At 64.4% G+C, this 55,487-nt stretch carries 58 protein-coding genes and 2 tRNA genes (1 of these 60 running past the window's edge); 26 read left to right on the top strand and 34 right to left on the bottom strand.

All coding sequences use genetic code 11. The annotated features are described in order from the left end of the window. The 5 genes from QSV46_RS26370 to mtnK form a co-directional block, all read right to left on the bottom strand. A protein-coding gene (locus QSV46_RS26370; RefSeq protein WP_314958319.1) for an ABC transporter ATP-binding protein crosses the window boundary here: on the bottom strand, positions 1-163 show its 5' end (the start). 818 nt of this gene lie to the left of the window's left edge; only the first 163 of its 981 coding nucleotides appear in the window; the start codon lies at positions 161-163; its stop codon lies off the left edge, out of view. After that, positions 160-981, bottom strand: a complete 822-nt coding sequence (locus tag QSV46_RS26365; protein ID WP_314958317.1) for an ABC transporter permease — start codon at positions 979-981, stop codon at positions 160-162. Before QSV46_RS26365 ends, QSV46_RS26370 begins: the two co-directional genes overlap by 4 nt. Continuing rightward, positions 978-1,901, bottom strand: a complete 924-nt coding sequence (locus QSV46_RS26360) for an ABC transporter permease (RefSeq protein ID WP_314958636.1) — start codon at positions 1,899-1,901, stop codon at positions 978-980. The genes QSV46_RS26365 and QSV46_RS26360 overlap by 4 nt, the downstream gene beginning before the upstream one ends. Before the next feature lie 60 nt (positions 1,902-1,961). Next, a complete protein-coding gene (locus QSV46_RS26355) occupies positions 1,962-3,551 on the bottom strand; it encodes an ABC transporter substrate-binding protein (RefSeq protein ID WP_314958315.1) in 1,590 nt (529 codons plus the stop codon). A gap of 132 nt (positions 3,552-3,683) precedes the next feature. Continuing rightward, positions 3,684-4,967: an S-methyl-5-thioribose kinase gene (gene mtnK, locus QSV46_RS26350; RefSeq protein WP_314958313.1), complete on the bottom strand. Its 1,284-nt coding sequence runs from the start codon at positions 4,965-4,967 to the stop codon at positions 3,684-3,686. A 274-nt stretch (positions 4,968-5,241) separates the two neighbouring features. Here mtnK and QSV46_RS26345 point away from each other — a divergent pair, with 274 nt between their 5' ends. Together QSV46_RS26345 and QSV46_RS26340 are read left to right on the top strand one after the other, a co-directional pair. Continuing rightward, positions 5,242-5,691 (top strand): YidB family protein, encoded by a 450-nt coding sequence (locus QSV46_RS26345; RefSeq protein WP_314958312.1) that lies wholly within the window; start codon positions 5,242-5,244, stop codon positions 5,689-5,691. Between the two features lie 31 nt (positions 5,692-5,722). After that, positions 5,723-5,986, top strand: a complete 264-nt coding sequence (locus tag QSV46_RS26340; protein ID WP_314958310.1) for a GlsB/YeaQ/YmgE family stress response membrane protein — start codon at positions 5,723-5,725, stop codon at positions 5,984-5,986. A gap of 63 nt (positions 5,987-6,049) precedes the next feature. Here the strand turns inward: QSV46_RS26340 and QSV46_RS26335 are convergent, their stop codons facing one another. The 25 genes from QSV46_RS26335 to QSV46_RS26215 all read right to left on the bottom strand — a co-directional run bounded on the left by QSV46_RS26335 (position 6,050) and on the right by QSV46_RS26215 (position 29,932). Then, positions 6,050-6,397: a hypothetical protein gene (locus QSV46_RS26335; protein ID WP_314958308.1), complete on the bottom strand. Its 348-nt coding sequence runs from the start codon at positions 6,395-6,397 to the stop codon at positions 6,050-6,052. 35 nt (positions 6,398-6,432) lie between these two features. Further along, the gene (locus QSV46_RS26330; protein ID WP_314958307.1) at positions 6,433-6,708 is read right to left on the bottom strand and encodes a DUF1467 family protein; all 276 of its coding nucleotides are present in this window, start codon (positions 6,706-6,708) and stop codon (positions 6,433-6,435) included. A gap of 10 nt (positions 6,709-6,718) precedes the next feature. Continuing rightward, positions 6,719-7,123 carry a methylmalonyl-CoA epimerase gene (mce, locus tag QSV46_RS26325; RefSeq protein ID WP_092290870.1) on the bottom strand — a complete coding sequence of 135 codons (405 nt, stop codon included), beginning with the start codon at positions 7,121-7,123 and terminating at the stop codon, positions 6,719-6,721. Between the two features lie 12 nt (positions 7,124-7,135). Further along, complete coding sequence (locus QSV46_RS26320) at positions 7,136-8,806, bottom strand: ribonuclease J (protein ID WP_314958302.1); 1,671 nt, start codon at positions 8,804-8,806, stop codon at positions 7,136-7,138. Next, entirely contained in the window at positions 8,806-9,612 is an 807-nt protein-coding gene (locus QSV46_RS26315) for a biotin--[acetyl-CoA-carboxylase] ligase (RefSeq protein ID WP_314958300.1), read from the bottom strand. The genes QSV46_RS26320 and QSV46_RS26315 overlap by 1 nt, the downstream gene beginning before the upstream one ends. Position 9,613: 1 nt before the next feature. Next, positions 9,614-11,050 (bottom strand): NADH-quinone oxidoreductase subunit NuoN, encoded by a 1,437-nt coding sequence (gene nuoN / locus QSV46_RS26310; protein ID WP_314958298.1) that lies wholly within the window; start codon positions 11,048-11,050, stop codon positions 9,614-9,616. A gap of 22 nt (positions 11,051-11,072) precedes the next feature. After that, positions 11,073-12,581 carry an NADH-quinone oxidoreductase subunit M gene (locus tag QSV46_RS26305; RefSeq protein ID WP_314958297.1) on the bottom strand — a complete coding sequence of 503 codons (1,509 nt, stop codon included), beginning with the start codon at positions 12,579-12,581 and terminating at the stop codon, positions 11,073-11,075. Further along, complete coding sequence (gene nuoL / locus QSV46_RS26300; protein ID WP_314958295.1) at positions 12,582-14,681, bottom strand: NADH-quinone oxidoreductase subunit L; 2,100 nt, start codon at positions 14,679-14,681, stop codon at positions 12,582-12,584. It lies immediately after the preceding gene. 7 nt (positions 14,682-14,688) lie between these two features. Beyond that, complete coding sequence (nuoK, locus tag QSV46_RS26295; RefSeq protein WP_015685769.1) at positions 14,689-14,997, bottom strand: NADH-quinone oxidoreductase subunit NuoK; 309 nt, start codon at positions 14,995-14,997, stop codon at positions 14,689-14,691. Then, on the bottom strand, positions 14,994-15,632 hold the full coding sequence (locus tag QSV46_RS26290; RefSeq protein WP_314958287.1) for an NADH-quinone oxidoreductase subunit J: 639 nt from the start codon (positions 15,630-15,632) through the stop codon (positions 14,994-14,996). The genes nuoK and QSV46_RS26290 overlap by 4 nt, the downstream gene beginning before the upstream one ends. Positions 15,633-15,790: 158 nt before the next feature. Continuing rightward, positions 15,791-16,285 carry an NADH-quinone oxidoreductase subunit NuoI gene (gene nuoI / locus QSV46_RS26285; protein ID WP_014494864.1) on the bottom strand — a complete coding sequence of 165 codons (495 nt, stop codon included), beginning with the start codon at positions 16,283-16,285 and terminating at the stop codon, positions 15,791-15,793. Between the two features lie 8 nt (positions 16,286-16,293). Beyond that, positions 16,294-17,361, bottom strand: coding sequence for an NADH-quinone oxidoreductase subunit NuoH (gene nuoH / locus QSV46_RS26280; protein ID WP_314958284.1), 1,068 nt, complete (start codon positions 17,359-17,361; stop codon positions 16,294-16,296). Between the two features lie 4 nt (positions 17,362-17,365). Further along, a complete protein-coding gene (gene nuoG / locus QSV46_RS26275) occupies positions 17,366-19,441 on the bottom strand; it encodes an NADH-quinone oxidoreductase subunit NuoG (protein ID WP_314958282.1) in 2,076 nt (691 codons plus the stop codon). A gap of 5 nt (positions 19,442-19,446) precedes the next feature. After that, positions 19,447-20,772, bottom strand: a complete 1,326-nt coding sequence (nuoF, locus tag QSV46_RS26270; protein WP_314958279.1) for an NADH-quinone oxidoreductase subunit NuoF — start codon at positions 20,770-20,772, stop codon at positions 19,447-19,449. Between the two features lie 15 nt (positions 20,773-20,787). After that, positions 20,788-20,994 (bottom strand): hypothetical protein, encoded by a 207-nt coding sequence (locus QSV46_RS26265; RefSeq protein ID WP_314958277.1) that lies wholly within the window; start codon positions 20,992-20,994, stop codon positions 20,788-20,790. Then, entirely contained in the window at positions 20,994-21,605 is a 612-nt protein-coding gene (gene nuoE, locus QSV46_RS26260) for an NADH-quinone oxidoreductase subunit NuoE (RefSeq protein WP_314958275.1), read from the bottom strand. Before nuoE ends, QSV46_RS26265 begins: the two co-directional genes overlap by 1 nt. Positions 21,606-21,617: 12 nt before the next feature. After that, positions 21,618-22,580 carry an FkbM family methyltransferase gene (locus QSV46_RS26255; RefSeq protein ID WP_314958273.1) on the bottom strand — a complete coding sequence of 321 codons (963 nt, stop codon included), beginning with the start codon at positions 22,578-22,580 and terminating at the stop codon, positions 21,618-21,620. Beyond that, on the bottom strand, positions 22,580-23,776 hold the full coding sequence (locus QSV46_RS26250) for an NADH-quinone oxidoreductase subunit D (RefSeq protein WP_314958271.1): 1,197 nt from the start codon (positions 23,774-23,776) through the stop codon (positions 22,580-22,582). Before QSV46_RS26250 ends, QSV46_RS26255 begins: the two co-directional genes overlap by 1 nt. A gap of 2 nt (positions 23,777-23,778) precedes the next feature. Next, complete coding sequence (locus QSV46_RS26245; protein WP_314958269.1) at positions 23,779-24,390, bottom strand: NADH-quinone oxidoreductase subunit C; 612 nt, start codon at positions 24,388-24,390, stop codon at positions 23,779-23,781. Between the two features lie 11 nt (positions 24,391-24,401). Continuing rightward, positions 24,402-24,989 carry an NADH-quinone oxidoreductase subunit B family protein gene (locus QSV46_RS26240; RefSeq protein ID WP_314958268.1) on the bottom strand — a complete coding sequence of 196 codons (588 nt, stop codon included), beginning with the start codon at positions 24,987-24,989 and terminating at the stop codon, positions 24,402-24,404. Next, on the bottom strand, positions 24,980-25,345 hold the full coding sequence (locus tag QSV46_RS26235) for an NADH-quinone oxidoreductase subunit A (RefSeq protein ID WP_314958267.1): 366 nt from the start codon (positions 25,343-25,345) through the stop codon (positions 24,980-24,982). The genes QSV46_RS26240 and QSV46_RS26235 overlap by 10 nt, the downstream gene beginning before the upstream one ends. 261 nt (positions 25,346-25,606) lie before the next feature. Further along, complete coding sequence (locus QSV46_RS26230) at positions 25,607-25,825, bottom strand: hypothetical protein (protein ID WP_314958266.1); 219 nt, start codon at positions 25,823-25,825, stop codon at positions 25,607-25,609. Beyond that, a complete protein-coding gene (locus QSV46_RS26225; protein ID WP_314958265.1) occupies positions 25,822-26,958 on the bottom strand; it encodes a PepSY-associated TM helix domain-containing protein in 1,137 nt (378 codons plus the stop codon). Before QSV46_RS26225 ends, QSV46_RS26230 begins: the two co-directional genes overlap by 4 nt. Before the next feature lie 22 nt (positions 26,959-26,980). Continuing rightward, on the bottom strand, positions 26,981-29,242 hold the full coding sequence (locus QSV46_RS26220; RefSeq protein WP_314958263.1) for a TonB-dependent siderophore receptor: 2,262 nt from the start codon (positions 29,240-29,242) through the stop codon (positions 26,981-26,983). Positions 29,243-29,416: 174 nt separating this feature from the next. After that, a complete protein-coding gene (locus QSV46_RS26215; RefSeq protein WP_314958261.1) occupies positions 29,417-29,932 on the bottom strand; it encodes a MarR family winged helix-turn-helix transcriptional regulator in 516 nt (171 codons plus the stop codon). Positions 29,933-30,110: 178 nt separating this feature from the next. On the opposite strand from QSV46_RS26215, the gene QSV46_RS26210 reads away from it, so the two are divergent. From QSV46_RS26210 to QSV46_RS26190, 5 genes are all read left to right on the top strand, one after another. After that, positions 30,111-31,301 carry an aromatic ring-hydroxylating dioxygenase subunit alpha gene (locus QSV46_RS26210; protein WP_314958260.1) on the top strand — a complete coding sequence of 397 codons (1,191 nt, stop codon included), beginning with the start codon at positions 30,111-30,113 and terminating at the stop codon, positions 31,299-31,301. A 59-nt stretch (positions 31,302-31,360) separates the two neighbouring features. Continuing rightward, entirely contained in the window at positions 31,361-32,740 is a 1,380-nt protein-coding gene (locus QSV46_RS26205) for an MFS transporter (RefSeq protein WP_314958258.1), read from the top strand. A gap of 43 nt (positions 32,741-32,783) precedes the next feature. Continuing rightward, positions 32,784-32,987: a hypothetical protein gene (locus QSV46_RS26200; RefSeq protein ID WP_314958257.1), complete on the top strand. Its 204-nt coding sequence runs from the start codon at positions 32,784-32,786 to the stop codon at positions 32,985-32,987. A 160-nt stretch (positions 32,988-33,147) separates the two neighbouring features. Next, positions 33,148-33,224, top strand: a tRNA-Asp gene (locus tag QSV46_RS26195). Positions 33,225-33,577: 353 nt separating this feature from the next. After that, the gene (locus tag QSV46_RS26190) at positions 33,578-33,727 is read left to right on the top strand and encodes a hypothetical protein (protein WP_314958255.1); all 150 of its coding nucleotides are present in this window, start codon (positions 33,578-33,580) and stop codon (positions 33,725-33,727) included. A 292-nt stretch (positions 33,728-34,019) separates the two neighbouring features. Here QSV46_RS26190 and QSV46_RS26185 read toward each other — a convergent pair whose 3' ends face one another. Next, positions 34,020-34,232, bottom strand: coding sequence for a hypothetical protein (locus tag QSV46_RS26185; protein WP_314958253.1), 213 nt, complete (start codon positions 34,230-34,232; stop codon positions 34,020-34,022). Positions 34,233-34,354: 122 nt separating this feature from the next. On the opposite strand from QSV46_RS26185, the gene QSV46_RS26180 reads away from it, so the two are divergent. The 3 genes from QSV46_RS26180 to pepT all read left to right on the top strand — a co-directional run bounded on the left by QSV46_RS26180 (position 34,355) and on the right by pepT (position 36,612). Next, positions 34,355-34,687 carry a hypothetical protein gene (locus QSV46_RS26180; RefSeq protein WP_314958251.1) on the top strand — a complete coding sequence of 111 codons (333 nt, stop codon included), beginning with the start codon at positions 34,355-34,357 and terminating at the stop codon, positions 34,685-34,687. Between the two features lie 254 nt (positions 34,688-34,941). Next, the gene (locus QSV46_RS26175; protein ID WP_314958248.1) at positions 34,942-35,256 is read left to right on the top strand and encodes an HU family DNA-binding protein; all 315 of its coding nucleotides are present in this window, start codon (positions 34,942-34,944) and stop codon (positions 35,254-35,256) included. A gap of 105 nt (positions 35,257-35,361) precedes the next feature. Beyond that, positions 35,362-36,612, top strand: a complete 1,251-nt coding sequence (gene pepT, locus QSV46_RS26170; RefSeq protein ID WP_314958246.1) for a peptidase T — start codon at positions 35,362-35,364, stop codon at positions 36,610-36,612. 52 nt (positions 36,613-36,664) lie between these two features. Here the strand turns inward: pepT and QSV46_RS26165 are convergent, their stop codons facing one another. Continuing rightward, complete coding sequence (locus QSV46_RS26165) at positions 36,665-37,558, bottom strand: hypothetical protein (RefSeq protein WP_314958244.1); 894 nt, start codon at positions 37,556-37,558, stop codon at positions 36,665-36,667. Positions 37,559-37,942: 384 nt separating this feature from the next. Between QSV46_RS26165 and QSV46_RS26160 the strand changes: the two genes are divergently transcribed. The 9 genes from QSV46_RS26160 to QSV46_RS26120 all read left to right on the top strand — a co-directional run bounded on the left by QSV46_RS26160 (position 37,943) and on the right by QSV46_RS26120 (position 50,420). After that, complete coding sequence (locus QSV46_RS26160; protein ID WP_314958242.1) at positions 37,943-38,317, top strand: hypothetical protein; 375 nt, start codon at positions 37,943-37,945, stop codon at positions 38,315-38,317. 127 nt (positions 38,318-38,444) lie between these two features. After that, positions 38,445-38,843 (top strand): FixH family protein, encoded by a 399-nt coding sequence (locus QSV46_RS26155; protein WP_314958240.1) that lies wholly within the window; start codon positions 38,445-38,447, stop codon positions 38,841-38,843. Then, positions 38,840-40,282: an efflux RND transporter periplasmic adaptor subunit gene (locus QSV46_RS26150; protein ID WP_314958239.1), complete on the top strand. Its 1,443-nt coding sequence runs from the start codon at positions 38,840-38,842 to the stop codon at positions 40,280-40,282. Before QSV46_RS26155 ends, QSV46_RS26150 begins: the two co-directional genes overlap by 4 nt. Continuing rightward, entirely contained in the window at positions 40,279-43,437 is a 3,159-nt protein-coding gene (locus tag QSV46_RS26145) for a CusA/CzcA family heavy metal efflux RND transporter (protein ID WP_314958237.1), read from the top strand. Before QSV46_RS26150 ends, QSV46_RS26145 begins: the two co-directional genes overlap by 4 nt. Before the next feature lie 147 nt (positions 43,438-43,584). Beyond that, positions 43,585-43,947, top strand: a complete 363-nt coding sequence (locus QSV46_RS26140; protein WP_314958235.1) for a hypothetical protein — start codon at positions 43,585-43,587, stop codon at positions 43,945-43,947. 55 nt (positions 43,948-44,002) lie between these two features. Further along, positions 44,003-45,277, top strand: a complete 1,275-nt coding sequence (gene ihpA / locus QSV46_RS26135) for a divalent metal ion exporter subunit IhpA (protein ID WP_314958234.1) — start codon at positions 44,003-44,005, stop codon at positions 45,275-45,277. Further along, positions 45,274-46,251 (top strand): divalent metal ion exporter adaptor subunit IhpB, encoded by a 978-nt coding sequence (gene ihpB / locus QSV46_RS26130; protein WP_314958231.1) that lies wholly within the window; start codon positions 45,274-45,276, stop codon positions 46,249-46,251. Before ihpA ends, ihpB begins: the two co-directional genes overlap by 4 nt. Next, entirely contained in the window at positions 46,244-49,456 is a 3,213-nt protein-coding gene (locus tag QSV46_RS26125) for a CusA/CzcA family heavy metal efflux RND transporter (protein WP_314958229.1), read from the top strand. Before ihpB ends, QSV46_RS26125 begins: the two co-directional genes overlap by 8 nt. 1 nt (position 49,457) lies before the next feature. Continuing rightward, on the top strand, positions 49,458-50,420 hold the full coding sequence (locus tag QSV46_RS26120) for a cation diffusion facilitator family transporter (RefSeq protein ID WP_314958227.1): 963 nt from the start codon (positions 49,458-49,460) through the stop codon (positions 50,418-50,420). A 217-nt stretch (positions 50,421-50,637) separates the two neighbouring features. Here QSV46_RS26120 and QSV46_RS26115 read toward each other — a convergent pair whose 3' ends face one another. Then, positions 50,638-51,498: a class I SAM-dependent methyltransferase gene (locus QSV46_RS26115; protein WP_314958225.1), complete on the bottom strand. Its 861-nt coding sequence runs from the start codon at positions 51,496-51,498 to the stop codon at positions 50,638-50,640. A gap of 206 nt (positions 51,499-51,704) precedes the next feature. On the opposite strand from QSV46_RS26115, the gene QSV46_RS26110 reads away from it, so the two are divergent. From QSV46_RS26110 to QSV46_RS26080, 7 genes are all read left to right on the top strand, one after another. After that, the gene (locus tag QSV46_RS26110) at positions 51,705-52,061 is read left to right on the top strand and encodes a hypothetical protein (protein ID WP_314958223.1); all 357 of its coding nucleotides are present in this window, start codon (positions 51,705-51,707) and stop codon (positions 52,059-52,061) included. A 350-nt stretch (positions 52,062-52,411) separates the two neighbouring features. Continuing rightward, positions 52,412-52,487: transfer RNA gene (locus tag QSV46_RS26105), tRNA-Val, on the top strand. Positions 52,488-52,555: 68 nt separating this feature from the next. Next, positions 52,556-52,693 (top strand): hypothetical protein, encoded by a 138-nt coding sequence (locus QSV46_RS26100; RefSeq protein ID WP_314958221.1) that lies wholly within the window; start codon positions 52,556-52,558, stop codon positions 52,691-52,693. Between the two features lie 414 nt (positions 52,694-53,107). Then, positions 53,108-53,320 carry a hypothetical protein gene (locus tag QSV46_RS26095; RefSeq protein WP_314958219.1) on the top strand — a complete coding sequence of 71 codons (213 nt, stop codon included), beginning with the start codon at positions 53,108-53,110 and terminating at the stop codon, positions 53,318-53,320. A 140-nt stretch (positions 53,321-53,460) separates the two neighbouring features. Continuing rightward, positions 53,461-53,853, top strand: a complete 393-nt coding sequence (locus tag QSV46_RS26090; protein WP_314958627.1) for a response regulator — start codon at positions 53,461-53,463, stop codon at positions 53,851-53,853. 15 nt (positions 53,854-53,868) lie between these two features. Beyond that, positions 53,869-54,282, top strand: coding sequence for a hypothetical protein (locus QSV46_RS26085; protein ID WP_314958217.1), 414 nt, complete (start codon positions 53,869-53,871; stop codon positions 54,280-54,282). A 330-nt stretch (positions 54,283-54,612) separates the two neighbouring features. Next, positions 54,613-54,804, top strand: coding sequence for a hypothetical protein (locus QSV46_RS26080; RefSeq protein WP_314958215.1), 192 nt, complete (start codon positions 54,613-54,615; stop codon positions 54,802-54,804). A 480-nt stretch (positions 54,805-55,284) separates the two neighbouring features. Here the strand turns inward: QSV46_RS26080 and QSV46_RS26075 are convergent. Next, positions 55,285-55,487 (bottom strand): hypothetical protein (locus QSV46_RS26075; RefSeq protein WP_314958213.1); only part of this gene is annotated, 203 nt, incomplete at its 5' end.

Raw genomic sequence — 55,487 nt, 5'->3', positions numbered from 1 at the left:
CGAGGGCCGTGATGCTCTTGCCGCAGCCGGATTCGCCGACCAGGCCGAAGGTCTCGCCGCGATCGATGCGGAACGAAATGCCCTCGGCCGCCGCAACGCGCCGCGATCCATCGTCGAGATCGATGCGCAAATCCTCCACTTCGATCAGCGGCGCGGCCGTCATGTCCGCCGGCTCCGCGATTGTGGATCGAGGATGTCGCGCAGGCCGTCGCCGAGAAGATTGAGGCCGAGCACCGTCAGGAAGATGGCAAGGCCCGGAAAGATCGAGAGCCATGGCGCTGTCGTGATCTGGTCGCGGGCATCCGACAGCATGCTGCCCCAGCTTGGAAACGGCGGACGGACGCCGAGGCCGAGGAACGACAACGCGGCTTCGGACAAGACCGCGCTGCCCATGCCGAGCGTCCCGATGACCACGATCGGCCCCAGCATGTTCGGCAGCAACTGCGTGATCATGATGCGCAGATCGCCATAGCCGAGCACGGTCGCGGCCTGCACATAGCCCTGGCTCCTGAGCGACAGCGCCGAGGCCCGTGCGATCCGGCAGGTGAAGGACCAGTTGGTCAAGCCGAGCGCGATCAGCAGGCTGGTCAGCCCGGGTCCCAACACCGCCATGATGGCGAGGGCGAAGATCAGCGAGGGGATCGCAAGCATGAGATTGGTGAGCCCGTTGACGACATCGTCCCACCAGCCGCCGAAATAGCCGGCGCTCAGGCCGAGCGCGACGCCGATGACGCTGTTGATGAGCTGCGAGACGATGCCGACCGTCAGCGAGACGCGGGCGCCGTAGACGACGCGGGAATAGATGTCGCGGCCCTGGTCGTCGGTGCCGAACCACCAGGTCCAGCTCGGAGGCTCTTCCGCGTTCAAGAGATTGGCGTCCAGGACAGGATCGGTGTGCGCCAGCCAGGGCGCCAGCAGACCGACCAGGATCGCAAGCGCGAACAACGCGCCGCCGATGATGAGATTGGCGCGGAGCTTCATGCGTATCTGATCCTGGGATCGATCACGCCGTAGAGCAAATCGATCAGCAGATTGATCGCGAGAAAGGACAGCACCACCACGAGAATGGAGCCCTGGACGGCCGGAATGTCGCGTTGCAGGACGCTGTCGACCAGCAGCGAGCCGATGCCCGGCCAGGAGAACAGTTTCTCGACCACGACCGCCTGCCCCATCAGCGCGCCGAACTGCAGCCCGACGGTGGTGAGAATGATGACGAGCGCGTTGCGAATCACGTGCCACTTCACGACCCTGGTCTCGCTCATGCCCTTCGAGCGCGCGGTGCGGACGAAATCAGCCGTCATGATCTCGAGAACGGCGGCGCGCGTGGTCCGGGCGAACAGCGCCATCGGCGAGACGCCGAGCGTCACGGCCGGCAGGATCAAATATTTCAGTCCGCCGTCGCCATAGCCGAAACTCGGCAGCCAGCCGAGCTTCAACGCAAAGAAGTACATCAGCACCAGTCCGAGCCAGAATTTGGCGATCGAAAGCCCCGAGACCGCCACGACCATTGCAAGCGTATCAACAATGCCGCCGGGCTTCAGCGCGGCGATGAAACCCAAGGGAACACCGATCACGACGGAAAGCGCCATGGCGGCGACGATGAGTTGCAGCGTCGGCCACATACGTTTGGCGATCATGGTCGTAACAGGCTCGCGGGTCCGGAACGAGGTCCCGAAATCGCCGGTGGCGAGCTTGGCGATGTAGGTGCCGAAGCGGACATAGACGGGATCGTCGAGGCCGAGCTGCTTCTTCATGCGCAACTCGACCTGGGGATCGGCATCGTCGCTCATGGACGAGACGATGCTGCCGGGAACGACGCTGAACAGCACGAACACCAGAGCTACGACGGCGAGCACGGTCGGAATGGTTTGCAGGAGCCGGCGGAACAGGAAGGAGAGCATCGTCACTTTTCCTCTCTCCCTCCAGCGCTGGTCGCGATGGAGGGAGCGCGACAGCGCGCATCACTTCGCGGGCGAGGTCTCGTCGACCCAGAGGTCCTCGACATTCTGATGGGTCAGCTCGGTCGCGTTCAGCTGAATCCCCTTGAGCCAGGGCTGCACGGCCATGACCGCCTTGTTGTAGTTGAAGAACCAGACCGGCGCCTCCTCATAGAGCAGCGCATTAGCCCTCTGCAGCAGTTGAGTACGCTTCGCGGGGTCGTCGGCCTGACCGGCCTCGTCGATCAGCTTGTCGAACTCGGCATTCCTGTAGTTCATGTAGTTGCAGGCCGATTGCGGCGTCGCCGAGTGGAAGCATTTGAGCGCGGCCTGGGGATCCGGGCCGGTCGCCTGGGAATAGATGAAGGCCTGGTAGTCGCCGCTGCGCACCACCTCCGCCAGCACCGCGGTCTCGACCTGCTTGACCTTGGCCTTGATGCCGACCTTGTCGAGCATCGGGATGACGGCCGAGACGATCGGCAAGCCCCAGCTTTCATTCTGGCTGGTGGTCCATTCGAATTCGAAGCCTTGGGGATAGCCGGCCTCCGCGAGCAGCTGCTTGGCCTTGGCGGGATCGAAGGCGTAGGGCTTCATGGCCTTGTCGTAGGCGGGCGAGGTCAGCGGCAGCCATCCGGTGGCGCGATAGGCCTTGCCCTTGACCAGCTTGTTGATGATCAGGTCGGTGTCGATCGCGTAGTTGATCGCCTGCCGGACGCGTTTATCGGCGAACGGCTTGAACGCGGGATTCATCCCCATGTAGCGGGTGAAGACCTCGGCGACTTCGACGACGGTGCCCTTGAGGTCGGCATCGTTCTGATAGGCGACATATTGCGCGGGGCCGAGCACCGAGGTGTCGATCTCCTTGTTGCGGAAGGCGACGTCGCGTGCCGCGGCCTCGCCCATGACGGACACAATGATCTTGTCGGCGTACGGCTTGCCGGGCTTGTAGAACCGGTCCCACCGCTCCAGCACAATGCGCGATCCCGGCACGTGCTCGACGAATTTGAACGGACCGAGACCGATCGGCTTCTGGAGAAAGCTCTCCTTGGCGGCTTCGTCGGCGGGATAGATCGAGGTCAGTGCGTTCCAGAGGTAGAAACCTGGGTCCACTTTCTCGGTCAGCTTGATCTCGACGGTGAAGTCGTCGATCTTTTTCAGGCCGGAAATCTCCTTGGCCTGGCCCTTCTCGACCGCAGCCGCGCCCTCGATCACCCGGACATAACGCGCGCCGGGATAGGCCTTGGTGCCGTCCATGATGCGGTTGTAGGACCAGATGACGTCGTCGGCCGTCATCTTGCGGCCGTTGTGGAAATAGGCGTCGTCGCGCAGCTTGAAGGTGTGAACGAGGCCACCGCCGGAAACGACGTCCTCCTTGGCAAGCTCCAGCACCGGTTTTCCTTCCGCGGAATTCCAGATGTAGAGCGAGCGGTGCAGGCCCTTGGCGTAGATCTCGTCCTGGGCCCGCTGGGTGGTGTGAATGTCCAGACTGGTGAAACTCGAGCCGTAGGGCGCGGTCATGCGGATGGTTCCGCCCTTGCGCGGTGTCTGGGCCTCCGCCGTGGCGGCAAGCGCCAGTCCCAAACCGGCGACGATCGCAATCATCCTGAACTTCATGGTCCCTCCGACGATGCAGGCGCGTTCCGATCAGTGAGTTGACCATTCGCGGCACGTCGAATGCAAGCGCCTTGAAGCGGTTGACATATGCGCGCGTTGCACTTGGGCCCCCGCGATTTGCGAGGACGCGGCCTAGAACTCCGGCCGCCAGTCCCGCAGCTTCCGCGCGGCAGCGGTGACGTCGGCGATGGCGGGAAATGCCGCCGTCTCCACCATCATCGCGCTTGCCAGCCGCACCGCGCGCGCCTCGCTGACCGCCCGCCTCTGCGGATCCTCGATCAGCTCGAAATCGATGTTGTGGGCCAGGCCGACGACGCGGCGGATGGTCTTTGCGGCGGCGAAGCCGACCGTGTCGGCGAACAGCCGCTGCATGTAGGCCAGCCGTTCGGCCTCCAGCCGCGCGGCGCCCTGCTCGCCGGCGAAGAGCGAGACCGGATAGGCATCGCCCGCCGCGCCCGCGCGCCAGAGCTCGAGGAATTTGCGGGCGAACTCGTTCCAGACGTTCTCGACCGTCTCCAGCACCCAGGCCTCGAACGCCCGCCGCTCGCCCGGCAAGCCCTCGTGACCCGCCGAGGCGAAATAGGCCATCAGCAGGTTCGCCAGCACCGCGCCGACGTCGAATCCCATCGGGCCGTAGAAGGCGAATTCCGGGTCGATCACCCGCGTCTGGCTGTCGGTCACCATGATCGATCCGGTGTGGAGATCGCCATGGATCAACGCCTCCGGGCTTGCCATGAATTTCAGCTTCAGCCGGGAGATCGCGACATGCAGGTCCATGTCCGCGCGCAAGTCAGCGGCCAGACCGTCGAGATAAGGCGCGGTCCAGCGGTTCTGCTCGGCGATGCGGTAGGGATCGGTGAAGATCAGATCCTCGGTGATCTTGCACAGCGCGTGGTTGCCGGCGAAGGCGGCGATGCCCTGCTTCTTCTCGGCGGCGGAGAGCGCGAGATCGGAGGTGAAGAACAGGGTCCGCGCCATGAAGGTGGTGATGTCGCTGGCGAAGCGCGGATATTGCGTGCCCGCGACCAGCCCCTTGCGCATGATGATGTGGGGCTCGAGCAGCTCCATCACCGTCAGCGCCAGCGCTTCGTTGTGGTGCAGCAGCGCCGGCACGAGACCGGGCGCGAGCTCGGCCTGGCGGGACAGAGCCAGATATTCGTAATAGGCCCGCGACAGCGGCAACGGCCAGCTCTCGCCGACCAGGCGGACATAGGGCAGCGCCTGCTTCACGGCGACGCCGCCACTCGCGCCCTTCACGATGAAGACGAGATTGAGGTTGCCGTCGCCGACCTCGTTGATCGACCACGCGGCGGGATCGCCGCCAAGGATCGCCCCAAGGTCCGACAAGCCCGCGAGATAGTCCCGCAGGGCCGCCTCATGCAGAATCCGATAGTCCCCTGCCCGGTCCCCGGTCATGACGATCCCGCCCGAAGTATAGGCCGGCTCGTTTCTCCCGCGCCTGGAAGCTCGAGCCGATCCCGGCCATTCTTTTGATCGGATCGTAATCGCAATCGACGCGGTCCGCCACCCGGTGCGTACGGTCATGTCGACGAACGGGGACGTGGGCGCAAGGGCTCTGTGTCAATCGACCAAGCTGGGACGCTTGGTCGCGAGTCCGACGATTCGCCTATTTGGGAACACAAGCGGGCTTAAACAGTTTTGTGTTTCTGACGTTTTGAAGGAGCTGCCGATGAGCCGCGGAATGCCTTCCATGACTGCACTTCTGGCGATGCTGGCCATTGCCGGATATCAGAACCGCGACAAATTGGCTGAGCTGCTGAAAGGGGCGAGCGGCGGCTCGTCCGCGGACGCTCAGCAGCCGCTTGGGGGCGTGCTCGGCAATCTGGGCGGCGTGCTCGGCGCCGGCGGAATCGGCGGCCTGCTCAATGGCGGCATTGGCGAACTTTTGGAGAGGTTCAACCAAAATGGGCAGGGCGAGGTAGCGGATTCGTGGGTGAAGCCCGGGCCCAACAAGGAGATCTCCTCGCCGGAGCTCAAACAAGCCATCGGCAGCGACGTGCTGGAGAAGCTCGCACAGCAGACCGGGCTTTCTCAAGACGAGATCGTCACGCGGCTCTCCCGTGAGCTTCCTTCCGCAATCGACAAATACACGCCGGATGGGCGCCTGCCCGAGGCATAGCTGCACGGCTCAACTCAGAAGAGGTATACACATGAGCCTTATCTGGACCATCATCATCGGCTTCCTCGCCGGCGTGATCGCCAAGTTCGTCATGCCGGGCGACAATGAACCTTCCGGCTTCATCCTGACGACCATCCTCGGCATCGTCGGCGCCTTCGTCGCCTCCTACCTCGGCCAAGCGCTGGGCTGGTATCGCCCTGGCGAAGGGGCAGGCCTGATCGGTGCGGTGGTCGGCGCGATCATCGTGCTGTTTGTTTACGGTCTCATCGCTGGCCGGCAACGCCGGGCGATCTGAATTCGTGCCGGAGCCGCCGGAAGGCTCGCAGCGGAATTCCTGCGTGGTAGGTTGGCCGGACCGTTACTCCCGCTCCAGGAAGCTCGAGCCGATCTCGGCCTTTCTTTTGATCGGATCGTAATCACAATAGACGAGGTCCGCCACCAGCGTGTAGCTGGCGCTGACGTTGTATTTGTCGAGCTTGACCGAGTTCAGGCCGATCACCGAGGTGCTCTTGCCCCCGTTCCATTTGAACGGCGTCGAGCTCCTGGCCTGTTCGCAGGCGATCACGGCCTCGTTGAAGACGTAGCCTTCGACAAACGCCTTCAGCGTCCGCACCTGCATCGCCATCCGCCACTCGACATAGCCGATGGCACTGATCCCGGCGACGATCAGCACCAGAAGCGCGATGACGATCCTCTGAAAAGTCATTCGTTCCCCCCAAAACACCTACGCAACTGCGAAAATTAGAACGGCATGCCCATCAATCTCGACAGGCGTTCGATCGAGAGGTAGCCGGCGTGATAGGCGACCATGGCGATCCCGTAGATGACCGCCGAGATGATCGTGGTCCAGATCAGCTTGCTCCTCATCCGCGTCAGGATCGGCGCGCCGGGGTCGGTGCCGGGGGCGCCGACGCCGTCCTCGTGCTGGCTGCGCACGCCAAACGGCAGCGTCAGGAACAGCGCGACCCACCAGATGACGAAGTAGATCGCGATCGCGGTCGATATCTGGATGGCCATGGGTGCGGCCTTACGCCTGCTCGATTTCGACCAGCGCGCCGGAAAAGTCCTTCGGGTGCAGGAACAGCACCGGCTTGCCGTGGGCACCGATCTTCGGCACGCCGTCGCCGAGCACCCGGGCGCCCTCCTTCACCAGCGTGTCGCGCGAGGCGATGATGTCCACGACCTCGTAACAGACGTGGTGGATGCCGCCGTCGGCATTGCGCTCGAGGAACTTTGCGATCGGCGAGGTTTCGCCGAGTGGCTCGATGAATTCGATCTTGGTGTTGGGCAGCGTCGCGAACACGGTGGTGACGCCATGCTCGGGCAGCGCGACGGCCTCCGAGATCTGCGCCCCGAACGCCGCACCGTAGATCCTGGCGGCCTTGACGGCGTCCTTGGTCGCGATCGCGACATGGTTGAGCCGGCCCAGCATGTTTCTCTCCCGTTATACTGTCAGGACGTGTACCAGACAGGGGGGCTTTTTACCCCAATGTTCGTTGATCACCGACCGGACAGCGCGTCGCACCGACTCCGCCAGCGCATCCGCATCGCGGCGGCGCGCCTTCGGCAGGCCCTCGATGGTGGAGACCACGGCATCGAACACGAGGTCGTCGAAGGGCTCGCCGGCCCTGTTCTTTTCGGGGATGCCGACGAGATCGACCTCGGGATCGTCGACCAGCTCGCCCTGCTCTGTGATGGCGACGGCGACGAAGGCGCAGCCGGAGAAGGCCATGCGGCGCCGCTCGACCACGGCGCGGGACTTGGAATCCTCCAGGATGTTGCCGTCCTTATAGAGCCGGCCCGAGGGTACCTGGCCGATGATGCCGGGATCACCGGGACCGAGCTTGACGAGGTCGCCATTGCGACAGACCAGCACGCGCGGCACGCCGGCGGCGCGCGCGAGCTTGGCGTGCTCGTGCAGGTGCAGGGCCTCGCCGTGCACAGGGATCAGCAGCTGCGGCTTCACCCAGGAGATCAGGTCGCGCAGCTCGTCGCGGCGGGGGTGACCGGAGACGTGGACCAGATGGTCGCGGTCGGTGATGATCTCGACACCCTGGAGCACGAGATTGTTCATGATCGAGCCGACGGCCTTCTCGTTGCCGGGGATGGTGCGCGAGGAGAAGATGACGCTGTCGCCGCGGTTGAGCGTGATCTCGGGATGGTCGTCATTGGCGATGCGCGCCAGTGCCGCGCGCGGCTCGCCCTGGCTGCCGGTGCACAGTGCTAGCACCTTGTCCTGCGGAAGATGGCCGTAGATATCGGGCGAGCGGAAATTCTGCACGCCGTCGAGATAACCGGTCTCGCGCGCGACCTGCACCACGCGCTCCATGGCGCGGCCGACCACGACGACCTCGCGGTCAGAGGCCTTGGCGGCGGCGGCCACGGCCTTGATGCGCGCGACGTTGGAGGCAAACGTCGTCACCGCAACGCGGCCCTTGGCGGCCTTCACGAGATCGATGATGGTCCGGGCGACCTCGGCCTCCGAGGGCGAGCGGCCGTCGCGCACCGCATTGGTGGAATCGCCGATCAGGGCGAGGACGCCCTCCTCGCCCAGCTCGCGCAGCCGCTTCTCGTCGGTTGGCTGACCTAACGTCGGGGTCGGATCGATCTTCCAATCGCCGGTGTGCAGCACCGTGCCGGCCGAGGTGTGGATCGCGAGCGCATGCGCTTCCGGGATCGAATGCGCGACGGGGATGAACTCGACGTTGAACGGGCCGACATCGATGCGCCCGCCGGACGGGACAACCGTCACCGGGATTTTCGGTGCATTGCGCTCGGCGGCGCATTTGGCCTCGAACAGCGCCGCGCTGAACTGGGTCGCGTAGATCGGGCATTTCAGCTTGGGCCAGAGGTCGATGATGGCGCCGAAATGGTCTTCGTGGGCGTGGGTCAGCACCAGGCCCATCAGGTTCTTGCGCTCCTTCTCCAGGAAGGAGATGTCGGGCATGATCAGGTCGATGCCCGGCAGATGCTCCTCGTCACCGAAGGAGACGCCGAGATCGACCGCGAGCCAGGCGCGCTGCTGGCGGCTACCGAGGCCGTAGATCGACAGGTTCATGCCGATCTCGCCGACGCCGCCGAGCGGCGCAAATACCAGTTCGTCAGGCTTTGCCATCACGCAGCTCCCACGGAGGCGGCCGAGCCAAAGAACACCTCGCCGGCCGCCACCGGCAGGCGTCGGCCGTCAGCGGTGCGTACGATCAGGCAGCCGGTGTCGTCGATGGTGTCGAAAGTGCCTTCAAGCGTCATCGTTCCCGTGTTGATCGCGACCCGCTCGCCGAGACCGGCGGCGCGCTGCAGCCAGAGTTTGCGGATCTCGGCAAAGCCACGGCCATTATCCCAGATGCCGCGAAACTCCACCCAGGCATCGGATAGCGCAGAGAACAGCTCTTCCGCGCTGATCTGGACCCCGAGCGCGGCCAGCGACACAGCGGGCGTCGGCGTCCCCTCCGGTGCCGCGACGACGTTGGTGCCGATGCCGACGACGACGGCGAGACGATCGCCGACGGCCTCGGCCTCGAGCCCGATGCCGACCAGCTTCCTGCCGTTCGCGAGGACGTCATTCGGCCATTTCAGGGCGTAGCGGGGACGGTCAGGACCGAGCCGCAGCGCGGCCTCGAGGCTGACCTTCTCAAGTGCAGCCTCCTCCGCCAGCCCGGCCGCAAAACCGATGGTGGCGGCGACTGCAGGCGCTACGTCCAGGACTTCGAGGACGCTGGCGGCCAGATTGCCCTTTGGCGAGATCCATGCGCGCTGGCGCCGGCCGCGGCCTGCGGTCTGTTCCGATGTCACGAACCACATCGGGCCGCGTTCGCCGCCCCTGGCGCGCTCGATCGCCTCGGTATTGGTCGAGCCGGTCCGTTCGAAAGCTGCGAGCCTGTAGCCCGCGGACGTGGCGCGAGGACCGAGCGCGAAAGCCATCCTAGAACAGCGACTTGGCGGCGGCGGAGGCGACGCTCACCACGGGCCCCGCGAACAGCGCGAAGAGGATATTGAACAGGCCCGCAACGGCCAGCACCGTTCGCACCTCGATGCGCACCGGATCGACCTGGCCGGCGGGCTCGTCGAAGTACATCGTCTTGACGATGGTGAGATAGTAGTAGGCGCCCACGACGCTGGAGAGCACGCCGATGACGGCGAGCGTGAACAGGTTCGCCTTGATGGCGGCAACGAAGACGTACCATTTGGCGAAGAAGCCGGCGAGCGGCGGGATGCCGGCGAGCGAGAACAGCAGCATCGCGAACATGAAGGCGAGCAGCGGATTGGTCCGCGACAGGCCTGCGAAGTCGCTGATCTGCTCGACGGCCTGGCCATTGCGCTTCATGGCGAGAATGATCGCGAACGAGCCGAGCGTCATCGCGACATAGATCACGATGTACATCAGCACGCCTTGCGCGCCTTCGACCGTGCCGGAGGCGAGACCGACCAGCGCAAAGCCCATGTGGCCGATCGAGGAATACGCCATCAGGCGCTTGATGTTGGACTGGCCGATCGCGGCGAAGGAGCCGAGCACCATCGAGGCGATCGCCACGAACACCAGGATCTGTTGCCACTGCGAGACGATGCCCGGAAATGCGGTCAGCGTGACGCGGGTGAAGACGGCGAGCGCGGCGACTTTCGGCGCCGAGGCGAAGAAGGCAGTGACAGGCGTCGGGGCGCCCTCATAGACGTCGGGCGTCCACATGTGGAACGGCACGGCCGAGACCTTGAAGCAGAGACCGGCGAGCAGGAAGACCAGGCCGAACACGAGGCCGACATTCGAGACCGTCGCCGCGGCCGCGATCCCGGCGAAGGTCACGGTGCCGGTGAAGCCATAAATCAGCGAGGAGCCGTACAGCAGCATGCCCGAGGACAGCGCGCCGAGCACGAAGTACTTCAGGCCGGCCTCAGTCGACTTGGCGTTGTCGCGGTTCGAGGTCGCGACGACATAGAGCGCAAGCGACATCAGCTCGAGGCCGAGGTAGAGCGAGATCAGATCGCCGGCCGAGATCAGCACCATCATGCCGAGCGTCGAGAGCAGTACCAGGATCGAATATTCGAAGATGCGGCGCGACGGGTCGGACAGGAACTCGGTCGACAGCACCAGCGTCACCGCCGAGCCGATCAGGGCCAGGATCTTCATGAAGCGGGCGAAATCGTCGACGATGAAGCTGCCGCCGAAGGTCACCTGCTTGCCGGCGGGCTGGAGATACACCAGCACGCCGACCGCGACCAGCAGCAGGACCGCAAGCGAGGTGACCGTCTTGGTGGTCTCCTGCCCACGATAGGCGCCGAGCATCAGGAGCGCCATGGCTCCGACCGCGAGCACGAGCTCGGGCAGCACCGGCGCCAGTTGATAACCTGCAGTCGAAAAGCTCATGGCGATATCCTGACCTGCCCGCTCACTGGAGCAGTGCGGCGGCCTTCACGGCCGTCACAGCGGTGTTGTAATTGTTGACGAGTTGCTGGACCGAGGCGGCCGACATGTCGAGCACGGGCTTGGGATAGACGCCGAACAGGATCGTCAGCGCGATCAGCGGAAACAGCGTCACGCATTCGCGCAAGGTGAGATCCTTCATGCTCGTCAGCGACGGCTTGACCAGCGCACCGAACACGACCTTGCGGTAGAGCCACAGCGCGTAGCCCGCCGACAGGATCACGCCGAAGGTGGCGAAGAACGCGGTCGGGATCGAGACCTTGAAGGTACCGAGCAGCGTCATGAACTCGCCGACGAAGCCGGAGGTGCCGGGCAGACCGACATTGGCCATGGTGAAGACCATGAAGGTCAGCGCGTAGAGCGGCATCCGGTTGACGAGGCCGCCATAGGCCGCGATCTCGCGGGTGTGCAAGCGGTCGTAGACCACGCCGACGCAGAGGAACAGCGCGCCGGAGACGATGCCGTGCGAGATCATCTGGAACACGCCGCCGGCGACGCCCTGCATGGTGCCGGCGAAGATGCCCATGGTGACGAAGCCCATATGCGCGACCGACGAGTACGCGATCAGCTTCTTCATGTCCTCCTGCATCAACGCCACCAGCGAGGTGTAGATGATGGCGATGGCCGAGAGGGTGAAGATCAACGGCGCGAAGTCGTGCGAGGCCAGCGGGAACATCGGCAGGGAGAAGCGCAGGAAGCCGTAGCCGCCCATCTTCAGCAGGATCGCGGCGAGGACCACGGAGCCGGCCGTCGGCGCCTCGACATGCGCGTCGGGAAGCCAGGTGTGCACCGGCCACATCGGCATCTTCACAGCGAAGGAGGCGAAGAAGGCGAGCCACGCCCAGGTCTGCAACGAGCGCGGCACCGCCGTGTGCATCAGGGTCGGGATGTCGGTGGTGCCGCCGTTCCAGTACAGCGCCATGATGGCGAGCAGCATCAGGACCGAGCCGAGCAGCGTGTAGAGGAAGAACTTGAAGGACGCGTAGACCCGGCGCGGGCCGCCCCAGACGCCGATGATCAGGAACATCGGGATCAGGCCGCCTTCGAAGAACAGGTAGAACAGCACGAGATCGAGCGCCGAGAAAGTGCCGATCATCAGCGTTTCCAGGATCAGGAACGCCATCATGTACTCGCGCACCCGGTTCGTGATCGCCTTCCAGCTCGCGATGATGCAGAACGGCATGATCGCGGTGGTCAGGATCACGAGCGGCAGCGAGATGCCGTCGACGCCCATGTGGTAGGTGATGCCGGTGGCGAGCCAGTTCGCCTTCTCGACGAACTGGAAGTCGGGATTCGCAGGGTCGAAGCGCATGACCAGGATCACCGACACCGCGAAGGTGATCAGCGTGGTCCAGAGCGCGATCCAGCGCGCGTTGCGCCGGGCCGCCTCATCGTCACCGCGGCTGAGATAGACGATCAGTGCGCCGACCAGCGGCAGGAAGGTCGTGACCGATAGGATGGGCCAGGTCGTCATTTACTGGCCTCCAAAGCCGAACATGAACCAGGTGATCAGGCCGGCGGCGCCGATCAGCATGGCGAACGCGTAGTGATAGAGATAGCCGGTCTGAATCTTCACGACATTGCGGGTGACATCCAGCACGCGCGCCGAGATGCCGTCGGGACCGAAGCCGTCGATGACGAAGCCGTCGCCCTTCTTCCAGAGCTGGTAGCCGATCCACTTCGCCGGACGGACGAAGATGAGGTCGTAGAGTTCGTCGAAGTACCATTTGTTGAGCAGGAACTGGTACAGCATCGGCTGGGTTTTGGCGAGTTCGACCGGCAAGTAAGGCCGGCGGATGTAGAATAGGTACGACACCAGGAAGCCCAGCACCATCATCACCGTCGGCAGGAAAGCGATGGTCTCGGGGATGTGGTGCATGCCCTCGATGATGTGCGGGTTCATCTTCACGGACTCGCGGAAGAATTCCTCGATGCCGTGGCCGGCGAACAGCTCCTTGAACGGGAAGCCGGCCACGATGGAGCCGACCGCGAGCGCGCCGATCGGAATCAGCATCCAGACCGGGGCCTCGTGCGCCGCCTCATAGTGATGCTCGTCATGCGGCTCGCCGTGGAAGGTCTTGAAGATCAGGCGCCAGGAATAGAACGAGGTCAGGCCGGCGGCGACCACCGTCATCAGGAAGCCGTACATCGCGAACGGATTGTGCGAGGCGTAGGCGGACTCGATGATGGCGTCCTTGGAGAAATAGCCGGCGGTGAGCGGGAATCCGGTCAGCGCCAGCGTGCCGACCACCATCACCGCGTAGGTGTAAGGGATCTTGCGCCAGAGGCCGCCCATGTTGCGGATGTCCTGCTCGTGGTGCATCGCGTAGATCACCGAGCCGGAGCCCAAGAACAGCAGCGCCTTGAAGAAGGCGTGGGTGAACAGGTGGAACATGCCCACCGAATAGGCCCCCGCTCCCATCGCCACGAACATGTAGCCGAGCTGCGAGCAGGTCGAGTAGGCGACGATGCGCTTGATGTCGTTCTGGACGAGGCCGATGGTCGCCGCGAAGAACGCGGTGGTGGCGCCAAAGAACATCACGACCGCCTGCGCGTTCGGCGCGAGCTCGAACAGCGGCGACAGGCGCGCCACCATGAAGACGCCGGCGGTGACCATGGTCGCGGCGTGGATCAGCGCGGAGACCGGCGTCGGGCCTTCCATCGCGTCCGGCAACCAGGTGTGCAGCAGGAACTGGGCCGATTTGCCCATCGCGCCCATGAACAGCAGCAGGCAGGTCAGGGTCAGCGCATCGGCATGCCAGCCGAGGAAGTCGATGGTCTTGCCGGTGAGGCCGGGGGCGGCGTGGAAGATGGTCTCGAAATCGGTCGAGCCGGCCAGCATGAAGATCGCGAAGATGCCGAGCGCAAAACCAAAGTCGCCGACGCGGTTGACCACGAAGGCCTTGATGGCGGCCGCATTCGCCGATGGCTTCTGGTACCAGAAGCCGATCAGGAGGTAGCTCGCCAGACCCACGCCCTCCCAGCCGAAGAACAGCTGCACCAGATTGTCCGCGGTCACCAGCATCAGCATGGCGAAGGTGAACAGGCTGAGATAGCCGAAGAAGCGCGGCCGGTTCGGATCCTCGTCCATGTAGCCGATGGAATAGAGGTGCACGAGCGAGGACACGGTCGTCACCACCACCAGCATCACGGCGGTGAGCGTGTCGACCCGCAGCGTCCACCAGACCTGGAGGTCGCCCGAGAGGATCCAGGGCGACAGCGGAATGCGCATGTCGTGGTGCATGAAGCCGACATCGACCAGCGTCATCCAGGACAGCGCCGCCGACACGAACAGCAGCGCCGTGGTGATCAACTCGGCACCGCGAGAGCCCGCCGCGGGCGGCTCGGAGACGTGGTGGTCGTCATGACCGTCGCCGGGCTCGTGGTGGGTCTCGTGGATGACGGAGGCATCCTCGGTGATGGTATCGGACGCATGGCCATGCGCGCCATGACCGTGATCGCCGTGATGCTCGACGGTATCGCCCGAGGGGTTGCGGGCATGCGCGCCAAAAAGGGCGATCAGGCCAGCCAGTATCGCGCCCAGCAGAGGCAGAAAGACAATTGCCTGAACCATAGCCGGGTTAACCCTTCATCAGATTGACGTCCTCAACCGCGATCGAGCCGCGGTTGCGGAAATAGACCACCAGGATGGCAAGACCGATCGCGGCTTCGGCAGCGGCAACCGTCAGCACCAGCAACGCGAAGACCTGGCCGACAATGTCGCCGAGGAAGGTCGAGAACGCCACGAGGTTGATGTTGACCGCGAGCAGGATCAGCTCGATCGACATCAGGATGACGATGATGTTCTTGCGGTTCAGGAAGATACCGAGGATCCCGAGCGTGAACAGGATCGCGCCGACCGCCAGATAGTGTCCAAGCCCGATCGTCATTTCACCCACTCCGCCGCGTCAGAGTCCTGGAGCCCCTGCCCCGGCGCCACCTTGCGCATCGCCATCGCCATATCAGGCGTGCGCGCGTTCTGAACGTTGATATCCTGCCGCTTCACGCTCGCCTTGTGGCGCAGCGTCAGCACGATGGCGCCGATCATCGCGACCAGCAGCACCATGCCCGAGAGCTGGAAGTAGTGGATGTACTTGGTATAGAGCACGAGGCCGAGCGCCTCGGTGTTGGAGACGTGGGTCGGGATCGCCGCCGTGATCGTCTTGGAGACGCCGGGGTTGATGACCCAGAAGCCGACGGTGAGCAGCAGCTCGAACAGGAAGATGCCGCCGATCACGAGACCGACCGGCAGGTACTCGATGAAGCCCTCGCGCAGCTCGAGGAAGTCGACGTCGAGCATCATGATCACGAACAGGAACAGCACCGCGACGGCGCCGACATAGACGACGATCAGGATCATCGCCAGGAACTCGGCGCCCATGAGCACGAACAGGCCGGAGGCGTTGACGAAGGCCAGGATCAGGTACAGCACGGAGTGCACGGGATTGCGCGAGACAATCACCATCACCGCCGAGGCGACGCAGACGCCGGCGAACAGATAAAAGAACAGCGCGGGAAGGATCATTGGGCGTTCCCCGTCATTCCGGGGCGCGGGCAAAGCCCGCGAACCACCATGCGCAATTGCGCATTTGGGAATCTGGAGGTTGTGGCGCGAGATTCCGGGTTCGCGCTTCGCGCGCCCCGGAATGACGAGGAGGTGGCGGGAAGGATCATGCTCTCATCTCACCGGTACGGCGCGTCGAGCTCGATCGCCTTCGCGATCTCGCGTTCCCAGCGGTCGCCGTTGGCGAGCAGCTTGGCCTTGTCATAGAACAGTTCCTCGCGGGTCTCGGTCGCGAACTCGAAGTTCGGACCTTCGACGATGGCATCGACCGGGCAGGCCTCCTGGCAGAGGCCGCAATAGATGCACTTCACCATGTCGATGTCGTAGCGCACGGTACGGCGGGTGCCGTCGTTGCGGCGCGGGCCGGCCTCGATGGTGATGGCCTGCGCCGGGCAGATCGCCTCGCACAGCTTGCAGGCGATGCAGCGCTCTTCGCCGTTCGGATAGCGGCGCAGCGCGTGCTCGCCGCGGAAGCGCGGCGAGATCGGCCCCTTCTCGAAGGGATAGTTCAGCGTCGGCTTCGGCTGGAAGAAATAGCGCATGGCGAGGAAGAACGCCGAGACGAATTCCGACAGCAGAAGCGAGCGTGCAGTGGCGTTGACGTTGATACCCATGACGGCCCTCACTTCGGCGCGATGCCGGCGAAATGCAGCACGCCGGCCACCACGACCACCATCGCCAGCGACAGCGGCAGGAACACCTTCCAGCCGAGCCGCATCAGTTGGTCGTAGCGGTAGCGCGGCACGATCGCCTTTGCCATCGCGAACAGGAAGAACATGAAGAAGACTTTGAGCGAGAACCAGATGATCCCCGGCACCCAGTTGAAGGGCGGCAGGTCAACCGGCGGCAGCCAGCCTCCGAGGAACAGGATGGCCGCCATCGCGCACATCGTGACGATCGCGACATACTCGCCGAGCATGAACAGCAGATACGGCGTCGAGCCGTATTCGACCATGAAGCCGGCGACGAGCTCGGATTCGGCTTCGACGAGGTCGAAGGGCGGACGGTTGGTTTCCGCCAGCGCCGAGACGTAGAAGATCACGAACATCGGGAACAGCGGCCACACATACCAGTTCAGGATGGTGAGCTGCGGCAGCCCGATCAAGCTGGCAAGGCCGCGCGCGTGCTGGGCCTCGACCACCGCCGACAGGTTCAGCGTGCCCGCGCAGAGCAGCACCGTGATGATAACGAAGCCGATCGAGACCTCATACGACACCATCTGCGCCGCCGAGCGCAGCGCGGCCAGGAACGGGTATTTCGAGTTCGACGACCAGCCGGCCATGATGATGCCGTAGATCGACAGCGACGAGATCGCGAAAATGAAGAGGATGCCGACATTGATGTCGGAGATCACCCAGCCGAGATTGGTCGGGATCACCGCCCACGCCGCGAGCGCGAGCACGCATGAGACCAGGGGCGCAAGGAGGAACACGCCCTTGTTGGCGCCGGCCGGAATGATCGGCTCCTTCAGCACGAACTTCAGGAGGTCGGCGAAGGACTGCAGCAGGCCCCAGGGGCCGACCACGTTCGGGCCGCGGCGGATCTGCACCGCCGCCCAGATCTTGCGGTCGGCGAGCAGGATGTAGGCGATCGCGACCAGGAGGACGACGAGCACCAGCACGCTCTGCGCGATCATGATGATCAGCGGCCAGAGGAAGCCGGTCCAGAATGCGCTTTCGAAGAATTCCATCAGCTCACTCCGCTGCGGTCAGCATCTGCCCGGAGGCAAGCCGCGAGCATTCCGCCATCACGGCGGACGCACGCGCGATTGGGTTGGTCAAATAGAAGTCCTCGATCGCCGGCTTGAACGGCGCCTTCTCGGGCGTGCCGCCCTTGCCGGCCAGCTTCTTGATCTGGTCGGCGGAGCCGGCCTCGATCTGGTCGAGACGGATCAGATGCGGCACGGCCTTGAAGATCGCCTGGCGCAGCGCGGCAAGCGAGTCATAGCCGAGCTTCTTGCCGAGCGCCTCCGACAGCGCGCGGATGATCGCCCAGTCCTCGCGGGCCTCGCCCGGCGGGAACGCGGCACGGCCGGTCATCTGCACACGGCCCTCGGTATTGACGTAGATCGCGGACTTCTCGGTGTAGGCGGCCGCCGGCAGGATCACGTCGGCGCGGTGCGCGCCGCGGTCGCCATGCGTGCCGATATAGACGACGAAGGTGCCGTCGGCCGGCTTGATCTCGTCGGCACCAAGCAGGAACAACAGGTCCAGCGTGCCGAACGTCGTCATCTGAGCCGCGTTCAATCCGCCCTGACCGGCAACGAAGCCGATATCGAGCGCGCCGACGCGCGAGGCGGTGTCGTGCAGCACGCCGAAGCCGTTCCAGCCGTCCTTGACCGCGCCGACATCGAGCGCGAGCTTGGCGGCGCCTGCGAGAATGGCGGCGCCGTCGTGGCGCGCGGCCGCGCCCGCGCCGACCATGATGATCGGATTCTTGGCGTTCTTGAGCACGTCCATGAAGGAGTGCCTGCCGGCGGCGAGCTCTCCGAGCGTGTCGGTGCCCGCGCCGAGATGATCGTAATCGTAAGTGAGGTCGGCCTTGGCGCCGATCACGCCGATCTTGAAGCCACCGGCGCGCCAGCGCTTGCGGATGCGAGCGTTGAACACCGCCGCTTCCTTGCGCGGATTGGCACCGACGATCAGCAGCGCGTCGGCCTGCTCGATGCCCACGAAGGTCGGATTGAAGATATAGGAGCCACGGCCGAGCGCGGGATCGAAGGCGTCGCCGCCCTGCACCGCCAGATTGCCCGAGCCGTATTTGGACAAGATGTCCTTCAGCGCAAACATCTCCTCGACGCAGGCGAGATCGCCGGCGATCGCGCCGATGCGCTTGCCGTCGGTGCGTGCCGCTTTCGCGGCGATCGCGGCGAAGGCTTCCTGCCAGCTCGCCGCGCGCAGCTTGCCGGCTTCACGGATATAGGGCCGGTCGAGGCGCTGAGTGCGCAGGCCGTCGACGACGTGGCGGGTCTTGTCGGAGATCCACTCCTCGTTCACGGCCTCGTTGATGCGCGGCAGGATACGCATCACCTCGCGGCCGCGGGTGTCGACGCGGATCGCCGACCCGATGCCGTCCATCACGTCGATCGACTGGGTCTTGCCCAGCTCCCACGGGCGTGCCGCGAAAGCATAGGGCTTGGAGGTCAGCGCGCCGACCGGACAGATGTCGACGAGATTGCCCTGAAGCTCCGACGTCAGCGCGTGCTCGAGATAGGTCGTGATCTCCATGTCCTCGCCGCGGCCGGTGGCGCCCATTTCGGGCGCGCCGGCGACTTCCGCCGAGAAGCGGACGCAGCGCGTGCACTGGATGCAGCGGTTCATCGAGGTCTTGACCAGCGCGCCGAGATATTTGTCCTCGACCGCGCGCTTGTTCTCGGCGAAGCGGCTGGTGTCGACACCATAGCCCATCGCCTGGTCCTGAAGATCGCACTCGCCGCCCTGGTCGCAGATCGGACAGTCCAGCGGATGGTTGATGAGCAGGAACTCCATCACGCCTTCGCGTGCCTTCTTCACCATCGGCGAACGGGTGGAGATTTCCGGCGGCTCGCCCTTGGGGCCCGGACGGCAGTCGCGCACGCCCCAGGCGCAGCTCGCGACCGGCTTCGGGCCGCCCTTCACCTCGACGAGGCACATCCGGCAATTGCCGGCGATCGACAGCCGCTCGTGATAGCAGAAGCGCGGAATCTCGGCGCCGGCGGCTTCGCACGCCTGGAGCAGCGTGTACTCGGCCGGGACATCGATCTCTTTGCCGTCGATGATGAGCTTGGTCATTCTTCCTACTCCGCCGCGACCATGTTCACGGGATCGCGGACGCCGATATCGTCGATGTCGGCCTGGTGCGAATACTGGTCGATGCGCGCTTCGATCTCGTGACGGAAATGCGCGATCAAGCCCTGGATCGGCCAGGCGGCGGCGTCGCCCAGCGCGCAGATGGTGTGGCCTTCGACCTGCTTGGTGACTTCCAGCAGCATGTCGATCTCGCGCTTGTGGGCGCGGCCTTCCGCCATGCGGGTCAAGACGCGCCACATCCAGCCGGTGCCCTCGCGGCACGGCGTGCACTGGCCGCAGCTCTCATGCTTGTAGAAGTACGAGATGCGGGCGATGGCGCGGATCAAATCGGTCGACTTGTCCATCACGATCACGGCCGCGGTGCCGAGACCCGAGCGCAGCTTGCTCAGGCTGTCGAAATCCATCGGCGTGTCGATGATCTGCTCGGCCGGCACCATGCGCACCGACGAGCCGCCGGGGATCACGGCCTTGAGATTGTCCCAGCCGCCGCGAATGCCGCCGCAATGCTTGTCGATCAGCTCACGGAACGGAATGCCCATGGCCTCTTCGACGTTGCAGGGCCGCTCGACATGGCCGGAGATGCAGAACAGCTTGGTGCCGACATTGTTCGGACGGCCGATGCCGGCGAACCAGGCCGCGCCGCGGCGCAGGATATCCGGCGCCACCGCGATCGACTCGACGTTATTGACAGTCGTCGGGCAGCCGTAGAGGCCGACATTCGCCGGGAACGGCGGCTTCAGCCGCGGCTGGCCCTTCTTGCCTTCGAGGCTCTCGAGCAGCGCGGTCTCCTCGCCGCAGATATAGGCGCCGGCGCCGTGCGCGACATAGATGTCGAACGGCCAGCCGTTGACGTTGTCCTTGCCGACCAGCTTGGCCTCATAGGCCTGGTCGATCGCGGCCTGGAGATGCTCGCGCTCGCGGATGAACTCGCCGCGGACATAGATGTAGCAGGCATGTGCGTTCATCGCGCAGCTGGCGATCAGGCAGCCCTCGATCAAGAGATGCGGATCGTGCCGCATGATCTCGCGATCCTTGCAGGTGCCGGGCTCGGATTCATCGGCATTGACGACGAGATAGCTCGGCCGGCCGTCGGTCGATTCCTTCGGCATGAACGACCATTTCAGGCCGGTCGGGAAGCCGGCGCCGCCGCGGCCGCGCAGGCCCGATGCCTTCATCTCGTTGATGATCCAGTCGCGGCCCTTGTCGATGATGGTCTTAGTGCCATCCCAGGCGCCGCGGCGCCGCGCGCCCTCGAGCCCCCAATCGTGGAGGCCGTAGAGGTTCTTGAAGATGCGGTCCTTGTCCTCGAGCATATCAGTGCTTTCCGATCAACGAATGGACTGCTTGTAGGCAAGTCCGGCGGCGCAGACGGCGAAGGTCAGCGCCCAGAGCAGGCTGGATTCCAGCGACGCGTTCAGGCCGAAACGCTGCAGCAGGAAAATGAATGTGGCCGCCACGGCGGCGTGCATCGCGATGAAGCTCCACTTCTTCATGGCAGCACGTCCCTCCATTGCCGGCGGCGAGAGATCGCCCATCAGGTGATCTCCTTCAGCGTGGTCGGTCCGCCCGTCGGCGCCGAGAACTGGCGGCCGTTCTGCGGACCGGGCTTGGGCGGATTGCCCGAAGCGAAACCGTCGAGCACCTTGCCGAAGCTTTCCTTGGTCAGGTCCTCATAGGTGTCCTTGCCGATCAGCACCATCGGCGCGTTCACGCAGGCGCCCAGGCACTCCACCTCTTCCCAGCTGAAATTGCCGTCCTTGGACAGATGGAAGGGCTCGTGGTGGATGCGGTGCTCGCAGACGTGGATCAGATCCTCGGCGCCGCGCAGGCGGCACGGCGTGGTGCCGCAGACCTGGACGTGGGCCTTCTTGCCGACCGGTGCGAGCTGGAACATCGTGTAGAAGGTCGCAACTTCGAGCACGCGGATATAGGGCATGTCGAGCAAGTCGGCGACGACGCGGATCGCGGCTTCCGAGACCCAGCCGTCGTGCTGTTCCTGGACGCGCCAGAGGATGGCGATGACGGCGGAGGCTTGCCGGCCGGCCGGATATTTCGCGATCTGCTGCTTGGCGAACGCGAGATTCTCCTCCGTGAACGCAAAGCTCGCGGGCTGGACTTCCTTCGGTGCTAATCGGCGGACGGACATCTCTTCAATCTCTCACTGCATGCGGCGCGCGGTTTTCGCATTCAGGGCATCGATCCTGTCCTGCCAGAATGCGCTTGCGGTGCCGAAAACGTTGTAGCCGACGTGGGTCGAGACCTTGATGCGGTCGAGGATCGACAGCTCGGTCACCGTCTCCATACGCTTCGTGCCGGGATCGTAGACGATCAGCTTCAGCGGGGTCTGTTCGAGGATGTAGCGCGACACCGCGTGGCTGCGGTCGCTGCCGTGCTCCTCGCACATGACGACGCTGTCGGCCTGAAGCAGCCGCGCGCCGCCCTTGATCGCCTCGATCTCGACGCCTTCGACGTCGAGCTTGATCAGGTACTTGCCGGTGCTGGCGACCTTGCCGTCGTCGATGAGGTTATCGAGCGCGATGACAGGCACATCCTCGCCGCCCGCCGACGGACCGCCGGCGATGCTGAAGGCCTCGTGTTTGGTGCCGGACAGCCGCGCGGTGCCGCGGGCCGCGCCGATCGCGCATTTCAGGATCTCGAAGCGGTCGCCGTTGACGCGGGCGTTGTTGGCGAGCTTCGGGTAGTTCTGCCGCGACGGCTCGATCGCGATCGCTTTGTGGGCGCCGAACGGCTTGCTCGAGACCAGCACCGACCAGTAGCCGTAATTGGCGCCGCAATCGAGCAGCGTGTAGTCGACATCGACGGAGTCGGCGAACAGCAGCTCGAGCTCGTCCTCGTAATTGTAGGAGCGGTTGAGCAGCTTGCTCCAATAGCCGTCGCCGTAAGGGAATTCGAACACGGCGTCGGGATTGAGCTTGATCGCGATGTTGCGCTCGGGCAGCGTTTTCCGCAGCAGATTGGCGCAGGCGATGTAGCCCATATGCGAGAAGTGCGAGGAGATCTTCGATCCCGTCACCAGCGCCAAGGCAGCCGTCCGCTCCCACAGATTGGCCCCTTCAAGGGCCCCCGAGGCACGGTCAAACTGGATTGGCGCCTGCGCCATCACCGATCGACCTCTCCGAACACGATGTCGAGCGAACCCAGGATCGCCGAGACGTCGGCGAGCAGATGGCCGCGGCAGATGTGGTCCATCGCCTGCAGATGCGCAAAGCCCGGCGCGCGGATCTTGCACTTGTACGGCTTATTGGTGCCGTCGGAGATCAGATAGACGCCGAACTCGCCCTTCGGCGCCTCGACCGCGGCGTAGACTTCGCCGGCGGGCACGTGGACGCCCTCGGTATAGAGCTTGAAGTGGTGGATCAGCGCTTCCATCGAGCGCTTCATCTCGCCGCGGCGCGGCGGCGCGACCTTGTTGTCCTCGACGACCACGGGGCCCTTGCCATCGGCTGCGTTCAGCTTCTGGATGCACTGCTTCATGATGCGCACGGACTGGCGCATCTCTTCCATGCGGATCAGGTAGCGGTCGTAGCAGTCGCCGTTCTTGCCGATCGGAATGTCGAAATCCATCTCGGCGTAGCACTCATAGGGCTGCGACTTGCGCAAATCCCAAGCCGCGCCCGAACCGCGCACCATCACGCCCGAAAAGCCCCACTCCCAGGCTTCCTTCAGAGACACCACGCCGATGTCAACGTTGCGCTGCTTGAAGATGCGATTGGCGGTGAGCAGGCGATCGAGATCTTCGACCACCTTCAGGAACGGATCGCACCAGGCCTCGATGTCGTCGACCAGCTTCTGCGGCAGGTCCTGATGCACGCCGCCGACGCGGAAGTAGGCCGCATGCATGCGGCTGCCCGAGGCGCGCTCGTAGAACACCATCAGCTTCTCGCGCTCTTCGAAACCCCACAGCGGCGGGGTGAGCGCGCCGACGTCCATCGCCTGCGTGGTGACGTTGAGAAGATGCGAGAGAATGCGGCCGATCTCGCAATAAAGGATGCGGATGAGCTGGCCGCGGCGCGGCACCTCGATGCCGAGCAGCTTTTCGGCGGCCAGGCAGAAGGCATGCTCCTGGTTCATCGGCGCGACGTAGTCGAGCCGGTCGAAATACGGGATCGCCTGCAGATAGGTCTTCTGCTCGATCAGCTTCTCGGTGCCGCGGTGAAGCAGTCCGATATGGGGATCGACACGCGCGACGACCTCGCCATCAAGCTCCAGCACCAGACGCAGCACGCCGTGCGCGGCCGGATGCTGCGGGCCGAAATTGATGGTGAAATTGCGAAGCTGTTCGGGTTGCTCGTTCATGATCAGACCTTCGGCCCCGCCTTCTCATCGCCAGGCAGCGGATAGTCCGCCCCCTCCCATGGCGAGAGGAAATCGAACTTGCGGAATTCCTGGTTGAGCCGGACGGGCTCGTACACCACCCGCTTCTCCTGGTCGTCGTAGCGGACCTCGACGAAACCGGTGGTCGGGAAATCCTTGCGCAGCGGATGGCCCTCGAAACCATAGTCGGTGAGGATGCGGCGCATGTCGGGATGACCGACGAAGAACACGCCGTAGAGATCGTAGGCCTCGCGCTCGAACCAGTCCGCGCCGGGGAACACCTCGATCAGCGACGGCACCTGCGTGGTCTCGTCGGCCTGGGCTTTCAGCCGGATCCGCGCGTTCAGGGTCGGGGACAGGAAGTGATAGATCACGTCGAAACGCTTTTCGCGCGAGGGGTAGTCCGCGGCCGTGATGTCGGTGAAGTTGACGAAGCGGCATTTCGGGTCGTCACGGAGGTACTTGACCACCTCGACGATCTTGCTGGCCTCGACATCCACCGTGAGCTGGTTGAAGGCCACCGTGTGACCGATGGCGGCGCCGGGAAGCGCGCTAACGATCGTCTGCCCCAGGGCGTCGAGCTTGGCGTCGTCCATGACGTAAAACCTTAGCGTTCGATGGTGCCGGTGCGGCGGATCTTCTTCTGCAGCAGCAGCACGCCGTAGAGCAGCGCTTCCGCCGTGGGCGGACAGCCCGGCACGTAGATGTCGATCGGCACGATGCGGTCACAGCCGCGCACGACCGAGTAGGAGTAATGATAGTAGCCGCCGCCATTGGCGCAGGAGCCCATCGAGATGACGTAGCGCGGCTCGGGCATCTGGTCGTAGACCTTGCGCAGCGCAGGCGCCATCTTGTTGGTCAATGTCCCCGCGACGATCATCACGTCGGACTGGCGCGGCGAGGCACGCGGAGCGAAGCCGAAGCGCTCGACGTCGTAGCGCGGCATCGACAGCTGCATCATCTCGACCGCGCAGCAGGCGAGACCGAAGGTCATCCACATCAAGGAGCCGGTGCGCGCCCAGGTGATGAGGTCGTCGGTCGCGGCCACGAAGAAGCCCTTGTCGGACAGCTCGGAATTGACCTCGAGGAAGAACGGATCATTGGCGCCGACTGGCCTGCCGGTCGACGGATCAAGGATGCCCTTGGGGGCCGGCGCGACGACCGGACCGGTGGACGTTGCAGGGTTCAATCCCATTCGAGTGCTCCTTTCTTCCATTCATAGGCGAACCCGACGGTCAGCACGCCGAGGAACACCACCATGGACCAGAAGCCGGTCGCGCCAAGCTTGCCGAACGCCACCGCCCAGGGAAACAGAAACGCCACCTCGAGATCGAAGATGATGAAGAGGATGGCGACCAGATAGAAGCGGACGTCGAACTTCATGCGGGCGTCGTCGAAGGCGTTGAAACCGCACTCATACGCCGACAGCTTTTCCGGGTCCGGCTGCTGGAACGCCACGATGAAGGGCGCGATCAGCAGCACGAGGCCGATGATAGCAGCTACCCCTATAAAGACGACGAGAGGAAGATAGTTCTCAAGAATGCCGCTCATTGACGAGCCCTTTTTCCCGCGGCCTCGGGACAGCCACGGATTCGTCCAGTTTGGAATTGTTCTGAGCCTTAGCGCAGTGCACCAATGGGCGCAAGACACGCTCTTTTTAGGCCCTTTCCCGCTCCCGGAACGGTGGAAATTCCGGAATCACCCCGCGCTGGTATGGAGCAGATCAGAAAAGCCAGCAAGGGCGGCCACAGTTTTGCAGGGCAGCCGTGCTGGAGATTGCGGCGCGCGGGCCGGAGCGCGATCCGCCGCGAGTCACCCGGCCAAATGGCTCGGTTTTGTCGTACGGCGGCGCACCCAAACCCAGACAATGACCAGCACCGGGGCCCCGACCGTCACCCAGGCGACATACTGCCCAACCGTTCCCCAGAGCAGCGCGGCGAGCAGGCCGGTGATGGTCGCGGCCGCGAGCAGGACAGGCGCAGCAAAGACACGTATCCACAGGCGCGAGCGGTCGGGGGAGCCATGCATCACGACGGGACCGGGGCTCGTCTGGCGAATGCGTCAGCGCGGGCGGACGTCCGCTTGCGTCGCCGCGCCAGCCAGAGATAGAGCCCGCTGCCGATCACGACGATCGTGAGGACGTCCAGCACGGCCCAGATCACCTTGAGCGGCATTCCGCCGTAATCGCCGAAATGCAGCGGCTGCGAGATCAGGAGCGCCTGGAGATAGAGCGGCAGCGCCCGGCTGTCGGCGACCTCCCCCGTCTCCCCGTCCAGCAGCACCGGCTTGAGCAGCCGCGCCGTCAAAGCGGTGTCGCCGCGCATGAAGGCGGCGAAGTGGTGCGACGAGGAGAACGGCGTCCCCGGAAAGGCGATGAAGGCGACCTCCATGCCCGGCGCCGCCTGCCTCGCGCGCGCCACGACGTCGTCGAGCGAGGCAAGATGCGAGGGCGGCGGCTTACCAGCGTAAGGCGCCACCATGCTGGCGAGCTCGGTCGCCTTCCACTGGTTGAGCATCAGCTCGGCCCAGGTGTTGACGACGCCGGTGAGGCCAACCACCAGCGTCCAGGCCACCGTCACGACGCCGATCAGATTGTGCCAGTCGAGCCAGCGCACGCGGGGTGAGGCGCGGTCGCGAATGGTGGCAAAGCGCAGACGGCGGGTGAACGGCCAGTACAGCACCACGCCGGAGACGATAGCGACGGCGAACAACAGGCCCATCCCGCCCAGAAACAGCTTTCCCGGCTGCCCGGCGAACATGTCGGTGTGAAGCTTGAGCATGATCAACATCGGCCCGATGCCGACCGGCCCGAGCAGCTTGCTCGAGACCGCATCGAAGGCGCGCACGGTGGTGTTGTCGGGGAGCCCGTCGACGGCACTGTTGGTGAAGACGGTGACGATCCCGGGCTCGTCCTTGTCCCAGGAGATATATTGCAGCACGCGGCCGGGATCGGCGGCGAGCGCGGCGTCGGCGACCGCCTGGGTCGTCGCACGCGCCGCGCCCGCATGAGCTTCGGGCTGGGGGGCATAGCCCAGGAGCTCATCGATCTCGTGATGGAAGACCAGCGGCAGGCCGGTCAGGCAGAGCAGCAGCAGGAAGACGGTCGAGATCAGGCTGGCCCAGGTGTGGACCGCGGACCAGAGTCTGACCGTACGCGCCTTCACCAAGCCCTCTCCTCGCCTGTCGTCACCATTTGTAGGAGACGCTGGCGGTGACGCGCCGGCGGTCGCCGTAGAAGCAGGACGTGGCCGACGCGCAGCTCGCGACGTAGATCTTGTCGGTCAGGTTGATGACGTTGATGGCTGTGCGCCAGTTCTGCCATTCGTAGTGAACCGCGAGATCGCCGAGCACGACCGCGGGAACCTCGAGCGTGTTGGCAGTGTCGGCCCAGGACGAGCCGATGTAGCGCACGCCGCCACCGAAGCCGAAGCCCTCAAGCGGTCCGTCCCTGAAGGTGTAGTCCGCCCAGCCAGAGACCAGCAACTCAGGCGTGTTGGTCGGCGTCTTGCCGACCAGGGTCGGGTCGAGGTCCTTGCTGTTGAAGAGGTGATAGGCGGTGAATGCGCCGATCAGCTTCAGCTCCTTGGTGGCATTGGCTACCGCTTCGAGCTCGATGCCGCGTGAGGTCACCTCGCCGGTCTGGTTCTGCAGGACCGGCGTGGAACCCGGCACAGTCGTCGGCACGTTTTGGCGAACCAGATCGAAGGCCGAGACCGTGAAATAGCCGTCAAATCCCTTCGGCGCGACCTTTACGCCGATCTCGGCCTGCTGGCCCGTCTCCGGCAGGAACAGCCGCTTCGTTGTGTCATTGATGCCGATGATCGGATTGTAGCTCGTCGCATAGGAGATGTAAGGCGCAATCCCGTTGTCGAAATTGTAGATCAGGCCCGCGCGACCGCTGAATCTGCTGTCATCGCGGCTGGCGACCGTAGCGCCCGTGTCTCGAGCGGCCTGCGTGGTCTCGACCCAGTCATTGCGTCCGCTCAGCACCAGTGTGAAGTTGCCCAGCTTCATCTGGTCCTGGACATAGGTGCCGGCCTGCTTCTGCGTGAGGAGGAAATTTCGGAATGGATCCCCCGTCAACGGAATATCGCCAACGCCGTAGGTCGGATTGAGGACATTGATCGACGGCACACCAGCGAACACGAACGCCTGATAGTCGTCGATCTGGTAACCCTTCAGGTCGACGCCGAACAGCATCGTGTGCTTCACCGGACCCGTATTGAAGCGATACTCAAGCTGGTTGTCGAGATTGGCCTGATTGGCGGTGTTCTTCGCATACCAATTGTATCGAAACATGTCGCCGGCCGGTTCGTTGGTGTAGCCGCTTCCGACATACCCTCGATATGTGAGGTCGATATGCGCGAAACGGGCATTCTGTCGGAACGTGAGATCGTCGGTGAGATTGCGCTCGAACTGGTAGCCAAGCATCTCCTGCTCGCGCGTGAACTTGTCGACGCCGGGATCGCCAACGAAGAAGCTGGTCGGGATCTTGCCGAACGGTGCGTTGGTCACTGTACCCCTGTAAGGCAGGAAGTTGATGCCGCGGGTGTCCTGCTTCGAGGCCGACGCCAGCACGGTGAATGTCGTGTCTGCGTCCGGCTTCCACGTAAACGACGGTGCGATGAAATAGTTGTTGTCGGAGATGAAGTCGACTTGGGTGCCGCCGTTCTGGACCTGGCCGACGACGCGGTAGAACAGCTTGCCGTCCTGCGGCTGCGTCGCCACGGGACCGCCGACGTCGAAGGCGACATAGGCGTTGCCGAAATTGTTGACGCCGGTCTCGATGTAGCGGATCGGCTCGGCCGGCGGCAGCTTGCTGATGACGTTGACGATGCCGCTCGGGCTCGATCCGCCATAGAGCACCGCCGACGGGCCGCGCAGCACCTCGACCCGCTCCATGTTCGAAGGCTGCAGCTTCCAGCTCGCATAGGATGTGTAGAACAGCTGCATGCCGTCGAGAAATAGCCCGACGTCGTCGGATTTGAAGCCGCGGATCAGCCACCAGTCGTTGCGGGTATCCGCACCGAATGTGCCTGCCCGCACGCCGGCAGTGTAGCGCAGGACCTCGTCGAGCTTGTTCGGCTTCTGGTCGCGGATCTGCTCGGCGCCGATCACCGACACGGACTGCGGCGTCTGCATGATCGGCGTGTTGGTCTTGGTGCCGGACGAGCTGCGGTTGGCAACGTAACCGTTCACCGGACCGCGCGGCGTCTCGACGAAGCCGACATTGCGCTGCGGCTGCGGTCTGCGGCTGGCGGCGCTCTGCACCGACCGCCGCGGCGCGATCCGCGTGGCCGCAGCAGGCGCGCGGCGGCGCGCTTCCGGCGCGATGACGGTCACCGACGGCAGGTTCTGCGCGCCGCTCTGCGCAGACGATTGTGCGAGCGATGCCTGCGGCACCAATACCAAAGCGGACGCGGTCGCCAATACGGCTGACCGCAGCATACCAAGACTGTTCAACGCGCACCCCAAAGCTGCATGTTTGTTACGTCATGCCGTCGTTCCCCCAACGGCATGCGTTTGCGGTGACGCTTAAGTGAGCGCGTGCGAATTCCCTAATTGAAAACTTCTTAGAAAGATTCTTAGAAGCAATCCAATATTCCGGAGATTGCTGCGAGATCAGCGCGGAACTTTCTCCGCCTCCAACATTTCGGCGGCCGTTGCCGTGAGCTGATCGATCTGGACAAGTAGCGTTTCGAATTCTTCCTGGCTCAGATGCTCCAGCAGACGGCGATTGCGCTCTTGCGCGCCAGCGACAATGGCATCGTGGGCGGCAAGGCCCGCCGCGGTCAGGGAGACCAGCACCTCGCGGCTGTCCTTCGGGTTCGCCGATTTCACGATCAGCTTGCGCGAGACGAGTTCCGCGAGCGCGCGGCTGATCTGTCCCTTGTCCTGGCCGACGGCCTCGGCGAGCCGCGCCACGCTCATCGGCGGCCGTCGGCCGAGCGAGGCGACAAGACCGAACTCGACCGAGTTCAGTCCGGCGAGGCGCTTGTAGCGCAGGATGGCGCCGCGCTTGAGCAGGTTGGCGAGCACCATCAGCCGCGACGACAGCATCATGGTGATCGGCGCCGGCGAGTGGCTTTCGTCCGCATCGGGCGACGCGTGCCCGTCCCTGCTCGATGTCTGGCTCATGGTCCACCTCTGCCAAGAAAGCCGGGGCATGCCAAGTCTGGTAGCGCAACCTCCCCACTTGATCCGAATGCGACTAAGACGCATTGGGAATCGTTGACAATGTCATCGATCTACCTTTGACTGAACCAACACGCGAAGATGACCGGCCATCCAAGGCCAGCGGCGCGGGAGGAACAGCATGACCATGACCCCGCGGGATTGCGATCTCGGCACTGGCTATGCGATGAAGCCGGCGCAGACGCGCACCGAGCTCACCTCGGTCGTGCGCGGCACGCCGATGGGTGAATTGCTACGCCGCTACTGGCATCCGGTCGGGCTCGCCAGCGATGCAACCGACACCCCTAAGAAGGTGCGCGCGCTGGCTGAGGACCTCATCCTGTTCCGCGACAAGCACGGCCGCGCCGGTCTCCTGCACGCGCGCTGCTGCCATCGCGGCACCACGCTCTATTACGGCAAGGTCGAGGACGACGGCATACGCTGCTGCTATCACGGCTGGAAGTTCGACGCCGAGGGGCACTGCCTGGAGCAGCCCTGCGAGCCCGACGGCGGCCAGTTCAAGGACAAGGTGCGCCAGCCCTGGTATCCGATCGAGGAGCGCTATGGGCTGATCTTCGCCTATATGGGCCCCGCCGGGAAACGCCCGGTGCTGCCGGCTTACGAGTGCCTGGAAAACATGGACGACGGCGAGTTCGTCGAGGCCGACGATTCCTCGATCGGCGGCGGCGGGCCGGCGGTCATCCCCTGCAACTGGCTCCAGCATTTCGAGAACGTGGTCGATCCCTATCACGTGCCGGTGCTGCACGGCTCGTTCTCGGGACCGCAATTCACTGACATGATGGCCTCGATGCCTGAGGTGAAGTTCGACAAGACGCCGCGCGGCATCGCCGTGCGCTCGATCCGCAAGCAGGACGACGGCCGTGTGTTTTACCGCGTCACCGAAGCCGCCCTCCCCACTTTGCGGGTCGTGCCCAACCCGCGCGTGGCGCAGTTCGCGCGTGTGGAGTCGATCGGCTGGACGCTGCCGATCGACGACACCTCGTTCCGCATCTACGTCGCCGGTCGCGTCAAGAATTCAGGCGACATCGGCCGGATGCGCTCGAAATTCAACGGAAAATTCTGGTGGGACATGACGGAGGCCGAGCACCAGCAATTCCCGGGGGATTACGAGGCCCAGGTCGGCCAGGGTCCGCAGACCATCCACTCCGAGGAGCATTTCGGCCAGAGCGACCGCGGCGTCCTGATGATCCGGCGCATGCTCAGCGAGCAGCTGGAAGCGATGGAAGCCGATCGCGACCCGATCGGCGTGTCGTTCGATGCAAGTGCAGCGCCGGTCGAATTCGAAGCGGGGAATTACATCCGCGAAGGCTGACCTGCCAGCCCGAATAGGCTGGACCGACAACGATAACAAAGACAAGTTGGGGGGATGCGATGGTCGATGTGACGTCACAGATGTCGGCGAAAACGACTGCGGCGGAAAAGCCCTCGGCACGGCGCTATTACGTGCTGGGCCTGCTCACCATCATCTACGCCCTGAACTTCCTCGACCGCACGATCTTCAACGTCCTGATCGAGCCGATCAAGAAGGAGTTTGCCCTCAGCGACACCATGATGGGCCTGCTCGCGGGCTTCGGCTTCGCGCTGTTCTATTCCCTGCTCGGCATTCCCATCGCGCGCGTCGCCGACCGGCTCAACCGGCGCAACATCGTGGCCGCAGCCTTTGCGTTCTGGAGCGCAATGACGGCGCTGTGCGGCGCTGCCTCGAGCGTGACCTCGCTGGCGCTGGCGCGCATCGGCGTCGGCATCGGCGAATCCGCGGGTTCCCCGGCCTCGCAGTCGATCGTCGCCGATCTCTTCGCCAAGAACGAGCGTCCGCGCGCGCTCGGCATTTACGCCATCGGCACCTATCTCGGAGTTTTCCTCGGCTATTTCGTCGGCGGCTACGTCAACCAGCACTATGGCTGGCGGATGGCGTTCTACGTCGCGGGCCTGCCCGGCATCCTGCTCGCATTGGTGCTGTGGCTGACGATCTCGGAGCCGAAGCGCGGCGCGATGCAGGAGGCCTTCGTGCCCGAGCCGCTCGGGCCGACGCTGCGCTTCCTCGCCTCGCAGCAGAGCTTCGTCATCGTGCTGATCGGCTTCTGCCTGACCACCTACACCAACTACGCGACTGCCGCCTGGATTCCGCCATTCCTCGCCCGTGTGCACCATCTGTCGAGCGCCGAGATCGGCACCTATGCCGGCACCTTCAAAGGGCTCGCCGGCATGGCCGGCACCCTGCTCGGCGGTTTCGTGGTGGCGCAAGTGAGCCGCCGCGACGACCGCTGGAAGCTGTGGGCGCCGGCGATCACCTCAGGGCTGGCCGGCCCGGTGTTCGCACTATGCATGCTGACGCAGGATTTTTCGATGATGGTGGCGATGCTGGCGCTGACCTCGTTCCTGGTCGGCTTCCATCTCGGTCCGATCTTCGCGATCGCGCAGACGGTGGCAAAGCCGAGCATGCGGGCGCTCGCCTCAGCGCTGATCGCACTCACCGCGACCTGCTTCGGCCAGGGCGTCGGCCCGCTCGCGGTCGGCATGGTCAACGACGCCCTGAAGGGCGCTTACGGCGCCGATGCCGTGCGCTACTCCCTGCTCTCGGCGGCGGTCACGACCACGCTGGGTGCCCTGCTGTTCGTCTGGGCGGCCCGTTCGATCCGGGGCGATATCGGCAGGGCGGCGTTCGCCGCCAGCCCGGCGAAACCAAGCGCGCGCATTAATGAAACCATTTTGCGGAACCCGCGAAACCATCCGGAAACAGATGGTCCTTAAGACGTGAGCCATAGACGGCGGCGAAGCCCGTCGGGAGGCTCATATGAACCACTCAATTCACTCTGCTGATCGTGCGACCCACCTGAAGATCGTGGTGGTGGCGCTGGTGGCCGGCATCGCAGTGGCCGGCTTCGGGATCGCAGCCCGCACCAATGCCGATTACAGCCAGACCGCCCAGTCCACCCATGTCATCAAGGCCGGCAAGCCGGTGGTCGTGACGAGCGCGGGCATATCGGAGATCCGTTGAGGCGGTCCTCGTCCAGGCTGACCAATGGCCGCCTCCGGGCGGCCTTTTCGTTTTCCAGAGCAATGCTTAGCCGAGATATCCCCGCGAAGCGCAACGTCCTTGACTTCACCCAGCCCCGCCTTTAAGTCCCCCCTCGTTCCGCGCGCGATCAGCGAACCACGCGGGAGTAGCTCAGTTGGTTAGAGCGCCGGCCTGTCACGCCGGAGGTCGCGGGTTCGAGCCCCGTCTCTCGCGCCATTTAGTGGCACAAAATCAATCACTTGATCCAGACAGATTTGAGCCCGTTAGCTTCAGGATGTCAGGATGGCCGGCGCCTGACACTTTTGGCCCGGGTTCGTTCGCGCTTGTTGCGATTCCGCCAGGGAGTGCCACCGCGCTGCACGCGTTAAAATTCATTCGTAAGGTCAGGCCCCTACCGGGCGGACCAATCGGCAGATACACAGCCTGATACACACTTTGAATGGCTGATTTGTTCTCTGTACGTTCACGTGCCATAAAGGGTATTGGCCTCGGGAGTGGCCTAGTTTGATCTTTGGAACCGAGAGTTGATTGTCAGAGTTCTCTCTCGGGGCGGACAGGGAGAACATCCCATGTGGACGCTGCTGGCACTGGCTGGAACCATGCTGATGATGATCGTCATCACGCTCGGTCTCTTTAAAGCCGCTGGTCTGAAGCGAGTGGAAGATTTGATCCCCGCGCCCGGTAAGACGAATGAAGGGGACCGACTCCACGACAAATAAGGCCCCTCACGTGATTTGCGACGGAGACATCACGGAGCGAAAGAGACGCGGGCAACTCGATGACTTGCCACTTATCCTCGACCAGACGCGCGCCCTAGTCGAAATGAGCCGGGCAGTCATAGAACGAAGCCAGCGGTTCTTACGGCGGTCTCAATTGAACTTAGAGAGGCCAAGACACTACAATCACGACTTCGAAGATGGACGAAAGTCATTTCAGGCGAAGGCCTATCCTCCGAGACGCCTCCAATGCCGTGATCATCGCATATTCGCGAGTCCGCGCCTAGACGCTCAGTTATGACGCTTCTGTTGTTTCGGACAGACCGCTCCTGAGCCGCTGGGCTTCGTCTCTCATCAGAGCGGCAAGCCTGTCCAATTGACTAGCTAATCCGGTGAAGGTCCTTGCGATGTTCTTCTGCAACATTGCTCGTTGCACAGACACATCGGATAATTGGGCAAGGGCCTTGTATTCAATCGCGAGTTCTTGACATTTGGCGGCGTCAAACATGCTTTCTCCCGACAAATAAATGGAAAGCAACATCTCTGCGTACAATCGGTGTAGGGTACTGAATTGACCGGGAATCGCAAGCTGTGTCCCGTCAATAGGTTAATTGGCGTGGAGCTTGTCGAGTGGCGTTGCGTCGCGAAAAGCAGAAGACGATCGGGACCAAGGCGCCCTTCCCGGGCTTCATCGCGCCCGTGCTCGCCGAGCAGGTCGACCGCGTCCGGCGCGGAGAGTGCTGGATCCACGAGATCAAGTACGACGGCTATCGCGGCCAGCTCCTGCCAACCATGACGTCAAGATTTTCGCCCGCAACGGGTGGACTGGACCTGCTCTATCGCGACGGCCGCGACCTGCGCCGCCTGGTCCTGCTCGAGCGCAAGGCCGCGCTGAAGCAGCTGATCGCGGGCACGCCGATCGCTTACAGCGAGCATTTCGATATCGAGGGCGGCTTGGGATGAACCAGGAGCAGGCGGGAATGGCTGGGCTGATTGAGGTAAAAGCCCCAGTCCCTCGCGCCATTTTGGCAATCCCTTCATAGTCTTAGCCCGAACTTCTCGACGCCTTTCGCGGCTGCACCGGCTTTTCCGGCCCCTTGGGGAACTCGCGGCATAGTCAGCCTGCGCCCGAATCGTCTACGCCTTCCAGGAACTTAGAGGGATCCCCACGCTTTCCCGACTTTTCCGGGGCTTCCCCGTCATTGAGGAGGCCAGACATGGCTAAGAAGGATTCGGCGAAGAAGCCACCCGCTCCGGCCACGATCACGCTCAAGCACCTTGCCGCCGACATCGCGGAGAGCCAGGACCTCTCGAAGAAGCGCGCCGAGGCCGTCCTCACCGACATGGTCGAGCTGATCACCAAGCACCTCAAAAAGGGCGACCGCGTCCGTATCGTCGGGCTCGGCATCCTCCAGGTCCGCAAGCGCGCCGCCCGCACCGGCCGCAACCCGGCGACCGGCGAGGCGATCCACATCAAGGCCAGCAAGAAGGTTGCCTTCCGCCCCGTCAAGGAACTGAAAGAGGCGATCTGAGACTACGTTTCATTAAGCCTGATCCGGCCTCGTTCCGGCCGCAACGCTGGCGCCGTTTTCTGATATACCGCCTGCTTCCCTAAAAGCCCCGGCGGTTTGATCAGAATGTCCTTCCTCACCTTCACGCATACCGTGACCGAGCGCTTCCTGCGCTACGTCACCATCGATACCCAGTCCGATCCGGACTCCCCGGCTTCGCCCTCGACCGAGAAGCAGAAAGACCTCGGCCGCGTGCTCGTCGCCGAGCTGAAGGCCATCGGCATCGCGGATGCCCATCTCGATGATTACGGCTATGTCTACGGAACGATCCCGGCCAACACCGACAAAAAGGTGCCGGTGATCTGCTTCTGCTCGCACATGGACACTTCGCCCGACGTCACCGGAAAGGACGTCAAGCCGCAGATGGTGAAGAACTATCGCGGCGGCGACATCGTGCTGCCCGGCGACGCCAGCCAGGTGATCCGCTTCGCCGAGCATCCCGCGCTGAAGAACCAGATCGGCAACGACATCATCACCACCGACGGCACCACATTGCTTGGCGCCGACAACAAGGCCGGCGTCGCCGAGATCATGGATGCCGCGTATTTCTTCATCAACAACCCCGATGTGAAGCACGGCACCATCAAGATCCTGTTCACGCCCGACGAGGAGATCGGCCGCGGCGTCGACAATGTCGACATCAAGAAGCTCGGCGCCGATTTCGGCTACACCATGGACGGCGAAAGCGCCGGCTGCGTCGAGGACGAGACCTTCTCCGCCGACGGCGCCACCATCACCATCAACGGCGTCAGCGCCCATCCCGGCTACGCCAAGGGCAAGATGGAGCATGCGATCAAGATCGCGGCCGCCATCGTCGAGCGCCTGCCCAAGGAAGGCTGCTCGCCGGAGACGACCTCAGGCAAGCAGGGCTTCCTGCATCCGATCGGCATCGAGGGCGCGCTGGAGCAGGCGACACTGTCCTTCATCGTGCGCGACTTCACCGAGGAGGGGCTGAAGGAGAAGGAGGATCTGCTCGAGGGCATCGTCAAGGACGTGATGAAGGACTATCCGCGCTCGACCTACACGTTCGAGGTGCGGGAGCAGTACCGCAACATGAAGCAGGTGATCGACCGTCATCCGCACATCCTCGAATACGCCATCGAGGCGATCCGCCGCGCCGGCTTGCGCCCGATGCGCACAGCGATCCGCGGCGGCACCGACGGCTCGCGCCTGTCCTTCATGGGCCTGCCCTGCCCCAACATCTTCGCCGGCGAGCACGCATTTCATTCGCGGCTCGAATGGGTCAGCCGTCAGGACATGGAGAAGGCGGTGCAGACCATCGTGCACCTCGCCATGATCTGGGAGGAGAAGGCCTAGCCACTCGTCAAAGTCATGTGGCCGGGATTGCTCCCGGCCATCATTCTGCATGTTACGGCACCGGCATCGCGCGTGGAGTGCGATGGAAGCGGTTCGAGCTTGCCATCCAGTTCGGCAATGGCTCGCCGTCGCGGTGCCGTCCGCCGGCAACAGCCGCCGCCCAGGCCACCGCAGCGCCGATCAGCGTCGCCGCGGCGACGGAGAAAGCCACGATGATGGAGTTGCGCCGCGCCCGATTGATGGCGGTCTTTGAGTCTGCGATCAGCGCATCGACCCGGCGTTCCGAGTCGGCCGGCGCGAGCCCCGTGAGCGCGGCCACCTGCTGCACGAGATACGTCCGGTCATCGGTGCTGACACCGCTGTGGCTCGATGACGTCATCAGGATGCGTCCCGCTTCGGCGCGAGCTTCCCTGAGGTCCGTGTTGGGGGGCCGCCGCGGTGCTCGAAACAGCTTGTCCAGCTCGTAACTCAACAGAGGCTCGGCGGCGGACATATTACTGGCCGAACTGCGCATCGGCGAACGGTCAATCGCCGCTGCGCCGAGCATGGCGAGCAGAGCGGCACCAAGCAGCACGGCGAGCGCCCAGGACATCAGGCCATGCAGCCCGTCCCGCCGTTCGCCGTCGTCTTCGATCGTCGTGATCGCCGGCGCTGGTCGCGTCGTCCGGCCGGCGACATAGCCGCCAAAGCCGAAGCTGATAATCGCCTGGATGATCAGATACAGTCCCGACAGCAGCGCCAGCGCCGCCGATGCATCCCGCCACGTCGGCGAGGCCGAGCTGACACCGAGGCCGACGGCAACGCCAAAGCCGATCAGGATGAACGACATCGCACCGGCGGCCAACGCACCTGCGATGATCGAGCTCCACTGGATGCTTCGGCGTTCCTCGGCAGCGACGCCGTTGCCTTCCATGATCTCTTCCCGTATCAGAGTTTCCATCGCCATCGCCGCTCTCTCAGCGCAGGCCGAAGAACGACAAGATCGCCATGATCACGACGATCAAGCCGATCAGATAAATCAGTCCGTCCATCGTCCCATCCTCCTCATATGCTCCGGGGCGCTAATGAGAGGGGGAGACAAACGTTCCTATTTTTCTGCCGCTGGCAGGAACGAACCCCGCAGCTGCGGGTTGGGTATGCGAGTCCCAAGGATGAAGATTGTGAGCACAAGGCCTCAGCCGGTTGCCCCCGGCTGGGGCCTTTCCGCATTTTGCAACCGCGTGCCCGTCCCTTGCCTATCCTGTGTTAACCATCCCCGGGACGCGCTTGCATGGCTAAATCGTGAAGCTGCCCGATTTGCGGGTTCCGCGCCGACGTGCGACAATGGCGCATGCGCCTGAAACGGTTCGCCAACGCCGTCGTGATGCTGCTGGTCGCCGCCGGGCTGCTGCTCGCGCCGCTTGCGACCGCTGCATCCGCCATGCCGGTATCGGGTGCCGGCAGCGGCCTGCCGGCCATGTCCGATGACATGCAGGCGACGTCGGACGACATGCCCTGCTGTCCGGACCAGACCAAGAGCAAGACCTGCGATTCCTGTCCGTTCGTCGCGCTGTGCATGCTGAGCCTGTCGCTCGCCGCTCCGTCCGGCGCGAGCTCGGTGGTCGCGCGCCAGCCGCAGCGGAGCGCGCTTGCCCTGAGCAGCGATCGCTTGCGCGACGGACTCGCGGCAAAGCCGCCCGACCATCCCCCTCGACCCCAGGCCTGATCGGCGCTGACGCGCCCGATGATCGTGCGCGCAGACATCTGCGTGCACGCCATTTCCTGTCGCCTTGCTGCATCCCGGCTCGCCGCATGTAGCCCGGCGGCTCCATCAGACCTATCGAGGAATTGAAATGACCATGTCCAACCTAGCGCGTGCCGCCATGGCCGCGCTGATCGGCGCTGCGTTCACCGGTGCCGCCCATGCCGAAATCAAGAACTTTGAGTTCCAGCTCACCCAGCCGACCGTCAAGGCCGGCGCCGATCGCATCGTGACCGTGCGGCTGGTCGACAAGACCAGCGGCAAAGCGGTACCCGACGCCGTGATCTTCGCCAGCCGGCTCGACATGGCCCCTGACGGCATGCAGGAGATGGTGACCAAGGTGACACCGATGCCGGGCACCGAACCCGGGACCTACCGCTTCAAGGCCAATTTCAGCATGGCCGGACGCTGGCAGCTCTCGCTCGGCGCCAAGGTGCAGGGCGAGACCGGCACGGTCGAGAACAAGCTCGTCGTCACGGCCGAGAAATGACCCGCCTCGCCTTCGTCGGCGCTGCCGCTGCGATCCTCGCAGCGGCAGGTGCCGCGCTGCTCGCTGGCGGCGGTCTGCGACCGCAACCAGAGTCAAGCATCCTTGCTGCCGCCGCCCATGCGGCGGACGCGGGCTCAGCAGTCTATTTCAAGGACCCCGACGGCAAGCCCTTCTACTCGCTCACACCGAAGAAGACGGTTGACGGCCGCGACTACCGTGCCGTTCGCGCGAGCGAGGACGTCAGCTTCGATACGCCCGACCCGGCGCCCGAGGTGATGACGGCCGACACCGGGGCCGAGCGCAAGATCAAGTACTACCGCAACCCGATGGGCCTGCCGGACACCTCGCCGGTGCCGAAGAAGGACTCGATGGGGATGGACTACATTCCCGTCTACGAAGGCGAGGACAGCGACGACGGTTCGGTCAAGCTGTCGCCCGCCAAGATCCAGCGCAGCGGCGTCAGATCCGAACCGGCCGAATTGCGCCGGATCAGAATGCTGGTGCGGGCGCCCGGCACCATCCAGCTCGACGAACGCCGAATCTCGGTGGTTGCGATGCGCGCCGAGAGCTTTGTGCAGAAGGTCGCCGACGTCACCACCGGCAGCCGCGTGACCAAGGGGCAGCCGTTGATGGAAATCTACAGCTCGGCGGTCTCGTCCGCGGCGGCCGAATATCTCGCGACCATCACCTCGAAGACGATTGCGGGCATCGAGCCCTATGGCCGCGGCTCGCGCCAGCGCCTCGTCAATCTCGACGTCCCCGAGCCGGTCATCTCCGAGATGGAGAAGAGCCACTCGGTTCCGATCGTCATCCAATGGTCGGCGCCGCGCGACGGCGTCGTGCTCCAGCGCAACGCGATCGAGGGCATGCGCGCCCAGCCCGGCGACGTGCTGTTCCGCATCGCCGACATCTCGCAAGTATGGGCAACCGTCGATATCGCCGAACGTGACCTCGGCAACATCACCATCGGCCAGCCGGTCACGATCAGGGCCCGCAGCTATCCCGGCAGGGATTTCAAGGCGCTGATCAGCGTCATCTATCCGCAGGTGAACAAGGAGACCCGCACCGCGCGGGTGCGAATCGAGCTGGCGAATGCCGATTTCGCGCTGCTTCCCGACATGTACGTCGATGCCGAGATCGAAACCGGCACCCCGGCGCCGGTCCTCAGCGTCGCCGAGAGTGCGGTGCTTGACACCGGTAGCCGGCAGACCGTGCTGGTGGACAAGGGCCAGGGCCGCTTCGAGCCACGCGAGGTCAAGCTCGGGCGGCGCGGCGACGGCCATGTCGAGATCCGCGATGGTCTTGCCGAGGGCGATGCGGTCGTCACCTCCGCCAACTTCCTGATCGACGCCGAGAGCAATCTGAAGGCGGCGCTCAAAGCCTTTTCCGATGCCGGCAACGCGCGCGACGGCGACAAGGCGACGGGAGCGAAGCCATGATCGCACGCCTCATCGCCTGGTCGGCGCACAACCTGCTGCTGGTGCTGTTCGGCACCGGCTTTGCCGCTGCGGCCGGCCTCTACGCACTGCTCCATTTGCCGCTGGACGCCATCCCCGATCTCTCCGACACCCAGGTCATCGTCTACACCGAATATCCGGGACAGGCGCCGCAGGTGATCGAGGACCAGGTCACCTATCCCCTCACCACCGCGATGCTGACGGTGCCGAAGTCGAAGGTGGTGCGCGGCTTCTCGTTCTTCGGCGTCTCCTTCGTCTACGTCATCTTCGAGGACGGCACCGACATCTACTGGGCGCGCTCGCGCGTGCTCGAATTCCTCAACGGCGCGGCCTCGCGGCTGCCCGCCGGTGTCACCCCGACGATCGGTCCCGACGCCACCGGCGTCGGCTGGGTCTACCAATATGCCGTGATGTCCAGGGAGCTGAACCTCGCGGAGACGCGAACGATCCAGGACTGGAACCTGAAATTCGCGCTCGCCAAGGCGGAAGGAGTCGCGGAGGTCGCCTCCGTCGGCGGCTTCGTCAAGCAGTACAACGTCATTCTCGATCCGCAGCGCATGCGTGACCTCGGCATCACCATGGTGAAGGTGCGCGACGCGGTCCGCGCCAGCAACGCCGATGTCGGCGGCCGCACCGTCGAGCTTTCCGAATTCGAATATGTCATCCGCGGCAAGGGCTATCTCAGAAGCGCCGACGACATCGGCAACATCGTGCTGAAAACCGACAACGGGACGCCGGTCAAGCTGCGCGACGTCGCCCGCGTCGAGCTCGGCCCCGACGAGCGGCGCGGCATCGCCGAGCTCAACGGCGAGGGCGAGGTGGCGAGCGGCATCGTGCTCCAGCGCTTCGGCAAGAATGCGCTCGACGTGATCGAGAACGTCAAGGAGCGGTTCAGGCAGATCGCGACCAGCCTGCCGAAGTCGGTCGAGATCGTTCCGGTCTATGACCGCTCGAACCTGATCTATGCCGCCATCGACACGCTGAAGCATACGCTGGTCGAGGAGAGCATCGTCGTCGCGCTCGTCTGCATGGTGTTCCTGCTGCATGTGCGCAGCGCGCTGGTCGCGATCCTGATGCTTCCCGTCGGCGTGCTGATGGCGTTCGGCGCGATGAAGCTGTTCGGAATCGGATCCAACATCATGAGCCTCGGTGGCATCGCCATCGCGATCGGCGCCATGATCGATGCTGCCATCGTCATGATCGAGAACGCGCACAAGCACCTCGAGCGCGCCGATCCCGGCCGCTCGCGCGTCGTGATCCTGATCGAGGCGGCATCGGAGGTCGGCCCGGCGCTGTTCTTCAGCCTCCTGATCATCACCGTGTCGTTCATGCCGATCTTCACGCTGGAATCGCAGGAGGGCCGGCTGTTCAGCCCGCTCGCCTTCACCAAGACCTTTGCGATGGCGGCCGCTGCATTGTTGTCGGTCACCCTGGTGCCGGCGCTGATGATGATCTTCGTCCGCGGCAGGATCATTCCGGAGCACAAGAATCCGATCAACCGCTTCCTGATCTGGATCTACCGCCCGGTCATATCAGGCGTGCTGCGCGCCAAAATCCCGGTGATCCTGCTCGCGATCGGCGTGCTCGCCGCCTCGGTCTGGCCGGCGCGGCAGCTCGGCACCGAGTTCATGCCGAACCTCAACGAAGGCACCCTGCTCTACATGCCGACCACACTGCCCGGCATCTCCGTGACCAAGGCGGCCGAGCTGATGCAGACCCAGGACCGCATCATCCGTTCGTTCCCCGAGGTTGCCTCCGTTTACGGCAAGGCCGGCCGCGCAGCGACCGCGACCGACCCCGCACCGTCGGAGATGTTCGAGACCATCGTCAACCTGAAACCGAAGGAGCAGTGGCGCGCCGGCGTCACCATCGACAGCCTGATCGCCGAGATGGACAAGGCGCTCCAGTTCCCCGGCGTCTCTAATGCCTGGACCATGCCGATCAAGGCGCGCATCGACATGCTCTCGACCGGCATTCGCACGCCCGTTGGCGTCAAGGTCATCGGCACCGATCTCGCCGGCATCGACAAGCTTGCAAGGCAGGTCGAGCAGGTGCTGAAGGCCGTGCCCGGCACCTCCTCGGCCTATGCCGAGCGCAGCCTCGGCGGCTATTATCTCGAGATCACGCCGAACCGCGAGGCGCTGGCGCGCTACGGCATCATGGTGCAGGACGTCCAGGACACCATTGCGACCGCGCTCGGCGGCCAGACGGTGACGACGACGGTCGAGGGCCGCCAGCGCTTCACGGTCAACATGCGCTATCCGCGCGATCTGCGCGACAATCCCAAGGCGATCGCCAGCGACATCCTGGTGCCGATGCCGGCGGGCGGCGCCGTCCCGCTCGGCGAAGTCGCAAGCGTGACGCCCGCGCGCGGTCCGACCTCGATCCGGACCGAGAACGGTCAGCTCGCGACCTACATCTATGTCGATATCCGCGACCGCGACCTCGGCGGCTATGTCGCAGAAGCGCAGCGCGCCGTGCAGACGAGCGTCCAGTTCGCGCCGGGCTATTATCTGGTCTGGAGCGGACAATACGAATATCTCGAACGCGCCACCGCGCGGCTCAAGATCGTGGTGCCGGTGACGCTGCTGGTCATCTTCCTGCTGCTCTACCTCAACTTCCGCTCGGTCACCGAAACCATGATCGTGATGCTCGCGCTGCCGTTCGCCCTGATCGGCGGCCTCTGGCTGATGTGGTGGCTCGGCTTCAACCTGTCGGTCGCCGTCGCCGTCGGCTTCATCGCGCTCGCTGGCGTGGCGGCCGAAACCGGCGTGGTGATGCTGATCTATCTCAACCAGGCGCTCGCCGAGACGAGAGCGCGTTGCGCCCTCGCGGGTCGCTCGCCGACCCGCGAGGATCTCCACGCGGCCATCATGGCGGGCGCCGTCGACCGCGTCCGCCCGAAGATGATGACGGTCGTTGCGATCATGGCCGGCCTGCTGCCGATCATGTGGAGTAGCGGCACGGGCTCGGAGATCATGCAGCGCATCGCCGTGCCCATGATCGGCGGCATGATGTCCTCGACATTGCTGACGTTGATCGTGATCCCCGCGATTTTTGCCCTGGTGAAGGGCTTTGGGCTGCGTTCCGGAGATGGGGCGGTCATGCCGGAGCGGGTGTCGGAAGCTGCCGAATGAGACCACTATCCCCTGCGTTTCGCGAGCCGCTTGCAGTCGCATCCACGCGTGCAGCTGCGGCGTTGAGTTCCGCACACGTAACATTATTGCCGGTCGACACTGTTCCCGGTGCCATGCTACGAACCGGGACGTAACGAGAGCAAATCCGTGACTGCGATCCGCCGGCCAATCCGATTGTTCCGCCTGCGCAACTGGCGCGGGCCGTTGGCTGCGTGCCTCGCAATCACCTATCTGCTGTCGAGCGTATTGCACACGTGCCAATGCCTGGACGTGACCAATCCGTTCGGCCAGCTTGAAATCGCTGCGGCGCCTGGATCAGATTCCGGAGATACAGATAGCAAGACGCTGGCAGCCCATCACTGCCATGGTTGTTTCTCGGTGGTCGTCGCGCAACTCCTGCTGCCTGGCACGATGTCGGAGTTGATGGCCGTTTCGAACCCGCCTCGTCTGACTGTGCTTGCGGGCGTCGTGCCCGATACCGACTCCCCGCCTCCCAAACATCTGACCTGAACGGATCAGCCGGGCGCCGCGTGCGCCCATCGATTCTCCATCACAGGCCCTATTCATGTTTTGCAGGCGAACAGCCGCGCGCGTGGCTTGCGCGATGGCTATTCTCATCAGCCCATCCCTGGTGCTGCCGTCTCACGCCCAGACTTTGACGATGCGGAGCGCCCTGTCGCGCGCGCTGGCCGCGAGCCCGCGGCTCACCGCAGCGGAGCGCGACGTCGGCATCGCCACCGGCCAGCGCATCCAGGCAGGCGCCCTGCTCAATCCGGAACTGTCCTATGAACAGGACAATTCGTTCGGGTCGGGCATGTATCGCGGCACAAGATCGGCCGAGACCACGCTCCAGATCAGCCAGGCCTTCGAGCTGTTCGGCAAGCGCGACGCGCGGATCGCCGCAGGCGCAGCCGGCATCGAGGTCGCCGCGGTCCAGCGCAAGGCCGTCAGGCTGGAGGTGCTGTCGGAGACCGCGATCGCCTTCCTCAGCGTGCTCGGCGCGCAGCGGCGCATCCAGATCCTCGACGAGCAGATTGCCGCGATCGACCGGCTGACACCGCTGCTGCGACGCCGCGTCGAGGCCGGAGCCTCCTCGCCGGCCGAGACCGGCCGCGCCGAGGTCGCCTCCGCCCTGGTGAAAGCCGACCGCGAGCGCTTCAAGGCGACGCTGGCGAGCGCGCGGCGCGAGCTTGCGGTGCTGATGGGCGATCCCGCGGCGAAATTCGGTGAGGTCTCCGGCCGGCTCGACACCATGGGCAAGACGCCGACGTTCCAGTCGGTCGTCGCCGCCATCGATGCCAATCCGCAGCTGGTGCGCTGGACGGCCGTCTATGCCCAGCGCAATGCCGAATTGTTGATGGCTCGGCTCAGGCCCTATCCCGACGTGCGGATCGCCGCCGGCTGGCGCCATTTCAACGAGACCAATGACGACGCGGCGCGCCTGACCGTCTCGGTGCCGATCCCCGTGTTCGACCAGAACCAGGGCAACATCCTCTCGGCGCAGGAGAGCCTCGCCAAGACCGGGGCCGAGCGCGAGGCCAACCGCAACACGCTGATCGTGGTCGCCGGCCGTGCCTACGATTCGCTGCAGGGCTCGCGACGCGAACTCGCCGTGCTGCGCGAGACCGCGATCCCCAAGGCCGTCGAAGCCTCCGAGGCGATCGCGCAAGGCTACGGCCAGGGTCGCTTCACCCTGCTCGAGGTGCTCGACGCCCAGGCGAGCGTTACCCAGGCCCGCCTGCGCGAACAGGAGGCGCTGCAGAATTTCCATGCGGGGGTCGCGACCATCGAAGGTCTCGTCGGCAATCCTTTCACGCTGGCGCGGGAGAGCGCACGATGAAAACGTCCTCCACCATCCTCATTGCCATCGTTGCCGCCGCGCTCGGCGCTTACGGCTATTCCCTGCTCGCTCCGGCCGGGATCGCGCGCACCGAGCATGCCGAGCATTCCGAACAGAAGAAGTCGAGCGATCATGTCGAGCAGGACGAGCACGGCGCCGACCGCATCCGCATCTCCGACGTCAAGCTGGCCGCCGCCGGCGTGGTGCTGGCTGAGGCCGCAAGCGCGACGCTGACCGATACGCTGTCCTTCAACGGCATCCTGCGCGCCAACCAGGAGGCGGTCGTTCAGGTCACACCCCGCTTTCCCGGAATTGCAAAATCGATCCAGAAGCGCATCGGCGACAAGGTCGGCAAGGACGATCTGCTCGCCGCGATCGAGAGCAACCAGAGCCTCACCGTCTACGAGCTCAAGGCGCCGCTCGCCGGCACCATCATCGAGCGGCAGATCTCGCTCGGCGAATACGCTTCCGAGCAGAAGCCGGCCTTCGTCGTCGCCGACCTCTCCACCATCTGGGTCGATCTGTCGATCTACCGGCAGGACCTGCGGCGCGTGCGGCTCAATGATGAAGTCCTGATCGATCCCGACGACGGCCGCGGCGAGATCAAGGGCACGATCTCCTACATGGCACCGATCGGCTCGAGCGAGACCCAGACCGCGCTGGCCCGCGTGGTGTTGCCAAACCCGGATGGACGGCTGCGTCCCGGCCTGTTCGTCACGGCGCGCCTGATCCTCACCGCACGCAATGTCGCGGTCGCCGTCCGCCGGAGCGCGATCCAGACGCTGGAGAACAGGACCATCGTCTTTGTCCGCGAGGACGGCGATAAGATCGAGGCGCGCCCCGTCGAGCTCGGGGATTCCGATCCGCGCCATGTCGAGATCAAAGCGGGCCTTTCGGCCGGCGAGCATTACGTCGCGGAGAACAGCTTCGTCGTGAAGGCGGAGATGGGCAAGGGCGAGGCCGAGCATGATTGAGCGCCTCATCGCAATTTCGCTTCAGCAACGCTGGCTGGTCCTGCTGCTCGCGCTCGGCGCCCTCGCCTTCGGAGCCTGGAATTTCCAGCGGCTGCCGATCGACGCCGTCCCCGACATCACCAACGTCCAGGTCCAGATCAACACCCGCGCGCCCGGCTATTCGCCGCTGGAGACCGAGCAGCGCATCACCTTCCCCGTCGAGACCGCGATGGGCGGCCTGCCCAAGCTCGACTACACCCGCTCGCTGTCGCGCTACGGCCTGAGCCAGGTGACGATCGTGTTCGAGGACGGCACCGATATCTACTTTGCCCGCCAACTCGTGGGCGAGCGCATCCAGCAGGTGAAGGACCAGCTTCCTTCCGGCGTCGAGGTCGCGATGGGTCCGGTCTCGACCGGGCTCGGTGAAATCTTCATGTACACCGTCGAGGCCAAGGCGGGCGCGAGGACGCAAGGCGGTCACGACTATTCGCTGACCGATTTGCGCACCGTGCAGGACTGGATCATCCGGCCGCAGCTTCGCAATGTGCCGGGGGTAATCGAGGTCAACACCATCGGCGGCTTCGAGCGGCAATTCCACGTGCTGCCGGACCCCGGCAAGCTGATGGCCTACCGGCTCGGCTTTCGCGACGTCATGACGGCGCTAGCTGCCAACAATGCCAATGTGGGCGCCGGCTATATCGAGCGCAATGGCGAGCAGTATCTGGTTCGTTCCCCGGGCCAGGTCGGCAATATCAGCGAGATCCAGGACATCGTGATCGGCTCGCGCGGCGGCAATCCCGTCAGGATCAGGGATGTTGCGAGGGTCACGGAAGGTCGCGATCTGCGCACCGGAGCGGCGACGCGCGACGGCGAGGAAACCGTGCTCGGCACCGCCATGCTACTGATCGGCGAGAACAGCCGCACGGTGGCGCGCCGTGTAGCAGCCCGTCTCGAGGAGATCGCCAAATCGCTGCCCGACGGCGTCGTGACGCGAACCGTCTACGACCGCACCCATTTGGTCGAGGCGACCATCCGCACGGTGCAGAACAACCTGCTGGAAGGGGCGGCGCTGGTCGTGGCCGTGCTGTTCCTGATCCTCGGAAACATCCGCGCGGCACTGGTGGTGGCCTGCGTCATTCCCCTGTCCATGGCCATGACCATCACCGGCATGGTCGAAACCAAAGTCAGCGCGAACCTGATGAGCCTCGGCGCGATCGACTTCGGCATCATCGTCGACGGCGCCGTGATCATCGTCGAGAATTGCCTGCGCACGCTGGCCGTGGCCCAGCGCGAGAAAGGCGGCCTGCTCACGACCTCCGAACGGCTGCGCGCGATCCTGCGCGGCTCGCGCGAGGTCATCAAGCCGAGTCTGTTCGGAACGCTGATCATCGCGGTGGTCTATCTGCCCGTGCTGACGCTGACCGGCGTCGAAGGCAAGATGTTCACGCCGATGGCACTGACCGTGCTGATGGCGCTGGCCGCGGCCGTGCTGTTCTCCATCACCTTCGTGCCGGCGGCGGTCGCTGTCTTCGTCACCGGCAGGGTGTCGGAACACGAAAACCTGTTCATGCGGTTGGCCAAGCGCGCTTATCTCCCCCTGCTCCGTTTTGCAGTCGACAACCGGGCCGCGGTCGCGATCATGGCTGCCATCATCGTGGTTGCGAGCGGTATCGCCGCTGCGCGCATGGGCGGCGAGTTCATTCCGAGCCTGGACGAAGGCGACGTCGCGCTGGCCTCGATCCGGATTCCCGGCACCAGCCTCACGCAGTCGCTGGATCTTCAAAAGGCGCTGGAGAAACGCATCACGCAAATCCCCGAGGTGAAGGAATTCTTCACCCGCATCGGCACCGCAGAGATCGCGACCGACCCGATGTCGCCGGCGCAGACCGATGGCTACATCATGCTCAAGCCGCGCGCCGAATGGCCCGATCCGAGCAAGCCCAAATCGGAGGTGATCGAGGCCATCGACAAAGCCGCCGACGACATTCCCGGCAGCGCCTATGAAATCTCCCAGCCGATCCAGTTCCGTGTCAACGAACTGATCTCCGGCGTGCGCAGCGACGTCGGCGTCAAGATCTTCGGCGACGACCTGGACATCCTGCAGGGCGCCGCCAAGCAGGTCGAGGCCGCGATCCGCGGCATCCGCGGCGCCAGCGACGTCAAGATCGAGCAGGTCTCGGGCCTGCCGATCCTCACCGTCCGCCTCGACCGCCAGGCGCTCGCCCGCTACGGCCTAAGCGTCGGTGAGGTGCAGGGTATCGTCGAGATCGCGGTGGGCGGCAAATCGGCCGGCAAGCTGTTCGAGGGCGACCGCCGGTTCGACATCGTCGTGCGCCTGCCGGAGCATCTGCGCGGCAATCTCGATGCGATCCGGGCGATCCCGATCCCGCTGCCACCGAGCGAGGAAGCCAACGCGCCGATCCGGACAACACTGTCCGGATCCGCCCTCGCCCAGATGCGCAATGTGCCGCTGTCGTCGGTCGCCACCGTCGATGCGACGCCCGGCCCGAACCAGATCAGCCGCGAGAACGGCAAGCGGCGCATCGTCGTCACCGCCAATGTCCGCGCGCGCGATCTCGGCTCCTTCGTCACCGAGGCCGAAGCGGCCGTCGCCGAGAAGGTCAAACTGCCGCCGGGCTACTGGATCGGCTGGGGCGGCCAGTTCGAGCAACTGGTCTCCGCCACCAAGCGGCTGACCATCGTGGTGCCGGTGGCGCTTCTGCTGGTATTCCTGCTGCTGTTCATGGGGATGGGATCGGCGGCGGATGCGGCGCTGGTGTTCTCCGGCGTGCCGCTGGCGCTGACCGGCGGCATCGCGGCGCTGCTGCTGCGCGGTATCCCGCTGTCGATCAGCGCCGGCGTTGGCTTCATCGCACTGTCGGGCGTCGCCGTGCTCAACGGGCTCGTCATCATCGCCTTCATCGAGCGGCTGCGCAGCGAGGGGCGGCCCATCGCGGACGCCGTGCGCGAGGGCGCGCTGACGCGGCTGCGGCCGGTGCTGATGACCGCCCTCGTCGCCTCCCTCGGCTTCGTCCCCATGGCGCTCGCCACCGGCGCCGGCGCCGAGGTGCAGCGGCCGCTTGCGACCGTGGTGATCGGCGGCATCATCTCCTCGACCGTGTTGACATTGTTGGTGCTGCCGGCGCTCTACGTGCTGTTCCGCCGTGACGGGGCTGCCGAAACGCCTACAATGGCGCCTGAATTGGCGGCGTCCAGGGAGCGCTAGGTTGGGCAGCCACGACCATTGCGGTCATCACCACCATGACCATGGCGATCATTCGCATGAGCATGGTCACGGCCACGCGCATGTCCATGCGCCCGCCAATTTCGGCAAGGCGTTCGCAATCGGTATTACCCTCAACACGGCGCTGGTCATAGCGGAAGCGGTCTACGGCTATATCGGCAACTCCACGGCTCTGCTCGCGGATGCCGGCCATAACCTTTCCGACGTGCTCGGCCTGGTCGTGGCCTGGGGCGCGTCGATCGCGGCGCGGCGCGCGCCGAGCGGCCGCTTCACCTACGGTTTTCGCGCCTCCACCATCCTGGCAGCACTCGCGAACGCCGTGTTCCTGCTGGTCGCAACCGGCGCGATCGGGTGGGAAGCGATCTTGCGGCTGCGCGAGCCGGAGCCGGTCGCCGGCGTCACCGTGATGGTGGTCGCCGGCATCGGCATCCTCATCAACGGATTTACCGCACTGCTGTTCGCCAGAGGTCGCAAGGACGACATCAATATCGAAGGCGCGTACCTGCACATGGCGGCCGACGCCGCCGTGTCGCTCGGGGTCGTCATCTCGGCGGCGCTGATCATCTGGACCGGCTGGCTCTGGCTCGATCCCGTCACCAGCCTCGTCATCTGCGCCACCATCCTCTGGAGCACCACCAGCCTGCTGCGCAGCTCCATCGACATGTCGATGGCGGCAGCGCCGAAAGGCACCGACCTTGGCGCGATCAAGATGTTTCTGCTGGAGCGGCCCGGCGTCGCGGGAATCCACGATCTCCATGTCTGGCCGATCTCGACCACCGAGACGGCGCTGACCTGTCATCTCGTCATGCCCACCGGAGCCGGCGACGCATTCCTGATGGAGACGGCGCAGCAGCTGAAGGCGTCATTCCGCATCGGCCACACCACGCTTCAGATCGAGACGCATCCGGACAATGGCTGTGCGCTGGCACCGGATGATGTGGTGTGAGGGACAGCGGCTTCAATCTCCACTGTCGTCCCGGACAAGCGCAGCGAAGCGGAGCGCTGATCCGGGACCCGTAACCACAGGAAGTCGTTTGGCGAGGACTCGTAGTTGCCAACCTCACGCCGCAACTTCTCCCTGTGGTTATGGGTCCCCGCCTCCGCGGCGACGACACCGAGCGTGTGTTCAGCGACGTACGTCTGGCGGTGTCGGGTAGCGAACGCTACGCCGCCTTCGCCGTGACGATCCAGATAGCGCCCTGCAACGCCACTGACTGCCCCGTCAGGAACGGCGCGAGCATCTCGCGGATCGAAGCCTTGGCCGCCGCGTAGGTCTCCGGCGGATGGCCTTGCAGCGCGCGGCTGGCCGGACCAATCTGGAGCGCGCCGTCGACGGCGGCGTCGAGACCGCTGCCGATCGCGACATCCATCGCGAGATTATGCGGCTCCATCGCGACGTCGACGAAGCCGCCGCCTTTCAGGATGCGCATCACGCGCTCTTCCGAGGCAAAGGCGAACGGGCCCGGCTCCTCCGGCCCGACCGGCGGCATTTTCGGGACGTGTTTGTAAACCGCCATCAGCGGCGCCATCATCCACGGGTTTTCCTTCGGCTCGCGCCAGCAGGCAAACGCCAGCCGCCCCGACAGCTGCAGTGCCCGGCGGAGATTGGTGAAGGAGGCGATCGGATCGGCGAAGAACATCACGCCGAAGCGCGAGACGAGCAGATCAAAGCTCGCCGGCTCGAACGGATGCACCGTCGCATCCGCGAGCACGAAATCCAGCGGCAGGCCCTTTGGCGCAAACGCGCGCGCCTGCGACAGCATCGGCTCGGAGACGTCGAGCCCGAGCGCGAAGCCGTCGGGCGCGACCGCCTTTGCGAACGCAAATGTCGTCGCACCGGAGCCGCAGCCGACATCGAGCACGCGCTCTCCCGGCCTCGGCACTGCGCGATCGATCAGGACGTCGGCGATCGGCCCGAGCAGGCTCTCCTGCGCCGCGTGGCGATCGGCCCAGCGTTGCCCGCTCGGCCCGTTCCAATAGGCGATCTGGTCGGCGTTCTCAGCGTGTCCGCTCGGCTGTTGCATCGGAACCTCTGTCACTCAGGTCAGGCGACTTCTATCGCCCACCTGACAAACCCAGTCCACTCCTGAACTCGGGAGACTTTCTCGGCCTCAGCTCCTCATCCGTGCGCATTGCGGCCGCATTGGTTTCACCGAACGGCCACATCGGAATCAGACGCCAACCAGATTTCCTCGGTAGCTTCGCCGTTCCTCAAACGGAAAGGCAGACCATGCGCAGCTTCACGGCATCCGTCATCGTTGCAGTTATCTCCCTCGGAACACCGGCTCTGGTGCAGGCACAGGGCGCATCGTCGCAACCCGGCGCGGAACAGCCGTCCGAACAATCCAGCACGGTGATCCGGAGCATACAGGTTGTGGATGTGAAGGAACTGCAGCCGGCAGTGCGCGCGAAGGTCGATGAACTCGTGGCGCAGACAAGCGATCAAGACATCCAGTCGCTTCGGCAGTCCATCGACGCCACACCGCAGGCAGCCTCCGTGCTCAAAGCCAAGGGCCTGAGTTCGTCACAAGTCGTCGCGATCAACATCGCCGACGGCGTCCTGACGATGTTCACCAAGACGGCCTGATATCGGGCGTTTCGGGGCGCTGCGCGGCGGCGAGCACGATCGCCGCCTCCTCGGCCGGACGACAAGCTACGAAAGAGGATTGCCTTGCGCCGGGCTCTCCTGCAGGGCTGCTCGTGTCCGGCATGAAAACCCTGACCGCGCCGCAAACGGAGCCAGTTCGCGGCGCGCTCGGCCCTTGCCTCGACACCCGCCGGGGCGCTAAAGAGGCGCACGTTAAAGAGGCGCACTTGGGCGGTTAGCTCAGCTGGTTAGAGCATCTCGTTTACACCGGGATTGCTCAACGGATGAAGCCATTGAAGTAATTGATGGTTTTTGGCGCGGCGAGCTAGCCGTACCAGATACGACGGCACGGGCGGTTAGCTCAGTTGGTAGAGCGCCTGCTTTACACGCAGGATGTCGGCGGTTCGAGCCCGTCACTGCCCACCAATTCTGAGGCCGGTCCCTCCCCGATGAACCGTCAATTGCCGCCGTCATCGCCTGCGTTTTTATAGGCCATGACCGCGCCCCAACTCACCCGCCGCCGTAACCCCAACCGTGCCGAGGAAGCGTGGCTGGTCTTCTATGGCGTTGTCGAGATCGGTGGCATCTCGGTTCGTGCCGGCCTCCCCCACGATCAGGATCAATGGGGCTGAAGGTGCGGGTTCTATCCCGGCTCTCAGCCCGGCGAGCACCGATATGGTTCTGCCGCCACTTTCGAGCAGGCCCGCGCGGATTTCGAGACGGCCTGGCGCGCGTTCCTGTCCCGTCGCACCGAGGCGGATTTCCAGGCATGGCGCGATCAGCGCGATTGGACCGAGGAGAAGAATCGCTGCTTCTCGCGGGCGAGCGGATGCCGCCGAACTGGCGCCGGCCTGTCGGCGTCTGATCACGGCTGGGGGCGCCCCCTCGACGATCCGATCAAGGGTCCGGGCGGCGGCGTTCCATGTTGGAGGTCAATTCGAGGCGTCTGAGTCCGGCTTTCCGGAGGCGTCCTTCTCGGATCGCTTGCGGATCAGGTTCAGAAAGCCCTGCGCGACGCGGAGCCAAGACGCGCGATCGTAATCGTTATGAGCCCTGTCGGCTTCCTTCTGAGCCTCGGCCGCTCGGCGGCGATATTCGTCATCGTTGCTCATTCGCTCAAGATAGAGCGGAATTGCCGCCCGCCACCTGCCGAAGGCGGTTCACGACCGGTCGGAATGGCAGGCGGCAGCCGAATCGTGCTGCTGGTCGCCGAGCGCGGCGGGCCGGTGATGTTCGCCCGGTATCGGGTCGTGGGATGAGGCCAGCGCGTCATGGCGGTGACGGTCATGGCGGCGACGATGATGTATCCGGAACCGACCTTCCTTATTGTGTTCACTTTTGAACCTTAGCCGGGAGCGCGCCGTCTGATTGTAAGTTGGCGGTCAACGACGGGGCGAACATGCCAGAGGGACCACCACTCATTTTGGTCGTTGAGGACGAATACCCATTGCAGGCTGTGGTCGAGGAAGCGCTCATCGAGGGCGGCTTCGCGACCGACATTCTATCCTCCTCGGAGGAAGCCCTGACTCTCTTCAAGAGCGGGGTGAAAGAGTACCGCGCCCTGGTTGCGGACGTGAACCTCAAGGGCAGGCTCAGCGGCTGGGACTTGGCCAGACAGGTCCGTGAACGAGAGCCGACGTTCCCCGTCGTCTACATGACTGGCGCTTCGGCGAACGATTGGGGGTCCCAAGGGGTCCCAAACAGCATCCTGTTGCAGAAGCCATTCGCACCGGCCCAGCTCGTCACCGCGATCTCGCAGCTCCTCAATCAGGTCCCACCCACGCGCGAGTAAGGACGCGAGCGCGTCATGGTGGTGACAATGATGGCGCGCGGCAGGATAGCCTTCGCCAGAGGACTTTCAGAGCGGGAAGAGAACCGCAGCGCGCCCGCGCGAGGCGCCGACAAGGAAGACCCCCATGGTCGCGTGACCGCGGGATGGAGTTCTTCAGCCCAAGCATTCCGGAACGATCATCGATACCGGCGCTTGGGAGAGGAAATGACCGACAAATCCGTCGTTCTATTTCCCAAGATGATCAAGCCGCTGCGGCTGGCTCGTGTCTACGGGTTCTTGGTCCAGCGCGGAGACGGCCTCTACCATCCAGGTGGCAGCCAGCCGATATGCACGATGTCTCTGGCGCGGAAGATGGTCGAAGGCGGCTGGCTCGAACAGCACGGCCAACGCTATGAGCCGACAGAGCAAGGTCTGCGAGCGGCGGAATGACCCCGGTCAGATCGCAGCGCCGCCCCCAGCCCAAAGAAACGGCCCCAGGCCAAGGTGGCACGACCCAGGGCTGAGGCCGCTTCCGCTATCGAAGAGATACCTCATGCGTCTGAAACGCATGCAGTACCAAGCTTGGCTAATAGGCATCGTTCCTATCAATTGGCGGTCTCTTCATTCCCGTCGCACAGCGGGGCTCGCCCGGTGCCCAAACCCATTGTCGCTTGACTGGTGGCCCGGATTGAATGTTGAAATTGAGTCGGTCAGCGGACAGACACCAATCGTTAATAATGCTCATAATCGGCTATTGCCTTTTCGGGATGGGATAGCCCCATGAATCTGCCATTAAACGTGGCGGCTTCTCCTTTGCGGGAGCAAGCAGCCAACACGCTTCTTCGCGCGCGGAGACTGCCACCTGGGCCGTACCGCAATGATCTGCGCCAATTGGGCGTGGGCCTGCTGCTGCTTTATAAAAAAGGCCTCCGCGCGAATGTTCTGATAGTCGATAAAAGAACAAAGCACTAAGTAGCGAAGCACTGGAAGTAAGGCCGCCTCAGTTGGCGGCCTCTTTTATTTGGCTACCTCGTTTCATAGAGCGACCGAGAACCGCAGCACGCGCGGGATGCCGCAATGCCGCTGTGTCATCGCAATGGCTCTGGTCGAGCCCTCGACCATCGGCACAAGCGCGCCGTCCCGGTCTTTGACGAACTCGCAGACCATCTCGTTGGCGAGGATGCCTGGCCGGGCTCCACCTCGGTCAGGACGTGCCCGGCATCGCGCAGCTCATCCGGCATTCGGAAGTCAAGGAGCGCTTCGTCTGCTCCGCCTGCGGGATGCGCGGCGCGGACGTCCGGCCGGACTGGTGCGCCAAAGGTCTGACCAGCGCATCGGTAAGCCTCGACCAAGACCGCACGGCGCCTGAGTCGGTACTTTTCCGGGCTGTAGATTTTCGCCGGTCTTAATATTCTGGCGAACGATCGCTCTGATGATTGGAGACCTCGACCATCAAGCAGAAGTCATCGCCGCGATGCAGAAGGCGATCGCCGCGACCTGTCCCGCCGAGCGGTTGATATAGCGCGACAATCTGGATGGGAAGCGCGCGACAATCAGGATGGCGAGTGGGTGTCGCGGCGAGGTGATGATTGCCGCGATGATTGTCGCGCGCAAGAGTTTTGTTCGCTCTGATTGTCGCGGAGCGTCAATCAGCG

The sequence above is a fragment of the Bradyrhizobium cosmicum genome, assembly GCF_032290525.1.
In the GTDB taxonomy this organism is placed as follows: domain Bacteria; phylum Pseudomonadota; class Alphaproteobacteria; order Rhizobiales; family Xanthobacteraceae; genus Bradyrhizobium; species Bradyrhizobium cosmicum_A.
This window is presented reverse-complemented; position numbering and strand designations above follow the sequence as displayed.

Excerpts from the sequence above, each read along its gene's own strand:
- QSV46_RS26205 (WP_314958258.1), top strand. The coding sequence starts at position 31,361 with ATGGTCGATGTGACGTCACAGATGTCGGCGAAAACGACTGCGGCGGAA.
- QSV46_RS26125 (WP_314958229.1), top strand. The coding sequence starts at position 46,244 with ATGATTGAGCGCCTCATCGCAATTTCGCTTCAGCAACGCTGGCTGGTC.
- nuoI (WP_014494864.1), bottom strand. The coding sequence starts at position 16,285 with ATGGGTATCAACGTCAACGCCACTGCACGCTCGCTTCTGCTGTCGGAA.
- QSV46_RS26085 (WP_314958217.1), top strand. The coding sequence starts at position 53,869 with ATGGTGGTGACAATGATGGCGCGCGGCAGGATAGCCTTCGCCAGAGGA.
- QSV46_RS26250 (WP_314958271.1), bottom strand. The coding sequence starts at position 23,776 with ATGAACGAGCAACCCGAACAGCTTCGCAATTTCACCATCAATTTCGGC.
- QSV46_RS26090 (WP_314958627.1), top strand. The coding sequence starts at position 53,461 with ATGCCAGAGGGACCACCACTCATTTTGGTCGTTGAGGACGAATACCCA.
- QSV46_RS26100 (WP_314958221.1), top strand. The coding sequence starts at position 52,556 with ATGACCGCGCCCCAACTCACCCGCCGCCGTAACCCCAACCGTGCCGAG.
- QSV46_RS26335 (WP_314958308.1), bottom strand. The coding sequence starts at position 6,397 with ATGACTTTTCAGAGGATCGTCATCGCGCTTCTGGTGCTGATCGTCGCC.
- QSV46_RS26210 (WP_314958260.1), top strand. The coding sequence starts at position 30,111 with ATGACCATGACCCCGCGGGATTGCGATCTCGGCACTGGCTATGCGATG.
- QSV46_RS26265 (WP_314958277.1), bottom strand. The coding sequence starts at position 20,994 with ATGGGCGATCTCTCGCCGCCGGCAATGGAGGGACGTGCTGCCATGAAG.
- ihpB (WP_314958231.1), top strand. The coding sequence starts at position 45,274 with ATGAAAACGTCCTCCACCATCCTCATTGCCATCGTTGCCGCCGCGCTC.
- QSV46_RS26355 (WP_314958315.1), bottom strand. The coding sequence starts at position 3,551 with ATGAAGTTCAGGATGATTGCGATCGTCGCCGGTTTGGGACTGGCGCTT.
- QSV46_RS26080 (WP_314958215.1), top strand. The coding sequence starts at position 54,613 with ATGAATCTGCCATTAAACGTGGCGGCTTCTCCTTTGCGGGAGCAAGCA.
- QSV46_RS26200 (WP_314958257.1), top strand. The coding sequence starts at position 32,784 with ATGAACCACTCAATTCACTCTGCTGATCGTGCGACCCACCTGAAGATC.
- mtnK (WP_314958313.1), bottom strand. The coding sequence starts at position 4,967 with ATGACCGGGGACCGGGCAGGGGACTATCGGATTCTGCATGAGGCGGCC.
- nuoF (WP_314958279.1), bottom strand. The coding sequence starts at position 20,772 with ATGCTCGAGGACAAGGACCGCATCTTCAAGAACCTCTACGGCCTCCAC.
- QSV46_RS26165 (WP_314958244.1), bottom strand. The coding sequence starts at position 37,558 with ATGGCGATGGAAACTCTGATACGGGAAGAGATCATGGAAGGCAACGGC.
- QSV46_RS26150 (WP_314958239.1), top strand. The coding sequence starts at position 38,840 with ATGACCCGCCTCGCCTTCGTCGGCGCTGCCGCTGCGATCCTCGCAGCG.
- QSV46_RS26185 (WP_314958253.1), bottom strand. The coding sequence starts at position 34,232 with ATGTTTGACGCCGCCAAATGTCAAGAACTCGCGATTGAATACAAGGCC.
- QSV46_RS26175 (WP_314958248.1), top strand. The coding sequence starts at position 34,942 with ATGGCTAAGAAGGATTCGGCGAAGAAGCCACCCGCTCCGGCCACGATC.
- mce (WP_092290870.1), bottom strand. The coding sequence starts at position 7,123 with ATGCTGGGCCGGCTCAACCATGTCGCGATCGCGACCAAGGACGCCGTC.
- QSV46_RS26365 (WP_314958317.1), bottom strand. The coding sequence starts at position 981 with ATGAAGCTCCGCGCCAATCTCATCATCGGCGGCGCGTTGTTCGCGCTT.
- ihpA (WP_314958234.1), top strand. The coding sequence starts at position 44,003 with ATGTTTTGCAGGCGAACAGCCGCGCGCGTGGCTTGCGCGATGGCTATT.
- QSV46_RS26245 (WP_314958269.1), bottom strand. The coding sequence starts at position 24,390 with ATGGACGACGCCAAGCTCGACGCCCTGGGGCAGACGATCGTTAGCGCG.
- QSV46_RS26220 (WP_314958263.1), bottom strand. The coding sequence starts at position 29,242 with ATGCTGCGGTCAGCCGTATTGGCGACCGCGTCCGCTTTGGTATTGGTG.
- QSV46_RS26115 (WP_314958225.1), bottom strand. The coding sequence starts at position 51,498 with ATGCAACAGCCGAGCGGACACGCTGAGAACGCCGACCAGATCGCCTAT.
- QSV46_RS26160 (WP_314958242.1), top strand. The coding sequence starts at position 37,943 with ATGCGCCTGAAACGGTTCGCCAACGCCGTCGTGATGCTGCTGGTCGCC.
- QSV46_RS26330 (WP_314958307.1), bottom strand. The coding sequence starts at position 6,708 with ATGGCCATCCAGATATCGACCGCGATCGCGATCTACTTCGTCATCTGG.
- nuoL (WP_314958295.1), bottom strand. The coding sequence starts at position 14,681 with ATGGTTCAGGCAATTGTCTTTCTGCCTCTGCTGGGCGCGATACTGGCT.
- QSV46_RS26305 (WP_314958297.1), bottom strand. The coding sequence starts at position 12,581 with ATGACGACCTGGCCCATCCTATCGGTCACGACCTTCCTGCCGCTGGTC.
- QSV46_RS26320 (WP_314958302.1), bottom strand. The coding sequence starts at position 8,806 with ATGGCAAAGCCTGACGAACTGGTATTTGCGCCGCTCGGCGGCGTCGGC.
- QSV46_RS26360 (WP_314958636.1), bottom strand. The coding sequence starts at position 1,901 with ATGCTCTCCTTCCTGTTCCGCCGGCTCCTGCAAACCATTCCGACCGTG.
- QSV46_RS26110 (WP_314958223.1), top strand. The coding sequence starts at position 51,705 with ATGCGCAGCTTCACGGCATCCGTCATCGTTGCAGTTATCTCCCTCGGA.
- nuoE (WP_314958275.1), bottom strand. The coding sequence starts at position 21,605 with ATGTCCGTCCGCCGATTAGCACCGAAGGAAGTCCAGCCCGCGAGCTTT.
- nuoH (WP_314958284.1), bottom strand. The coding sequence starts at position 17,361 with ATGGAATTCTTCGAAAGCGCATTCTGGACCGGCTTCCTCTGGCCGCTG.
- QSV46_RS26345 (WP_314958312.1), top strand. The coding sequence starts at position 5,242 with ATGAGCCGCGGAATGCCTTCCATGACTGCACTTCTGGCGATGCTGGCC.
- QSV46_RS26190 (WP_314958255.1), top strand. The coding sequence starts at position 33,578 with ATGTGGACGCTGCTGGCACTGGCTGGAACCATGCTGATGATGATCGTC.
- QSV46_RS26240 (WP_314958268.1), bottom strand. The coding sequence starts at position 24,989 with ATGGGATTGAACCCTGCAACGTCCACCGGTCCGGTCGTCGCGCCGGCC.
- QSV46_RS26095 (WP_314958219.1), top strand. The coding sequence starts at position 53,108 with ATGAGCCCTGTCGGCTTCCTTCTGAGCCTCGGCCGCTCGGCGGCGATA.
- pepT (WP_314958246.1), top strand. The coding sequence starts at position 35,362 with ATGTCCTTCCTCACCTTCACGCATACCGTGACCGAGCGCTTCCTGCGC.
- QSV46_RS26235 (WP_314958267.1), bottom strand. The coding sequence starts at position 25,345 with ATGAGCGGCATTCTTGAGAACTATCTTCCTCTCGTCGTCTTTATAGGG.
- QSV46_RS26340 (WP_314958310.1), top strand. The coding sequence starts at position 5,723 with ATGAGCCTTATCTGGACCATCATCATCGGCTTCCTCGCCGGCGTGATC.
- QSV46_RS26145 (WP_314958237.1), top strand. The coding sequence starts at position 40,279 with ATGATCGCACGCCTCATCGCCTGGTCGGCGCACAACCTGCTGCTGGTG.
- QSV46_RS26255 (WP_314958273.1), bottom strand. The coding sequence starts at position 22,580 with ATGGCGCAGGCGCCAATCCAGTTTGACCGTGCCTCGGGGGCCCTTGAA.
- QSV46_RS26215 (WP_314958261.1), bottom strand. The coding sequence starts at position 29,932 with ATGAGCCAGACATCGAGCAGGGACGGGCACGCGTCGCCCGATGCGGAC.
- QSV46_RS26155 (WP_314958240.1), top strand. The coding sequence starts at position 38,445 with ATGACCATGTCCAACCTAGCGCGTGCCGCCATGGCCGCGCTGATCGGC.
- nuoK (WP_015685769.1), bottom strand. The coding sequence starts at position 14,997 with ATGACGATCGGGCTTGGACACTATCTGGCGGTCGGCGCGATCCTGTTC.
- QSV46_RS26315 (WP_314958300.1), bottom strand. The coding sequence starts at position 9,612 with ATGGCTTTCGCGCTCGGTCCTCGCGCCACGTCCGCGGGCTACAGGCTC.
- nuoG (WP_314958282.1), bottom strand. The coding sequence starts at position 19,441 with ATGACCAAGCTCATCATCGACGGCAAAGAGATCGATGTCCCGGCCGAG.
- nuoN (WP_314958298.1), bottom strand. The coding sequence starts at position 11,050 with ATGAGCTTTTCGACTGCAGGTTATCAACTGGCGCCGGTGCTGCCCGAG.
- QSV46_RS26290 (WP_314958287.1), bottom strand. The coding sequence starts at position 15,632 with ATGATCCTTCCCGCGCTGTTCTTTTATCTGTTCGCCGGCGTCTGCGTC.